This window comes from Youngimonas ophiurae (nom. illeg.) (assembly GCF_049803795.1).
Taxonomy (GTDB): domain Bacteria; phylum Pseudomonadota; class Alphaproteobacteria; order Rhodobacterales; family Rhodobacteraceae; genus Thalassobius.
This window is the reverse complement of record NZ_JBNAGJ010000003.1, coordinates 224,408-280,684: the sequence shown is the minus strand read 5'-3', so window position 1 is coordinate 280,684 and position 56,277 is coordinate 224,408. Positions and strand designations below refer to the sequence as shown.

The 56,277-nt window shown below is 62.6% G+C and carries 52 protein-coding genes and 3 tRNA genes (2 of these 55 only partly in view); 27 read left to right on the top strand and 28 right to left on the bottom strand.

Translation table 11 applies throughout. The features are described from left to right. Positions 1-122: the 3' portion of a DUF1127 domain-containing protein gene (locus ACP15O_RS09105; protein ID WP_425095763.1), read on the top strand. The gene continues 97 nt to the left of window position 1, outside the view; 122 of the gene's 219 nt are visible here — the last part of the coding sequence; its start codon lies off the left edge, out of view; it ends in the stop codon at positions 120-122. 504 nt (positions 123-626) lie between these two features. Here the strand turns inward: ACP15O_RS09105 and ACP15O_RS09100 are convergent. Continuing rightward, positions 627-3,026: an ATP-dependent helicase gene (locus ACP15O_RS09100; protein WP_425095762.1), complete on the bottom strand. Its 2,400-nt coding sequence runs from the start codon at positions 3,024-3,026 to the stop codon at positions 627-629. Between the two features lie 119 nt (positions 3,027-3,145). On the opposite strand from ACP15O_RS09100, the gene ACP15O_RS09095 reads away from it, so the two are divergent. Continuing rightward, a complete protein-coding gene (locus tag ACP15O_RS09095; protein ID WP_425095761.1) occupies positions 3,146-4,279 on the top strand; it encodes an alpha-hydroxy acid oxidase in 1,134 nt (377 codons plus the stop codon). Between the two features lie 10 nt (positions 4,280-4,289). On the opposite strand, the gene ACP15O_RS09090 is transcribed toward ACP15O_RS09095, so the two are convergent. Then, the gene (locus tag ACP15O_RS09090) at positions 4,290-4,754 is read right to left on the bottom strand and encodes a rhodanese-like domain-containing protein (protein ID WP_425095760.1); all 465 of its coding nucleotides are present in this window, start codon (positions 4,752-4,754) and stop codon (positions 4,290-4,292) included. 211 nt (positions 4,755-4,965) lie between these two features. On the opposite strand from ACP15O_RS09090, the gene ACP15O_RS09085 reads away from it, so the two are divergent. The 4 genes from ACP15O_RS09085 (at position 4,966) to ACP15O_RS09070 (ending at position 9,350) form a co-directional block, all read left to right on the top strand. Next, positions 4,966-8,403 (top strand): pyruvate carboxylase, encoded by a 3,438-nt coding sequence (locus ACP15O_RS09085; protein WP_425095759.1) that lies wholly within the window; start codon positions 4,966-4,968, stop codon positions 8,401-8,403. A 142-nt stretch (positions 8,404-8,545) separates the two neighbouring features. Then, the gene (locus tag ACP15O_RS09080) at positions 8,546-8,935 is read left to right on the top strand and encodes an MAPEG family protein (RefSeq protein WP_425095758.1); all 390 of its coding nucleotides are present in this window, start codon (positions 8,546-8,548) and stop codon (positions 8,933-8,935) included. A gap of 98 nt (positions 8,936-9,033) precedes the next feature. Continuing rightward, a tRNA-Gly gene (locus tag ACP15O_RS09075) sits at positions 9,034-9,108 on the top strand. Between the two features lie 167 nt (positions 9,109-9,275). Further along, positions 9,276-9,350 (top strand) — tRNA-Gly (locus tag ACP15O_RS09070). A gap of 130 nt (positions 9,351-9,480) precedes the next feature. Here ACP15O_RS09070 and ACP15O_RS09065 read toward each other — a convergent pair. The 5 genes from ACP15O_RS09065 to ACP15O_RS09045 all read right to left on the bottom strand — a co-directional run bounded on the left by ACP15O_RS09065 (position 9,481) and on the right by ACP15O_RS09045 (position 14,475). Further along, positions 9,481-9,990: a CarD family transcriptional regulator gene (locus ACP15O_RS09065; protein ID WP_425095757.1), complete on the bottom strand. Its 510-nt coding sequence runs from the start codon at positions 9,988-9,990 to the stop codon at positions 9,481-9,483. A 290-nt stretch (positions 9,991-10,280) separates the two neighbouring features. Next, on the bottom strand, positions 10,281-10,619 hold the full coding sequence (gene fdxA, locus ACP15O_RS09060) for a ferredoxin FdxA (RefSeq protein ID WP_425095756.1): 339 nt from the start codon (positions 10,617-10,619) through the stop codon (positions 10,281-10,283). A gap of 72 nt (positions 10,620-10,691) precedes the next feature. Next, complete coding sequence (locus tag ACP15O_RS09055) at positions 10,692-11,054, bottom strand: RNA-binding S4 domain-containing protein (protein WP_425095755.1); 363 nt, start codon at positions 11,052-11,054, stop codon at positions 10,692-10,694. A gap of 6 nt (positions 11,055-11,060) precedes the next feature. Next, positions 11,061-13,862: a helicase-related protein gene (locus tag ACP15O_RS09050; RefSeq protein WP_425095754.1), complete on the bottom strand. Its 2,802-nt coding sequence runs from the start codon at positions 13,860-13,862 to the stop codon at positions 11,061-11,063. A gap of 40 nt (positions 13,863-13,902) precedes the next feature. Beyond that, positions 13,903-14,475, bottom strand: a complete 573-nt coding sequence (locus ACP15O_RS09045; RefSeq protein ID WP_425095753.1) for a tetratricopeptide repeat protein — start codon at positions 14,473-14,475, stop codon at positions 13,903-13,905. 71 nt (positions 14,476-14,546) lie between these two features. Between ACP15O_RS09045 and ACP15O_RS09040 the strand changes: the two genes are divergently transcribed. Further along, positions 14,547-14,837: an SCP2 sterol-binding domain-containing protein gene (locus tag ACP15O_RS09040; protein WP_425095752.1), complete on the top strand. Its 291-nt coding sequence runs from the start codon at positions 14,547-14,549 to the stop codon at positions 14,835-14,837. Between the two features lie 4 nt (positions 14,838-14,841). Beyond that, positions 14,842-15,810 (top strand): alpha/beta fold hydrolase, encoded by a 969-nt coding sequence (locus ACP15O_RS09035; protein ID WP_425095751.1) that lies wholly within the window; start codon positions 14,842-14,844, stop codon positions 15,808-15,810. A gap of 3 nt (positions 15,811-15,813) precedes the next feature. Here ACP15O_RS09035 and ACP15O_RS09030 read toward each other — a convergent pair whose 3' ends face one another. Next, the gene (locus ACP15O_RS09030) at positions 15,814-16,641 is read right to left on the bottom strand and encodes a fumarylacetoacetate hydrolase family protein (RefSeq protein WP_425095916.1); all 828 of its coding nucleotides are present in this window, start codon (positions 16,639-16,641) and stop codon (positions 15,814-15,816) included. 114 nt (positions 16,642-16,755) lie between these two features. On the opposite strand from ACP15O_RS09030, the gene ACP15O_RS09025 reads away from it, so the two are divergent. Beyond that, entirely contained in the window at positions 16,756-18,576 is a 1,821-nt protein-coding gene (locus tag ACP15O_RS09025) for a M3 family oligoendopeptidase (RefSeq protein ID WP_425095750.1), read from the top strand. A gap of 21 nt (positions 18,577-18,597) precedes the next feature. Here the strand turns inward: ACP15O_RS09025 and ACP15O_RS09020 are convergent, their stop codons facing one another. Further along, positions 18,598-19,026: a YqaA family protein gene (locus ACP15O_RS09020; RefSeq protein WP_425095749.1), complete on the bottom strand. Its 429-nt coding sequence runs from the start codon at positions 19,024-19,026 to the stop codon at positions 18,598-18,600. Between the two features lie 145 nt (positions 19,027-19,171). Between ACP15O_RS09020 and ACP15O_RS09015 the strand changes: the two genes are divergently transcribed. Beyond that, entirely contained in the window at positions 19,172-19,621 is a 450-nt protein-coding gene (locus ACP15O_RS09015) for a YHS domain-containing (seleno)protein (protein WP_425095748.1), read from the top strand. 29 nt (positions 19,622-19,650) lie between these two features. On the opposite strand, the gene ACP15O_RS09010 is transcribed toward ACP15O_RS09015, so the two are convergent. The 3 genes from ACP15O_RS09010 to rpoH all read right to left on the bottom strand — a co-directional run bounded on the left by ACP15O_RS09010 (position 19,651) and on the right by rpoH (position 21,036). Continuing rightward, complete coding sequence (locus ACP15O_RS09010; protein ID WP_425095747.1) at positions 19,651-19,782, bottom strand: hypothetical protein; 132 nt, start codon at positions 19,780-19,782, stop codon at positions 19,651-19,653. Beyond that, positions 19,764-20,066, bottom strand: coding sequence for a DUF4389 domain-containing protein (locus ACP15O_RS09005; protein ID WP_425095746.1), 303 nt, complete (start codon positions 20,064-20,066; stop codon positions 19,764-19,766). The genes ACP15O_RS09010 and ACP15O_RS09005 overlap by 19 nt, the downstream gene beginning before the upstream one ends. Positions 20,067-20,139: 73 nt before the next feature. After that, on the bottom strand, positions 20,140-21,036 hold the full coding sequence (gene rpoH / locus ACP15O_RS09000) for an RNA polymerase sigma factor RpoH (protein ID WP_425095745.1): 897 nt from the start codon (positions 21,034-21,036) through the stop codon (positions 20,140-20,142). Between the two features lie 236 nt (positions 21,037-21,272). Here rpoH and ACP15O_RS08995 point away from each other — a divergent pair, with 236 nt between their 5' ends. Next, on the top strand, positions 21,273-21,902 hold the full coding sequence (locus ACP15O_RS08995) for a DUF4386 domain-containing protein (RefSeq protein ID WP_425095744.1): 630 nt from the start codon (positions 21,273-21,275) through the stop codon (positions 21,900-21,902). Here ACP15O_RS08995 and ACP15O_RS08990 read toward each other — a convergent pair. After that, positions 21,899-22,924, bottom strand: coding sequence for an RluA family pseudouridine synthase (locus ACP15O_RS08990; protein ID WP_425095743.1), 1,026 nt, complete (start codon positions 22,922-22,924; stop codon positions 21,899-21,901). The two genes, ACP15O_RS08995 and ACP15O_RS08990, sit on opposite strands and share 4 nt — an antisense overlap. Between ACP15O_RS08990 and ACP15O_RS08985 the strand changes: the two genes are divergently transcribed. Beyond that, a complete protein-coding gene (locus tag ACP15O_RS08985; RefSeq protein WP_425095742.1) occupies positions 22,923-23,246 on the top strand; it encodes a DUF6476 family protein in 324 nt (107 codons plus the stop codon). The genes ACP15O_RS08990 and ACP15O_RS08985 overlap by 2 nt on opposite strands. A gap of 22 nt (positions 23,247-23,268) precedes the next feature. Here ACP15O_RS08985 and ACP15O_RS08980 read toward each other — a convergent pair. After that, positions 23,269-23,345: transfer RNA gene (locus ACP15O_RS08980), tRNA-His, on the bottom strand. A 159-nt stretch (positions 23,346-23,504) separates the two neighbouring features. On the opposite strand from ACP15O_RS08980, the gene ACP15O_RS08975 reads away from it, so the two are divergent. Next, positions 23,505-23,693 carry a DUF6324 family protein gene (locus tag ACP15O_RS08975; protein WP_425095741.1) on the top strand — a complete coding sequence of 63 codons (189 nt, stop codon included), beginning with the start codon at positions 23,505-23,507 and terminating at the stop codon, positions 23,691-23,693. 25 nt (positions 23,694-23,718) lie between these two features. Here ACP15O_RS08975 and ACP15O_RS08970 read toward each other — a convergent pair whose 3' ends face one another. The 7 genes from ACP15O_RS08970 to ACP15O_RS08940 all read right to left on the bottom strand — a co-directional run bounded on the left by ACP15O_RS08970 (position 23,719) and on the right by ACP15O_RS08940 (position 29,004). After that, complete coding sequence (locus tag ACP15O_RS08970; protein WP_425095740.1) at positions 23,719-24,150, bottom strand: MmcB family DNA repair protein; 432 nt, start codon at positions 24,148-24,150, stop codon at positions 23,719-23,721. A 367-nt stretch (positions 24,151-24,517) separates the two neighbouring features. Continuing rightward, on the bottom strand, positions 24,518-24,850 hold the full coding sequence (locus ACP15O_RS08965) for a hypothetical protein (RefSeq protein ID WP_425095739.1): 333 nt from the start codon (positions 24,848-24,850) through the stop codon (positions 24,518-24,520). Positions 24,851-25,045: 195 nt separating this feature from the next. After that, the gene (gene nusB / locus ACP15O_RS08960) at positions 25,046-25,540 is read right to left on the bottom strand and encodes a transcription antitermination factor NusB (RefSeq protein ID WP_425095738.1); all 495 of its coding nucleotides are present in this window, start codon (positions 25,538-25,540) and stop codon (positions 25,046-25,048) included. Then, on the bottom strand, positions 25,537-26,088 hold the full coding sequence (locus ACP15O_RS08955) for a 6,7-dimethyl-8-ribityllumazine synthase (RefSeq protein WP_425095737.1): 552 nt from the start codon (positions 26,086-26,088) through the stop codon (positions 25,537-25,539). The genes nusB and ACP15O_RS08955 overlap by 4 nt, the downstream gene beginning before the upstream one ends. 2 nt (positions 26,089-26,090) lie before the next feature. Next, positions 26,091-27,224: a 3,4-dihydroxy-2-butanone-4-phosphate synthase gene (gene ribB / locus ACP15O_RS08950; RefSeq protein ID WP_425095736.1), complete on the bottom strand. Its 1,134-nt coding sequence runs from the start codon at positions 27,222-27,224 to the stop codon at positions 26,091-26,093. A gap of 104 nt (positions 27,225-27,328) precedes the next feature. Beyond that, positions 27,329-27,952 (bottom strand): NYN domain-containing protein, encoded by a 624-nt coding sequence (locus ACP15O_RS08945; RefSeq protein ID WP_425095735.1) that lies wholly within the window; start codon positions 27,950-27,952, stop codon positions 27,329-27,331. An 86-nt stretch (positions 27,953-28,038) separates the two neighbouring features. After that, positions 28,039-29,004 (bottom strand): MBL fold metallo-hydrolase, encoded by a 966-nt coding sequence (locus tag ACP15O_RS08940; RefSeq protein WP_425095734.1) that lies wholly within the window; start codon positions 29,002-29,004, stop codon positions 28,039-28,041. Positions 29,005-29,174: 170 nt separating this feature from the next. Here ACP15O_RS08940 and ACP15O_RS08935 point away from each other — a divergent pair, with 170 nt between their 5' ends. Next, positions 29,175-30,866, top strand: a complete 1,692-nt coding sequence (locus ACP15O_RS08935) for a hypothetical protein (RefSeq protein ID WP_425095733.1) — start codon at positions 29,175-29,177, stop codon at positions 30,864-30,866. 24 nt (positions 30,867-30,890) lie between these two features. On the opposite strand, the gene ACP15O_RS08930 is transcribed toward ACP15O_RS08935, so the two are convergent. The 4 genes from ACP15O_RS08930 to ACP15O_RS08915 all read right to left on the bottom strand — a co-directional run bounded on the left by ACP15O_RS08930 (position 30,891) and on the right by ACP15O_RS08915 (position 36,935). After that, entirely contained in the window at positions 30,891-31,520 is a 630-nt protein-coding gene (locus ACP15O_RS08930; protein ID WP_425095731.1) for a DUF1826 domain-containing protein, read from the bottom strand. After that, positions 31,520-32,716 (bottom strand): GTP-binding protein, encoded by a 1,197-nt coding sequence (locus tag ACP15O_RS08925; RefSeq protein WP_425095730.1) that lies wholly within the window; start codon positions 32,714-32,716, stop codon positions 31,520-31,522. The genes ACP15O_RS08930 and ACP15O_RS08925 overlap by 1 nt, the downstream gene beginning before the upstream one ends. Beyond that, positions 32,713-33,789: a CobW family GTP-binding protein gene (locus tag ACP15O_RS08920; RefSeq protein WP_425095729.1), complete on the bottom strand. Its 1,077-nt coding sequence runs from the start codon at positions 33,787-33,789 to the stop codon at positions 32,713-32,715. Before ACP15O_RS08920 ends, ACP15O_RS08925 begins: the two co-directional genes overlap by 4 nt. Before the next feature lie 881 nt (positions 33,790-34,670). Beyond that, positions 34,671-36,935, bottom strand: a complete 2,265-nt coding sequence (locus ACP15O_RS08915; protein WP_425095728.1) for an adenosylcobalamin-dependent ribonucleoside-diphosphate reductase — start codon at positions 36,933-36,935, stop codon at positions 34,671-34,673. 192 nt (positions 36,936-37,127) lie between these two features. Between ACP15O_RS08915 and ACP15O_RS08910 the strand changes: the two genes are divergently transcribed. The 4 genes from ACP15O_RS08910 to hisG all read left to right on the top strand — a co-directional run bounded on the left by ACP15O_RS08910 (position 37,128) and on the right by hisG (position 40,901). Beyond that, a complete protein-coding gene (locus tag ACP15O_RS08910) occupies positions 37,128-37,547 on the top strand; it encodes a DUF1489 family protein (protein ID WP_425095727.1) in 420 nt (139 codons plus the stop codon). Positions 37,548-37,651: 104 nt separating this feature from the next. Continuing rightward, positions 37,652-39,127: a histidine--tRNA ligase gene (gene hisS, locus ACP15O_RS08905; RefSeq protein WP_425095726.1), complete on the top strand. Its 1,476-nt coding sequence runs from the start codon at positions 37,652-37,654 to the stop codon at positions 39,125-39,127. After that, entirely contained in the window at positions 39,127-40,209 is a 1,083-nt protein-coding gene (locus ACP15O_RS08900) for an ATP phosphoribosyltransferase regulatory subunit (protein WP_425095725.1), read from the top strand. Before hisS ends, ACP15O_RS08900 begins: the two co-directional genes overlap by 1 nt. After that, positions 40,206-40,901: an ATP phosphoribosyltransferase gene (gene hisG, locus ACP15O_RS08895; RefSeq protein WP_425095724.1), complete on the top strand. Its 696-nt coding sequence runs from the start codon at positions 40,206-40,208 to the stop codon at positions 40,899-40,901. The genes ACP15O_RS08900 and hisG overlap by 4 nt, the downstream gene beginning before the upstream one ends. A 114-nt stretch (positions 40,902-41,015) precedes the next feature. Here the strand turns inward: hisG and ACP15O_RS08890 are convergent, their stop codons facing one another. Then, positions 41,016-41,816, bottom strand: a complete 801-nt coding sequence (locus ACP15O_RS08890; protein WP_425095723.1) for a crotonase/enoyl-CoA hydratase family protein — start codon at positions 41,814-41,816, stop codon at positions 41,016-41,018. 121 nt (positions 41,817-41,937) lie between these two features. Here ACP15O_RS08890 and ACP15O_RS08885 point away from each other — a divergent pair, with 121 nt between their 5' ends. Then, a complete protein-coding gene (locus tag ACP15O_RS08885; protein ID WP_425095722.1) occupies positions 41,938-42,132 on the top strand; it encodes a SlyX family protein in 195 nt (64 codons plus the stop codon). Positions 42,133-42,136: 4 nt separating this feature from the next. Here the strand turns inward: ACP15O_RS08885 and ACP15O_RS08880 are convergent, their stop codons facing one another. Both ACP15O_RS08880 and dnaE read right to left on the bottom strand, forming a co-directional pair. Continuing rightward, complete coding sequence (locus ACP15O_RS08880) at positions 42,137-42,643, bottom strand: GNAT family N-acetyltransferase (protein ID WP_425095721.1); 507 nt, start codon at positions 42,641-42,643, stop codon at positions 42,137-42,139. After that, positions 42,643-46,170, bottom strand: coding sequence for a DNA polymerase III subunit alpha (dnaE, locus tag ACP15O_RS08875; RefSeq protein ID WP_425095720.1), 3,528 nt, complete (start codon positions 46,168-46,170; stop codon positions 42,643-42,645). The genes ACP15O_RS08880 and dnaE overlap by 1 nt, the downstream gene beginning before the upstream one ends. A gap of 224 nt (positions 46,171-46,394) precedes the next feature. Between dnaE and xdhA the strand changes: the two genes are divergently transcribed. The 8 genes from xdhA to ACP15O_RS08835 form a co-directional block, all read left to right on the top strand. Continuing rightward, a complete protein-coding gene (gene xdhA, locus ACP15O_RS08870; protein WP_425095719.1) occupies positions 46,395-47,780 on the top strand; it encodes a xanthine dehydrogenase small subunit in 1,386 nt (461 codons plus the stop codon). Further along, on the top strand, positions 47,777-50,194 hold the full coding sequence (gene xdhB, locus ACP15O_RS08865) for a xanthine dehydrogenase molybdopterin binding subunit (protein ID WP_425095718.1): 2,418 nt from the start codon (positions 47,777-47,779) through the stop codon (positions 50,192-50,194). The genes xdhA and xdhB overlap by 4 nt, the downstream gene beginning before the upstream one ends. After that, a complete protein-coding gene (gene xdhC / locus ACP15O_RS08860; protein ID WP_425095717.1) occupies positions 50,184-51,119 on the top strand; it encodes a xanthine dehydrogenase accessory protein XdhC in 936 nt (311 codons plus the stop codon). The genes xdhB and xdhC overlap by 11 nt, the downstream gene beginning before the upstream one ends. Continuing rightward, positions 51,116-52,633: an ABC transporter ATP-binding protein gene (locus ACP15O_RS08855; RefSeq protein WP_425095716.1), complete on the top strand. Its 1,518-nt coding sequence runs from the start codon at positions 51,116-51,118 to the stop codon at positions 52,631-52,633. Before xdhC ends, ACP15O_RS08855 begins: the two co-directional genes overlap by 4 nt. Positions 52,634-52,684: 51 nt before the next feature. After that, positions 52,685-53,767: an ABC transporter permease gene (locus ACP15O_RS08850; protein WP_425095715.1), complete on the top strand. Its 1,083-nt coding sequence runs from the start codon at positions 52,685-52,687 to the stop codon at positions 53,765-53,767. Then, positions 53,767-54,687 (top strand): ABC transporter permease, encoded by a 921-nt coding sequence (locus ACP15O_RS08845; RefSeq protein WP_425095714.1) that lies wholly within the window; start codon positions 53,767-53,769, stop codon positions 54,685-54,687. Before ACP15O_RS08850 ends, ACP15O_RS08845 begins: the two co-directional genes overlap by 1 nt. A gap of 36 nt (positions 54,688-54,723) precedes the next feature. Further along, positions 54,724-55,806 (top strand): BMP family ABC transporter substrate-binding protein, encoded by a 1,083-nt coding sequence (locus ACP15O_RS08840; protein ID WP_425095713.1) that lies wholly within the window; start codon positions 54,724-54,726, stop codon positions 55,804-55,806. A gap of 174 nt (positions 55,807-55,980) precedes the next feature. Beyond that, positions 55,981-56,277, top strand: the 5' portion of a protein-coding gene (locus ACP15O_RS08835) for a DUF938 domain-containing protein (RefSeq protein ID WP_425095712.1). The gene runs 354 nt beyond the window's last position; only the first 297 of its 651 coding nucleotides appear in the window; the start codon lies at positions 55,981-55,983; the stop codon falls past the right edge of the window.

Sequence of the window (56,277 nt, the reverse complement as noted above, 5' to 3'; positions counted from 1 at the left end):
AAACCTACCGCCGGACCCTGAACGAACTGGCCGCGCTAAGCGACGCTGAACTGCGTGACCTTGGCCTGTGCCGCGCTCAGATCCGCTCGGTGGCATACGAGCACGTCCTGGACGCGCATTAAGAATACTCTTCGGAAATCCCTCTCCTCCTCCCTGGGATTTCTGGAAAAGCGGTGACATCTCTCCTCCTCCCTGATGTCGCCGCACCTAATTCGGGTCCAAAGGCCCAGACAGATGCGAATACCTCTCTCCTCCTCCCTGAGGTGTTCGTAGCAAAGAGCGGCGATCCTCTCTCCTCCTCCCTGAGGATCGCCGCACTTAAACAGAATACGAAGGGCCCTCTCCTCCTCCCTGGGTGCCTTCGTTGTCAAGCGCGGTGGCCTTCTCTCCTCCTCCCTGAAGGTCACCGCAGTTTGACACCGAATACGGCGATCCTCTCCTCCTCCCTGGATCGACCGTTACAAAGACGGCGGTGCCCTCTCCTCCTCCCTGGGCACCGCCGTTTTCCTTTTCCGCCCGCACAATTACAGCTGCGCCGCGCAGACAGCACAAATGCGCGCGCTGAAATAGCGCCCGCCCTTCCGCTTCTTTCTGAAAAAATACTCAAGGCGCCACGCCGATCGGGCTCAGAACGGTATATCGTCCGCCCCGGACAGATAGCGCGCCACCACCTTTTTGGGGCCCGCTTTTTCAAAGGCAATCTCCAGCTTGTCGCCTTCGATGCCGATCACCGCGCCATAGCCGAATTTCTGATGGAACACCCGATCTCCCAGCGCAAAGCTGCTGGTGGCCGTCGCCTCGATCACCGCAGAGCGCGGCTGACTGACAGGGCGCGCGTTCGCCCGCGCCTGCATTCTCTGCCAGCCGGGCGAATTATAGGCATCGGCCCGCGCGGCCCGCTCTTCCACCCCGGAACGAACACCCGAGGGCTGCGCCGCACCGTACCCGCCCCCATAGAGCCCCGGCGGGGTCAGCACATCCACGTGATCTTCGGGCAATTCGTCAATAAACCGCGAGGGCATCTGCGATTGCCACTGCCCGAACACCCGCCGGTTCCCCGTGAAGGAAATCGTGCAGATTTCCTCGGCGCGGGTGATGCCCACATAGGCCAGGCGGCGCTCTTCCTCCAGGCCCTTGAGACCGGATTCATCCATGCTGCGTTGGGACGGAAACAGCCCATCCTCCCATCCGGGCAGGAACACTGCGGGGAATTCCAGCCCCTTGGCCGCGTGCAGGGTCATGATGCTGACCTTTTCGCCATCATCGCCCTGTTCATTGTCCATGATCAGGCTGACGTGTTCCAGGAAGCCTTGCAGATTCTCGAACTGCTCTAAGGCCTTGACCAGTTCCTTGAGGTTTTCCAGACGGCCCGGCGCCTCGGGTGTTTTGTCATTCTGCCACATGGCGGTATAGCCGGATTCGTCCAGAATGATCTGCGCCAGTTCCACATGCGAGACCTCAGGTTCGCCGTATTGCGCGCCCTCGTCCAGCACGTCATCGTCCGCGTCCTGATAAGCCACAACAGGGCCGCGCGTCATCGCGTTCCAGCGGGCCAGCTCATCGACCAGCCGGCGCAGATTCGCGCCGCCTTTGCCCTTGATTACCCCCTCAGCCAGCGCCAGCCGCGCGCCTTCCAGCAGGGGCACGCCATTGGCGCGCGCGAGGGCCTGAATGGTCTGCTGCGCCTTGTCGCCCAGCCCGCGTTTGGGGGTGTTCACGATCCGCTCGAACGCCAGATCGTCACTGGGCGAGGTCACGACCCGGAAATAGGCCATGGCATCGCGAATCTCCATCCGCTCATAGAAACGCGGCCCGCCGATCACCCGGTAAGGCAGCCCGATGGTCAGGAAACGGTCCTCGAACGCGCGCATCTGATGCGAGGCGCGCACCAGAATGGCCATCTGATCCAGACCATAGGGCCGCAATCCGCGGGTGCCGCGTTGCAGGGCCTCAATTTCTTCGCCCACCCAGATCGCCTCGGCCTCGCCATCCCACAAGCCGATCAGGCGGACCTTTTCGCCCTCTTCCGCTTCTGTCCAGAGCGTTTTGCCCAGCCGCCCCTCGTTGCCCTTGATCACGTTGGACGCGGCGGCCAGAATATGCGGGGTCGAGCGATAATTCTGCTCCAGCCGGATCACCTCGGCGCCGGGAAAATCCTTTTCAAACCGCAGGATATTGCCCACCTCGGCGCCGCGCCAGCCATAGATGGACTGATCGTCATCGCCCACGCAGCAGATGTTTTTATGCCCGCCCGCCAGCAGCCGCAGCCACAGGTACTGGGCCACGTTCGTATCCTGGTATTCGTCCACCAAGATGTAGCGGAACCAGCGGCGGTAACGCTCTAGAATGTCGTCATGTTTTTGGAAAATCGTGACCATATGCAGCAGCAGATCGCCGAAATCCACCGCGTTCAGCTCGCGCAGGCGGGTCTGATATTGATCGTACAGCTCGGTGCCGCGATTGTTGAAATGCCCCGCATCCGAGGCCGGCACCTGCGCCGGGGTCCAGGCCCGGTTTTTCCAATTGTCGATGATCGAGGCCAATTGCCGCGCGGGCCAGCGTTTTTCATCAATATGATTGGCTGCAATCAACTGTTTAAGCAGCCGCACCTGATCATCCGTGTCCAGAATGGTGAAATTCGATTTCAGCCCCACCAATTCGGCATGGCGGCGCAGCAGTTTCACGCAGATGGAATGGAAAGTGCCCATCCAGGGCATTCCCTCGACCGCGTGGCCCAGCATCCGGCCCACCCGATCCTTCATTTCGCGCGCGGCCTTGTTGGTAAAGGTGACGGACAGGATTTCATTGGGCTGCGCCCGCCCCGTATTCAGCAGATGCACGATCCGCGTGGTCAGCGCCTTGGTCTTGCCGGTGCCAGCGCCCGCCAGCATCAGAACGGGGCCGTCCAGCGCCTCAACGGCGGCGCGCTGTGCGGCGTTCAGCTCGTCCAGATAGGGCATCGGCCGCTGCGCCAGCGCCTGCGCGGAAAGAGAAAGCTTAGGAGTGGGGATGTCAGACTGGCTCATGCGCGGCAATCTAGCGGCAAGCGCGAAAGAGGGAAAGGGGTGTTCACCTTGTGTTCACGACTTTTCGGAAATCGCGGCCAGCACTGGACAAGTTCGCAATTCCGGCGGCTAATGCGCCCATGGATTTGCATCGAAAATTCCCCGCGATCAGTGATCTGAAGGCCCGCGCCCGGCGGCGCATTCCCTGGTTCGTTTTCGAATATCTGGACAGCGCCACCGGGGCCGAGGTCACGCAGACGCGCAACCGGACCAAGCTGGATGAGGTAACGCTGATGCCCTCGATCCTGCACGGGGAAATCACGCCGGATCTGTCGGTGGATCTGTTCGAGCGGCGCTATCCGCTGCCCTTTGGCGTCAGCCCGGTAGGCATGTCGGGGCTGTTCTGGCCCAATGCCGAGCGCCTTCTGGCGGCCCAGGCAACGCGCAGCGCCATCCCCTATGGGCTGTCCACCGTGGCCAGCCGCACGCCCGAGAATCTGGCCGATTGTCTGGATGGCAATGGCTGGTTTCAGATCTACCCGCCGCGCGATCCGGAGATTCGGGCGGATATGCTGAAACGCGCCCGCGATGCCGGGTTTCATGCGTTGGTGCTGACGGTGGATGTGCCGGTGGCCAGCCGGCGCGAGCGTCAGACCAGATCCGGCCTGACCAGCCCGCCTAAGCTGACGCCCCGGCTACTGGCTCAGGTGGCGCGCTGCCCGGCCTGGGCGATGGGGACGGCGCGGCTGGGGATGCCTCGGATGCGGCTGATTGACAGCTATGCGGATGCGGTGACGGGGCTCAGCTCAACCGAGCACGTGGGCTATCTGCTGCGCACCTCGCCCGATTGGGACTATCTGCGCGCGCTGCGTGACGGCTGGGACGGACCGCTGATCGTCAAGGGCGTGCTGGATGCGCGCGATGTGCCCGCGCTGGAGGCCGCCGGCGTCGATGCGATCTGGGTCAGCAACCACGCAGGCCGGCAATTCGACGCCGCACCCGCCAGCATCGAGGCCCTGCCGGCGATCCGTGCCGCGACCACCCTGCCGGTGATTTTCGACAGCGGGATCGAGGGCGGGCTGGACATGCTGCGCGCCATCGCGCTGGGGGCGGATTTCGTGATGATGGGGCGGGCCTGGCATTTCGCCCTGGGCGCCCTAGGCGCGCGTGGCCCCGCGCATCTGGTGGACATGCTGCGCAAGGATTTGCTGGCCAATATGGGGCAGCTGGGCGCACGCCGCCTGTCCGATCTGCCCGGACGCCTGATGCCCTAGTTTGCGCGCCCTAGTTTGCGGCCGTCAGATCCTTGGGCATTGCCTCAAAGGCCTGTTGCGCAGAAACAACTGGCAGACCCGCTGGAATCCAGCCGGTGCCACGCGGGCCGCCCACCATGCCTTCGGTAACGTCCAGAACGCCCTCGATCCCGTTTTCCTTCAGAACTTCGATCAATCTGCCCGTGCGGTTGCCGGTGCGGCAGATGATGGCGATCTGGCGGTTGGGGTTCCGTTCCAGCGCGGCCATCAGCCAGCCACCGAAATTGCGATGCGTCATATCCAGCATCCACGCGCCCTGCGCCACGCCGGTCTGTTGCCATTCGGGCGGGGTGCGCACGTCGATCAGGATCAGCTCACCCGCCTGCATCCGGGTGTTGGCCTCTTGGGCGCTGATGGTGCCGGCGCTGGCCAGGGCGGCGGCCGGCAGGGCCAAGGCGGCCCCGGTTGCGGCGATCAGGGTACGGCGGTCGATCATCTGTCACATTTCATATTTGCTATATCCTTTGTGTGCCACGGATCGCCCGGCGGGGCAATCTTGGGGAGATCACAAAAACCGGCGCAACAAACCGTCGCAAAATGTTACAAGAATCTTACAAACTCCGTGCGAGTGGGTATTGCGCCGCCCGGCGACAGGCCGTTAGCAATGCGCCCGAGGGATGGGACTGAACGAAAGAGGGAGCTGCGACATGCCATCATTTAACAAGATTCTGATCGCGAACCGGGGTGAGATTGCGATCCGCGTGATGCGCGCCGCCAACGAACTGGGCAAGAAAACCGTCGCGGTTTATGCCGAGGAAGACAAGCTGGGCCTGCACCGTTTCAAAGCGGATGAGGCCTACCGGATTGGCGAGGGGCTGGGGCCTGTGGCCGCCTATCTGAGCATCCCCGAGATCATTCGCGTGGCCCGCGAATCCGGCGCGGATGCGATCCATCCGGGCTATGGCCTGCTGTCGGAAAACCCTGAATTCGTAGATGCTTGTGCGGCGAACGGCATCACTTTCATCGGGCCGAAGGCAGAAACCATGCGCGCCCTGGGCGACAAGGCCAGCGCGCGCAAAGTGGCGATTGCGGCCGATGTGCCGGTGATCCCCGCGACCGAGGTTCTGGGCGATGACATGGACGCGATCCGGGCCGAGGCCGCGGAAATTGGCTATCCCCTAATGCTCAAGGCCAGCTGGGGCGGCGGCGGGCGCGGGATGCGCCCCATTCATGGCCCCGACGAGCTGGAAGAAAAAGTGCTGGAAGGCCGCCGCGAGGCCGAGGCCGCCTTTGGCAATGGCGAGGGCTATCTGGAAAAGATGATCACCCGCGCCCGCCACGTCGAGGTGCAGATTCTGGGCGACCAGCACGGGGAAATCTATCACCTGTGGGAACGCGATTGCTCGGTCCAGCGGCGCAATCAGAAGGTCGTGGAGCGCGCGCCCGCGCCCTATCTGACCCAACAGCAGCGCGAGGAAATCTGCGAATTGGGCCGCCGCATCTGCGCCCATGTGAATTACGAATGCGCGGGCACGGTCGAATTCCTGATGGATATGGACAGCGGCAAATTCTACTTCATCGAGGTGAACCCGCGCGTGCAGGTGGAACACACCGTCACCGAGGAAGTGACCGGCATCGACATCGTTCAGGCTCAGATCAAGATCGCCGAGGGCAAAACCCTGGCCGAGGCCACCGGCAAGACCGACCAGTCGGAAATCCGCCTGAACGGCCACGCGCTGCAAACCCGGATCACCACCGAAGACCCGCAAAACAACTTCATCCCCGACTATGGCCGCCTGACGGCCTATCGCTCGGCCACCGGGATGGGCATTCGTCTGGACGGCGGCACCGCCTATGCGGGGGGCGTGATCACGCGGTATTACGACAGCCTGCTGGTCAAGGTGACGGCCCACGCCCAAACGCCCGAGGCGGCGATTGCCCGGATGGACCGGGCCCTGCGCGAATTCCGCATCCGGGGCGTTTCCACCAACATCGCTTTTGTGGAAAACCTGCTGAAACATCCGATCTTTCTGTCGAATGAATACACCACCAAATTCATTGATGAAACGCCCGGCCTGTTTGACTTTGCCAAGCGCAAGGACCGCGGCACCAAGGTGCTGACCTATATCGCGGACATCACCGTGAACGGCCACCCCGAAACCCAAGGCCGCGCCAAGCCCGAAGCCGCCAAACTGCCCAAACCGCCCGCCAAAATCGGCGCACCGACGGCTGGCACCCGCACCCTGCTTGAGGAAAAGGGCGCCAAGGCCGTGGCCGACTGGATGCTGGATCAGAAACAGCTGCTGCTGACCGACACCACCATGCGCGACGGGCACCAAAGCCTGCTGGCCACGCGGATGCGCTCGATCGACATGATCAAGGTCGCGCCCGCCTATGCCGCCAACCTGGCCGGTCTGTTCAGCGTGGAATGCTGGGGGGGGGCGACGTTCGATGTGGCGTATCGCTTCTTGCAGGAATGCCCCTGGCAGCGCCTGCGCGACCTGCGCGCGGCCATGCCCAATGTGCTGACGCAGATGCTGCTGCGGGCCTCGAACGGCGTCGGCTATACCAACTATCCCGACAATGTGGTGCGCGAATTCGTCCGCCAGGCGGCGGACACGGGCGTCGATGTGTTCCGCGTCTTTGACAGCCTGAACTGGGTGGAAAACATGCGCGTCGCCATGGATGCGGTGGTGGAAAGCGGCAAGATCTGCGAGGGCACGATCTGCTACACCGGCGACATTCTGAACCCGGACCGCGCCAAATATGACCTGAAATACTATGTCGGCATGGCCAAGGAACTGGAGGCCGCCGGCGCTCATGTTCTGGGGCTCAAGGACATGGCCGGCCTGCTGAAACCCGCCGCCGCCCGCGTGCTGGTCAAGGCGCTGAAGGACGAGCTGTCGATCCCCGTCCATTTCCACACCCATGACACCAGCGGCATCGCCGGTGCCACCATCCTGGCCGCTGCGGATGCGGGCGTGGACGCGGCCGATGCGGCGATGGATGCCTTTAGTGGCGGCACGTCCCAGGCCTGTCTGGGCTCGATCGTCGAGGCCCTGGCCCACACGGATCGCGACACCGGGCTGGATATCGCCCGCGTGCGTGAAATCAGCGACTATTGGGAACAGGTGCGCGCGCAATACGTGGCGTTCGAATCCGGCCTGGCCGCCCCCGCCTCCGAGGTGTACCTGCACGAAATGCCCGGCGGGCAGTTCACCAACCTCAAGGCGCAGGCCCGCTCTCTGGGGCTGGAGGATCGCTGGCCCGAGGTCGCCCGCACCTATGCCGACGTGAACCAGATGTTCGGCGATATCGTGAAGGTCACGCCCTCATCCAAGGTGGTGGGTGACATGGCCCTGATGATGGTCAGCCAGAACCTGACCCGCGAGGATGTGGAAAACCCGCAGAAAGACGTGGCCTTCCCCGATTCTGTGGTGGATATGATGCGCGGCAATCTGGGGCAGCCTCCGGGCGGGTTCCCCCCGGCGATCGTGGCCAAGGTGCTGAAGGGCGACGCGCCTAACACCTCTCGCCCCGGTGCGCACCTGCCCCCTGTCGATCTGGAAGAGGAACGCGCAAAACTCAGCGCCGAGCTGGACGGGATGGCCATCGACGGCGAGGATCTGAACGGCTATCTGATGTATCCCAAGGTGTTCCTGGATTACATGGGCCGGCACAAGACCTATGGCCCGGTGCGGACGCTGCCCACACGGACGTTCTTCTATGGGATGGAACCCAGCGAAGAGATCGAGGCCGAGATCGACCCCGGCAAGACCCTGGAAATCCGTCTGCAAGCCATCGGCGAAACCGACGAAAACGGCGAAGTGAAGGTGTTCTTTGAACTCAACGGTCAGCCCCGCGTGATCCGCGTGCCCAACCGCCTGATCAAAGCCACCACCGCCACCCGCCCCAAGGCCGACCCGGACAATCCCGCCCATGTCGGCGCGCCGATGCCCGGCGTTGTGGCCTCGGTCGCGGTCGCACAGGGCCAACAGGTCGCCGAGGGCGACATGCTGCTGACCATCGAAGCGATGAAAATGGAAACCGGCATCCACGCCGAAACCAGCGGCACGATCAAAGCATTGCACGTCACCCCAGGCGCACAGATCGACGCCAAAGACCTGCTGGTCGAAATCGAATAAATCGACCACATGCACCATCAGAGGGGCGCCCAACCGGCGCCCCTTTTCCGTTGCGGCAGGGCGGCGATTTGGCTCTGGTATCCGTGCGGGCTCTGGGGTCACTCTGAGGCCAACTGCCACCGCACACAAAACAGGAGCCCCCATGCCCCTTACCATCACACCGATTTATGCCGGCCTTCTGGGCGTGCTTTATGTTCTGCTCAGCCTGTGGGTGGTAAAGGTCCGCGTCCGTCAGCGCATCGGCAGCGGAGACAAAGGCGACCCGGTGATGCAGAACGCCATGCGCACCCATGCCAACTTCGCCGAATATGCCCCCTTTGCCCTGATCCTGATCGCAAGCGGAGAGTTGCAGGGAATGCCGCCCCTGGCCACCCATCTGCTGGGCGCGGGGCTGCTGCTGGCGCGCATCATGCATATGCTCGGCATGGGCCGGATGCCCCACACCCCCGCCCTGCGCGGAGGCGGCGCGGCGCTGACCTTTGTTATCTTGCTGCTGGCAGCGCTGGCCAATCTGGGCCACGCGCTGTTCTGACCCGGTTCTGATGGGGAGGGATGAAAAAATCCCAGGCCGGCGCATTTTGTGCTTGAACCCCCGAAGAATTATGAATATTCCCCACCTCACCCAAGGAAGCGGGCGTAGCTCAGGGGTAGAGCATAACCTTGCCAAGGTTAGGGTCGGGCGTTCGAATCGCCTCGCCCGCTCCAAATTTCCCTCTTATGAGGGGGTCGAAAAACGCGGCTCTGGCCGCGTTTTTTCGTTTTCCGGACAGGATTTACCGCGCGCATACATCCCCGAAATTTCCCGCGAAAAATCGTGTTTTTCCTCTTGCGGCGCACCGGCGGATTGCCTAAATACGCCCTCACGAAATGGTGCGGGCGTAGCTCAGGGGTAGAGCATAACCTTGCCAAGGTTAGGGTCGGGCGTTCGAATCGCCTCGCCCGCTCCAATTCGAAATCTCCCGAAAATCCGATAAGATCAGCATGGCATAATGTGCCAGCGGCTATCCTGTTTCATATTGAACGCGCAAAGAAAAAGGCGCCCGAAGGCGCCTGTTTCGTGGGGTGATGATCCGGCAGTCAGGCCGCGCGGGACATCAGAACCTCGCCCACCTGCTTGGCGGCATCGCCCTCATCGGCACCGGAAACGGCGGCCACTTCGCGGGTCAGACGCTCTAGCGCGGATTCGTAAAGCTGGCGCTCCGAGTAGCTCTGCTCGCGCTGATCGTCGGTGCGGTGCAGGTCGCGCACCACCTCGGCAATCGCGATCAGATCGCCCGAGTTGATCTTCTGTTCATATTCCTGCGCCCGACGCGACCACATGGCCCGCTTGACCTTGGCCTTGCCCTTCAGGGTCTTCATCGCCTGGCTGACCACATCGGGCGACGACAGCGACCGCATCCCGATTTCCTCAGCCCGGTGCGTCGGCACCGACAGGCGCATCTTGTCCTTCTCAAAGGAGACGACGAACACCTCTAGTTTGAAGCCCGCCACATCCTGTTCTTCGATGGACACAATCTGACCAACGCCATGGGCCGGATAGACCACGTAATCGTTCGGGCTGAACGCCGGTTTCTTCGCTTTGCTCATGCAATCCTTCCTCGCACGCACACCAACACCAGGCGACAAAAAGACGGACGAGAGTACGGCAATACGCTCGTCAGTCCGGTCAATTTCGCAGAAAAACCCACCCACGGGCAGCAGCGCGAATGGTCTGGTGTCAGTTCATATTTGTCATGTGTCTGACATGATAGCATAAAATCGCAGTCTACGAAAGCACCCTGCCCCTTTGCATAGGAAAAGCCCTTTGTTTCAAAGGGCTTTTGATCAAAAGGTCAGGCTTTCGCGTGTCCCCGACGGGGCAAAACCGCGAATCACTCTTAGCTGCCCTCGCCTGGCGCTTCCGAGAAATACTTGTTCAACTTGTCCGGCTCGCCATCACGTTCCTCGTAGCCGGGCAGCGGATCTTTCTTCTCGACGATCACGGGCCAGGCCTCGGAGTATTTGCGGTTGAACTCGACCCATTTTTCCATGTCCGGCTCGGTGTCCGGGCGGATGGCATCAGCGGGGCATTCAGGCTCACACACGCCGCAGTCGATACATTCATCGGGGTGGATCACCAGCATATTCTCGCCTTCGTAGAAGCAATCCACGGGGCACACCTCGACGCAGTCGGTGTATTTACAGGCGATGCAGTTGTCGATGACGACGTAAGTCATGTCTCATTTCCATCTTTTGGCTATGGGCTTAGCTAAAACATGCGCCCGGATCATTCAAGTTCCACAAAGGGCTTAGCCGCGATCAAGGTCAATCATTCGCCTGTCGCGCTTGGTCGGGCGCCCTTTGCCTTCATATCGCGGAGCGGGCGGGACGTCGTCCTTGACCTCGGTCAAATCCTCGTACAGCGTTTGTGCCTCGGGGGCGGGGCCGCGGCGCGTACCCAATTGCACGACACGCACCACCCGGATCCGATTGCCCTGCGGCAGGGTCAGCACGTCCCCTGCCCCGACCGCAAAGGACGCCTTGGCAATTTTCGAGCCATTGACCCGCACATGCCCGCCCGACACGGTTTTGCTGGCCAGCCCGCGCGTTTTGTAAAACCGCGCGAACCAGAGCCATTTATCGACCCGCAGTTTCGCAATCGGGTCCGTCATTCAGGATCAGCTCTTGCCTTTCAGCCCCATCAGCGCGGCGGCGAAGGGGTTATCGGGATCAATGGCTTTTTCCTTTTTGGGGGGACGAGACTGATAGGTCTTGGCCCCCTGCCCGCGCGGTTTGCCACCCTTTTTGCCACGCGGCTTATCGCCGGGCTTGGCCCCGCCACGCGCAGGGCGATCCCCGCGCGGTTTGCCGCCCTGACGGCGGTTGCCGCCCCAGGTGAAGGTGTAGAACACTTCGATTTCGGGCGCTGCGGGTTCCTCAGTTGCGGGGGTATCGGCGGCGGGGGCAGCAGGCGTTTCGGCGGCAGGTTCAACCGGGGTTTCAGCCGCAGCCTCTACCGCAGCCTCTGCCACAGCTTCCACCGGCGTCTCTGTCCCAGCTTCTGCCGTTTCGTCCGCAGGCGCAGCCATTTCCGGCGTGGCCTTGATCTTCTCGCGCTCGCCCTTGTCGGCCTTATAGCCCAGGCCCTGCATCAGATCCGCGAATTGTTCCAGCGTCATGCCGGTGATCGACAGCATGTCGGCCTTGGCCTCGAACCCGCCGCGGCTGTCTTCGGCGCGCAACATATCGGCCAGGCGTTCCAGCATGTCGATGCGGATCGCCCGTTCGCCAGCGGCGCGATAGCCGGACATGGCAAAGAAGCCCTCGGGCATTCCGGCCAGCGCGGGCACGGTGACCAGACCGGGCGGCGGCGCCTCGGGGAAATCGTCCAGACCGCGGGCCAGCGACCACAGCACCAGACGCAGACGCGTGGGCGCGGGTTTCAACAGCAGCGGCATGAAAATGGTGAACTGGCCGAAACGCACGCCATGTTTGCGCAGCGCGCCACGGGCGTCCTGATCCAGCGCCTTGACCTCGTCCGCGACCTGACCGCGCGGCACAATCCCTAGGTTTTCCACCATCTGGAAGGCAAAGCCGCGCGCCAGCCCGGTCAGAGCCTCATCGCCGGCCAGATTCTGCAACGGCTCGAACAGGGCTGCGATTTTGCGGTCGATGAAATGCTGCAAGCGGCGCTGCACTTTTTGCGCGACATCCGCGCCGGCCTCGTCATCGACAAAGGCCACGACCTCGGGTTTCAGCGCATCGGCACCGGCGGTCAGCTTGCCGACGGCCTCGGTGCCCCACATCAGACCGCCCTGTTCGGTAAAGTCGATCTCGGTATCGGGGGCGTTATAGAAACGGTCCGCGCGCAGATGGAAATGTGGGGCCAGCGCCTGAAGGCTGGCCTGGCGCAAGGTCTTTGCCTCTTGCCCTGTTGCGTCCTTGTCCTGACGGAAACGGAACCCTTCCAGACGACCGACGAATTCGCCTTCGACGGTCACTTCACCTTGATCATTTACTTCGGCCAAAAGGGCCTCCTTCTGTTTGAGCCGCCGCAACAACACTGATGTGCGCCGGTCCACAAATCTCTGAGTCAGACGCTGATGCAGCGCATCCGATACTCGGTCTTCTACAGCGCGAGTCTCCTCGCGCCAATGGGTTTCATCGTCCACCCAGCCTGTTCGCTGCGCGACATATGTCCATGTGCGGATAAAAGCCAGACGTTTCGACAATGTGTCAATATCGCCATCTGTCCGGTCGATCCGCTGTATTTGCCGGGCCAGCCAGTCATCCGGCACCCGCCCGCTTTCATGCAGATAGCTGTAGATCTGCTGCAACAGGCTGGCGTGTTCATTATGGCTGATGCCGCGAAAATCGGGAATGCGGCAAACGTCCCACAGCAGGCGCACCGCCTGCGGATCCGAGGCCCGTGCCCGAATTTCCGCCACCGATTGCAGGGATTTGAGCGCCATAAGGTCATCTGCCTCGCGCGCGCGCAGCAGCAGATCGTGGCGCGGCGGTTCCTCCAGGCTGCGGATCAGCGCGGGGATCGAGCCGAATTTCAGCGCCGCATTGCGCCACTGCACCTTGCGGATGGGGGCGAAACGGTGCTCTTCGATGGCCTCGACGGTTTCGTCCGGCAGGCCCGGAGCCTCGCCCGTGACGCCAAAGGTGCCATCGGACATGCCCCGCCCGGCCCGGCCCGCGATCTGGGCCAGCTCATCGGGTTGCAGATACCGCATCCGCCGCCCGTCGAACTTGATCACCGAGGAAAAGGCCACGTGATCCACGTCCAGGTTCAGCCCCATCCCAATCGCATCCGTGGCCACCAGGAAATCCACATCGCCGTTCTGATAGAGCTCGACCTGCGCATTGCGCGTGCGCGGGGACAGCGCGCCCATCACCACGGCCGCCCCGCCGCGCTGACGGCGGATCAGCTCGGCGATGGCATAGACATCCTCGACCGAGAAACCGACGATGGCGCTGCGCGGTTTCATCCGGCTGATTTTCTTGGGGCCCGAATAGGTCAGGCGCGACATCCGTTCGCGCCGCATGAATTCCACCCCCGGCACCAACTGCGCAATGGTCGAGCGCATGGTATCGGCGCCCAGAAACACGGTTTCATGCAGCCCGCGCGCCCGCAGCAGCCGGTCTGTGAACACATGGCCGCGCTCAGGATCGGCGCATAGCTGAATCTCATCAATGGCGACGAAATCGGCGCCCATGCCTTCGGGCATCGCCTCGACCGTGCAGACCCAGTATTGCGTGCGCGGGGGCACGATGCGTTCCTCGCCCGTTACCAGCGCCACAACCGAGGGGCCGCGCGCCGCGACGATCCGGTCATAGACCTCGCGCGCAAGCAGCCGCAACGGCAGGCCGATAATGCCCGTCCGGTGCCCCAGCATCCGTTCGATCGCGTAATGTGTCTTGCCAGTATTCGTCGGTCCCAGGACCGCGGTGATCCGTGCGTTCTGGGCCATGGGCCGTCCTTGTCAGATATGTGTCAGGGTCAGATACGTGTCAGAGCTCTGGCCCGCGGGCCAGATCCCGCACACGTGCGATCGCGTCATTGGCCTCGTCGTAGTGCGGGTAGATCGCCAGCGCAAGCTCATAGGCCTCCAGCGCCATTTTCGGCCGATCCAGTTGTTCCAGAATCACGCCCAGCCCATAAAGCGCCTGAAAATGGTTGGGATTCAGCGTCAGCGCGCGTTCCAGATCATGGAGCGCCATGCCGAATTTCTGCGTCTGATAGAAGGCACTGGCCCGCAGGTGCCAGCCTTCGGCGAAATCCGGCGCGTGATCCGTCAGCGCGGTGAAATGATCCAGCGCCACGGTCATTTCCCCTCGTTTCAGCGCATCCTGCCCGCGTTTGACCAGCAGATCCATCGCGGCCGATCCCGACTGCGTCCAGCGCAGGGCGATTTCCTCGGCCAGGCGTTTTGCCTCGTCCGGGGGGGCGTGCTGCAACGCGCCCAGCATGTCCGGCGGAAAAGCGCCCTTAGCCGATTCCTGAGCCTGTAAAGGTAAGGAAAACGTGACTGTCAGGACGATTGCCGCAACGATAGGTTTGAGATTGTGTTTCTTCGCGCTCATAACAATATTGAGTGTAACGCGCGCTACAGGAAAAAACAGCCCAAGGCGCATCAAATATAAGGGAAGAGACCATGAGCGACAAAATGGAAGCCGCCGTTGCCGCGCTGAACGAAAAACTGACCGACGTCGATTTCGACGGCTCGGCCAAATTCGTGATCGAAGGCGAAGGCGCTATCGTCGTGGACGCAGACGGCGCCCGCCTGTCCGATGACGAGGCCGACGTCACCCTGACCGCCGACGCCGACACATTCGAAGCAATGATGACCGGCGACATGAACCCCACCGCCGCCTTCATGAGCGGCAAACTGTCCGTGGACGGCGACATGGGCAAAGCCATGCAGCTGGGCGCGGCTCTGGCCTGATCGTATGACTCCAGCACCTTTTCTGTCCGATATCGCCTCTGATGCACCGAAAGCTCAGGCATATTGGCTGGACACCTCGGATGGCGTGCGCGTGCGCACGGTTCTTTGGGGGAAAGGGGCTGAAAAAGGCACGGTGCTCCTGTTTCCCGGACGCACCGAATATGCCGAAAAATACGTGCACACGGCGGCTGCCCTGCAACAGGGCGGCTATGCCACCTTGGCGATGGACTGGCGCGGACAAGGGCTGGCGGACCGGCTGCTGGACAATCCTCTGGTCGGGCATGTGGGGAAATTCGCCGATTATCAGCGCGATGTCGCCGCCATGGTCGAGGCCGCGCTGGATCTGGACCTGCCCAAACCCTATTTCCTGATTGCCCACTCGATGGGCGGGGCCATCGGCCTGCGCGCCCTGATCGAGGGCCTGCCCGTCAACGCCAGCGTCTTTACCGGCCCGATGTGGGGGATCATCATGAACCCCGCCACCCGGCCTGCCGCCTGGGCGATCACCTGGGCCAGCAAGATGCTGGGCACCTCGGATGGGCTGGCCCCTGGCACGCGCCCGGCCGCCTATGTCCTAAGCGAGCCCTTCGCGGACAACACCCTGACCACCGATCCCGCAATGTACGATTTCATGCGCGATCAGTTGCTGGCGCATCCCGAACTGGCCCTGGGCGGTCCCTCGCTGAACTGGCTACACGAGGCGCTGAAAGACACGCTGGAAATCAGCCGCCGTCCGGCCCCCGGCGTGCCCTGCATCACCTTTTTGGGCACGAATGAACGCATCGTGGATCCTCGGCGCATTCACAACCGCATGGCCGGCTGGCCCGGCGGTGAACTGGTCATGATCCCGCAGGGCGAGCATGAAATTCTGATGGAAGGCCCGGAAAAACGCGGCCCCGTCCTGGAGCGCATCCTGGCCCTTTTCGACAGCCACCGGAACGGAGACAGCCAGGATACCTCTGTCGCCTGCTAGGCCCTAATCCTGCCCGACCTCTTGGCGCTGGCGGCCCAGCCCTTCGATCCGCAGCTCCATCACGTCGCCCGCCTTCAGATAGGTTGGCGGGGTCATGCCCATCCCCACCCCCGGAGGCGTCCCCGTCGCGATCACATCGCCCGGTTGCAGGCTCATCATTTCCGTCAGGTGCTGGATGATCTGCGCCACGGTGAAAATCATCGACGCGCTATTGCCCCGCTGCGCCGGTTTGCCGTTCAGGTCCAGCTCCAGCGTCAGGTTCTGCGGGTCGGGCACCTCGTCTCGGCTGACCAGCCAGGGGCCGACGGGGCCGAACGTGTCGCAGCTTTTGCCCTTGGTCCATTGGCCGCCGCGCTCGGCCTGAAAGGCGCGTTCGGACACGTCATTCACAATCGTATAGCCCGCCACATAGTCCAGCGCGTCCTCGGCCCGGACGTATTTCGCGGGCTTGCCGATCACCACGCCCAGCTCGACCTCCCAATCGGATTTGAGCGATCCGCGCGGGATCATCACCGGATCATTCGGGCCGTTCAAAGCGCTGGTGGCCTTCATGAAAACGATGGGTTCCTCGGGAATGGCCATCCCGGCCTCTTCGGCGTGATCGCGGTAGTTCAGCCCGATACAGACCAGTTTACCAATGCCCCCCACGGGGATGCCCAGACGCGGGGCCCCACCCACCAAAGGCAGCGTTTTGGGGTCCACCTGCGGCAGCGCGCCCAGCACCGCGCCGGACAGGTCATCCACCACGCCCGACAGATCGCGCACCCGGCCTGCGGCATCCAGAACGCCGGGCTTCTCGGCCCCCGGCTGACCATAGCGAACATAGCGCATGATTTCCCCCTCTTGCTGGAAAGACACCTTATCCATGCCCCCGCCATGCACAAGCCCTTGAGGCCCGCGCGCCCCCGTCCTATGTCTGTTTGGCAATGACAAAAGAGGTGCCCCATGTTCCAGCTTCCCTTCCCCGTGCGCGATGCCAATGCCGGGTCCGGCTCTGACGGATTGGGGGATCTGCCGGAATGGGATCTGACCGATCTCTATACGGCCAATGACGCGCCCGAGCTGACCGCCGACCTGAACTGGCTGGAGGCTGAATGCGCCGCCTTCGCCGCCGATTACGCCGGTAAGCTGGACACGCTGGACGCCGCGGGCCTGCTGGAATGCGTCCAGCGGAACGAGAAGATCAGCACCAAGGCCGGGCGCGTGATGTCCTATGCGGGGCTGCGCTATTACCAACTGACGGTGGATGCGGACCGGGCGAAATTCATGTCCGACTGCCAGGAAAAGATCACCAATTTCACCACGCCGCTGGTGTTCTTCACGCTGGAACTGAACCGGATCGAGGATGACAAACTGGCCGCCATGCTGGCCGAAAACGCCGATCTGGCCCGCTATAAGCCCGTGTTCGACCGCATCCGCGCGATGAAGCCGCACCAGCTGTCCGATGAGATGGAGCAATTCCTGCACGATCTGGGCGTTGTCGGGGACGCGTGGGAAAAGCTGTTCGATGAAACCATCGCCGGGCTGGAATTCACCGTGGACGGTGACGATCTGAACATCGAGGGCACGCTGAACCTGCTGACAGATCCCGATCGCCCCCGGCGCGAGGCCGCCGCCCGCGAGCTGGCCGATGTTTTCTCCGCCAACATCAAGACCTTCGCCCGCGTCCACAACACGCAAGCCAAGGAAAAAGAGGTGCTGGACCGCTGGCGCAAGATGCCCACGGCCCAGACCGGGCGGCACCTGTCCAATGACGTGGAACCCGAGGTGGTTCAGGCCCTGCGCGATGCCGTGGTGGCCGCCTATCCGCGCCTGTCGCACCGGTATTACGAGCTGAAACGCAAATGGCTGGGTCTGGACCGGATGCAGGTCTGGGACCGCAACGCGCCTTTGCCGATGGAAGACACCAAAACCGTCGGCTGGGACGCCGCGCAATCCATCGTGATGGAGGCCTATAACGCCTTTGATCCGCGCATGGGGGAAATTGCTCAGCCGTTCTTTGACAAGGGCTGGATTGATGCGGGCGTGAAGCCCGGCAAGGCCCCCGGTGCCTTTGCCCATCCCACCGTCACCGAGGTCCACCCCTATGTGATGCTGAACTATCTGGGCAAACCGCGCGACGTGATGACCCTGGCGCATGAGCTGGGCCACGGCGTGCACCAGGTGCTGGCGGCGGATCAGGGGGAAATGCTGTCCTCGACCCCGCTGACGCTGGCGGAAACCGCGTCGGTCTTCGGCGAAATGCTGACCTTCCGCACCATGCTGAACAAGGCCAAATCCAAGGCCGAGCGCAAGGTGATGCTGGCCGGCAAGGTCGAGGATATGATCAACACGGTCGTCCGCCAGATCGCGTTCTATGACTTTGAATGCAAGCTCCACGCCGCCCGCCGCGAGGGCGAGCTGACGCCCGAGGACATCAACGCCCTGTGGATGTCCGTACAGGCCGAAAGCCTGGGCCCGGCGTTTGACTTCATGGAGGGGTACGAGACCTTCTGGGCCTATATCCCGCATTTCGTCCACTCGCCCTTCTACGTCTACGCCTATGCCTTCGGTGACGGGCTGGTGAACGCGCTTTATGCCGCCTACGAGGCCGCACCCGAAGGCTTCCAGGACAAGTATTTCGATATGCTCAAGGCAGGTGGTTCCAAACACCACAAGGAACTGCTGGCCCCCTTCGGGCTGGACGCCAGCGACCCCAAATTCTGGGACAAGGGCCTGTCCATGATCGAAGGCTTCATCGACGAGCTGGAGGCGATGGAGGACTAAACCCCCGTCAGGGCCACGCCCCTACAGCCACGCCAGGGTCGCCGCTGTCAACGCCAGATAGCGCGCGCCCTTGGCGATCAGCACCAGAATGAAAAAGGACGCCAGCGGCTCTTTCATCACGCCGGCCACCACGGTCAGCGGATCGCCCACGATCGGCACCCACGATCCCAGCAGAGTCCAGCGCCCGAACCGATGATACCAGCCCTGCGCGCGCTGCATCTGCGCGGGCGAGGCCGGGAACCAGCGCCGATCCTGAAACCGCAGCAGATAGCGCCCCAGATACCAGTTCACCACCGATCCCAGCACATTCCCCGCCGTCGCCACCGCCACCAGCGCCAGCGCAGGCTGCTGGTTCCGCACCAGCTGCGTGACCAGAATGGCCTCGGATTGCATGGGCAGGATCGTGGCCGCCACAAAGGCCGAGCCGAACAGCAAGAGATACGCGATCATCGGCGCTCCGCTTGGTTGCAAACACAGCGCACAGCTACAGCGCCTTTGCCCGGCACGCAATAACGGCCCATCAAACCGGCGTGAGGGGGATGGCGCAGGGGCCGGGCGCACGGCACAGTGGATCAAACAACCCCGGAGAAGCCCCATGCCCCTGTCCCGCCGCACCTTTTGTCTGATGCTGCCCGCAGCTGCCGCCCTGCCCCGGATGGCGCAGGCCATGTCACCCAAAATCTATGCCGAGGACGGAATCGCCGTGGATGGCAGCGACGTTGTCGCCTATTTCACTGCCGGCAAGCGCGTCAAAGGCCGCTCGGACATTACCCATGACTGGATGGGCGCGACATGGCGCTTTGCCTCCGAGCAGAACAAGGCGGCCTTTATCGCGGATCCCACCGCCTATGCGCCCCAATACGGCGGGTATTGCGCCTATGCCGCCTCCGAGGGCTATGTCGCCCCCACGGCCCCCGAAGCCTGGACGATTTACGAGGGCAAACTGTATCTGAACTTCTCCAAGGGGGTGCGGCGACGCTGGTCGCAGGACATCCCCGGCCGGATCGCCGCCGCGGATGCCAATTGGCCTGCGATCCTGAACTAGGCGCTAATCGGAATGGGCGACGATATTGATCAGATCGCCCAGCAGATCGCGGACATGGAACCGGCGGGCAGATTGGCGACGATGCGGCGAACGGTCATGGTGTCATCCCATTTGGCCGCCTCATTTGACCCGTCCCGCCAGGTCAGTCCAACTCGGTCCATGGCCAGGGTTTGACGTCACTGGCCGCCGTCATATAGCGCACGGATTTGGCCATCCAGACCCCCAGATCGGTGCCGAAATTGGCCAGGTTCTCGTTCGGTTCGCCCTTGTTCAGCGCCATGATGACGATCTGGATCAGGGTGAGGACGCCCAGGACGGTCTGGGTCAGGCTCATCATGACGCCGATGATCAGAACATGCACGATCCGCATCAACAGCCCCTCGGGCTGATCGGGCTCGAACTGCTCGCCATGGAGCCGGCCGCTTAGCTTATCTTCGTCGTTCATTGAGGCCCTCGCAGTGGCATCCGGACATGAAAAAACCGGCCCTCAAGCAGGGCCGGTTTCGATTTTAACACGATCAGGCGCTGGTCAGCATCCCTTTTTCGGCGGCCAGTTCGCGCATGCGCTTTTGCAGCTTTTCAAAGGCGCGCACCTCGATCTGGCGGATGCGTTCGCGGCTGACGTCATATTGGCCGCTCAGATCCTCCAGCGTGATGGTTTCCTCGGACAGGCGGCGCTGCACCAGGATGTCACGCTCGCGTTCGTTCAGAACGTCCATGGCGTCGGCCAGCAATTCGCGGCGGGCGTCCATTTCATCCTTTTCGGCGTAATCGGCAGCCTGGTCGGCGTCTTCGTCCTCTAGCCAGTCCTGCCATTGCATCGTGCCTTCGCCTTCGGACCCGACTGTGGCGTTCAGCGAGGCATCGCCGCCCGACATGCGGCGGTTCATGCTGATCACCTCGTCCTCGGTCACGCCCAGATCGGTGGCGATCCGTTTGACGTTTTCGGGGCGCAGGTCGCCCTCTTCCAGCGCACCGATGCGGGCCTTGGCCTTGCGCAGGTTGAAAAACAGCTTCTTCTGCGCCGAGGTCGTGCCAAGTTTCACCAAAGACCACGAGCGCAGGATATATTCCTGAATCGAGGCCCGGATCCACCACATCGCATAGGTCGCCAGACGAAAGCCCTTTTCGGGGTCGAACCGTTTCACGGCCTGCATCAGGCCCACATTCGCCTCAGAGATCACCTCGGCCTGGGGCAGGCCATAGCCGCGATAGCCCATGGCGATCTTGGCCGCCAGACGCAGGTGAGACGTGACCATCTTATGGGCGGATTCGCTGTCTTCCTGCTCGACCCAGCGTTTGGCCAGCATGTATTCCTCTTCCGGTTCCAGCATCGGGAATTTCCGGATTTCCTGTAGGTATCGGTTCAGGCCGCCTTCGGGTGTCGGGGCCGGTAGATTTGCATAGTTACTCAAGCTCTGTCCCTCCCAATGTTTAAGGGCTTAACATCCACATAGGAGACGTATGCAGACCTTTCAAGGCCTGTTCGCGTCGAATTCTATACGTAATATTGGGATGTTTCCGTCGAACTTCGAGCAATATGTCAGTGCATTCACGCGCATGTGCTGTTTGTTGCAACAGGTTTTGTGCGTCGATCTATAGTCTTGGCAAGGGCACATCCTGCCCGCCCCCATAAAAAAGGAGCCCGCCCATGCCCGCATCTGCCCGTCTGGCCCATCCTGCCCGTCTGGCCGGCGTTTTGTATCTGGGGATCATCCTTCTGGGGATCAGCGCCGAGGCCGCGCTGCGTGCGCCTTTGATCACCTGGGGAGATGCAGCGGCCACACAGGCCGCGCTGTCCGCGCATGAGGGGCTGTTTCGCCTGTCGATCCTGTTCGATCTGGGCATGGCCGGGCTGGATGTGGCGCTGGCCGTGGTGTTTTTCGGGATGCTGCGCGAGGTAAATGCGCAGGCGGCGCTGATGGCGATGGTGTTCCGACTGATGCAGGCGGCGGTGATCGCGGGCAATATTCTGTGTCTGGTGGCCGCGCTTCAGGGCGATGCGCTGCTTTGGCTGGAACGGCACGCAATCGGCTATGATGTCGGGCTGGCGTTTTTCGCGGTGAACACGGCGATCATGGCGCGGCTGCTGTGGCGGATCGCGCCGCGCTGGATCTGTGTGGCGATGGCCGCGGCGGGGGCGGTTTACGGGCTGGGCAGCCTGACCCGCCTTCTGGTGCCCGATCTGAATGCCATGCTGCAACCGGCCTATGCGGTGCCCGTGCTCGCCGAGGTCTCTTTGATGCTGTGGCTGCTGATCTGGGCCCCAGAGCGCCCCTAGCCGCGCAGCGCGACGATCAGATCCTGCATGTCCTGCGGCAGCGGGCTTTCGAAGCGCAAAGCCCGCCCCGTGACCGGATGCTCAAAGCCCAGAACGGCGGCGTGCAGCGCCTGGCGGGGGAAATCGCGCACGGCCTGCACTCCCTTTTCCGACAGGTTTTTCACCGCCAGCTTGCGGCGCCCGCCATAGGTGGGATCGCCCACCAGACCGTGGCCCGCGTGGGTCATATGCACGCGAATCTGATGCGTGCGCCCGGTTTCCAGCCAGCATTCCACCAGACAGGCCACGGGCGGCGCGCCGAAGGGCTCCACGATCCGCACCCGTGTCACCGCGTGCCGGCCGTTCTCGAAATACACCGCCTGGCGCTGGCGGTCGGTCTTGTGCCGTGCCAGATGAGTGGTGATCTTCATGATATTCCCGGCCTCAAAGCTGACGCCGCGCACCCCGCGCAGGCGCGGATCATTGGCATCGGGCACGCCATAGCAGACCGCCTGATAATACCGCTGGGCACTATGCGCGCGGAACTGATCGGCCAGCCCGTGATGCGCCGGATCGGATTTGGCCACCACCAGCAGCCCGCTGGTGTCCTTGTCGATCCGGTGAACGATGCCGGGGCGTTTTTCGCCGCCCACTCCGGACAGGCTGTCGCCGCAATGATACATCAGCGCATTGGCCAGCGTCCCCGTGGGCGAGCCAGGCGCCGGATGCACCACCATCCCCGCAGGTTTGTCCACCACGATCAGGTGCGCGTCCTCATAGACAATGGTCAGAGGGATGTTTTCGGCGATCAGATCGGTTTCCTCGGCCTCGGGGACCGTGACCTCGATCATGTCGCCCTCGGCCACCTTACCCTTGGGGCTGGACACGACCGCGCCGTTCAGCGTGACCTCGCCTGCCTCGATCAGCTTGGCCAGCCGGGTGCGGGACAGGGACGCCTGCTCTGGCGCATCGCGCGAAATCGCCTTATCAAGACGCGCAGGCGGATCTGCCTGAATGGCAAAGGATAGACGGTTGGACCCCATGGACGATACCCCTCAGCCCCCAGAAAACCCCCAAGAGCAACCCCTGGACGCGGGCCTGTTGAAATTCCTGAAGGTGCTGGTCACCGTTCTGACCGTCACCATGATTGCCGGCGTTGTAGCGATCGTGTCGCTGTTTGTCATCCGCTACAATCAGACGCCGCCCGACTTCCCGCAGGTTCTGACCCTGCCCCCCGGCACCAGCGCTCAGGCTTATACCCAGACCCGCCGCTGGTATGCCATTGTCACGCAGGATGACCGCATCCTGATCTACAGCCGCGCAACGCAGAAACTGGTGCGCGAAATTCGGCTGGAGCACGAATAGACCGGAAACCGTGTGGGGAAGATGGTACCGCCTCCCTGGCTTGAACAGGGGACCTCTGGATCCACAATCCAGCGCTCTAACCAACTGAGCTAAGGCGGCACTGGAGGGCGATTTAGCGGCCCGCGATGGGGAATGCAAGAGGGTTTGGACAGAAAACTGACATAACCTGCCCTGCGCTGGCCGCTCTTGGATTTCGTGCTTTGGCTTGCCATTCGTTTGCGGAAAAGTTAGCTGAAACAGGATCAAAGGAGGCGCCACATGGGCATCAATACCGAACGCGATATCGAGGCCAACCTGCAAATCGGCCCCACGACCGAAGGCATGGTCCGCCTGTTCATCGAGGCCGGGGATCTGGAAATCCCGATGGATTTCGAACCCGAAGAGGCCGAGGAAATCGCCGAGGAAATCCTGGCCGCCATCAAGGCCGCGCGCAGCATGAAGCGCTGATCACAGGGTTGATCACAGGCGCGGATCACAGGCGCGGATCGCGCAAGGTTTGCAGCCGCCGGGTCGCATCCGTGGCGAATTTATGGGTCAGTTTCTTGCGCCGGGCCGCAGGCAGCCTGGATTCGGGGCCCATACGGATGATTTCGGCGCTGTATTGATCGGCGAGGATCAGGCCGGTCTGATCGGGCAACATCTCGGTCGGGAAATCCGCGGCCACTGCCCAGAAATAGCGGTCACACCAGTCCAGATAGCCCTGCCATTTGCTGTCCGCTTGAAAATCGGCCCGGCTGGATTTGCATTCGATCACCCAGATTTCCCCCTTGGGGCCCAGGCCCATCACATCCACCCGCAGCCCGCGCGTCGGCACGAATTCCTCGATCGAGACGAAACCATAGCCCATCAGATGCCGGCAAACGCCGCGCGCCAAGACCTGTCCAGGGGGCGTCATCTTATCCATGACGGCACTATGAACAAATCATGAACGCTCAGCAAGCCCCGGTCCAGCCCTCTTGGACTTTTGTTGTTTTGCTTCTTGCCCCCGGCCCTTGTCGTTCCCCGCCAGAGGCACTAGATAGCGCTCAGGCGGGTTCTGCTCTTCTCGATACACGGTTGCATTCCGGTGGCCTTAAGCAATTCCGAGGGAGCTGGCTCTGTTCAGGTCCTGGCCTGATTACCTGGCGCCCACCTGTATATACAGGTCCTCGGGAATGAGATAACCATACGGTCGCTGCGGGCCCGCCGCCCTTTTCCCAACAAAAAACCGGCCCCGAAGGCCGGTTCCCTGTATCGGTTCTGTATCGGTTCTGCGCGGCCTTAACGGCAGGTTAATGGCGGCGCATCAGATCGGTCTTGGCCGGGGCCTCTTGGCGCACGGGCACCATGCGGGTCATGTCCACACGGATCGGATCGCGGCGACCGCCGCCATTACCCGCATCGTCATCCTTCATCCGCATGACGGCAATCGCGAACTGCACGCCGGCGAAAACGATCCCATTGGCGAACCACAAAATCCCCACGGCCAGCAGCCCGGCATCCGAATGCGACACCAGGTGCCACAGGTTGGCGACGTTGAAATACAGCAGCATCGCCACAAAGGCGGCCGCGATTCCGAATCCGATCAAAACCTGGGTGATATAGAGGCGGATAAGTTTGGGCATTTGGCAGCTCCCTTCTGATCTCACTTCAGAAGTATAGGCCAACGCGCGGCACCAACAAGGGCAGAACGCCCTCAGGTGCCGCTATGATGCGAAAAACCGCATATTTTGCGCAAGAGTCCGCGTGCCCGCCCTGCCCTCCCCCGGTTCTGACCCGCGCAGAGGGGGAATTTTACGATGTGAGCAGGCCGCAGCCGGTCAGAACGACTCAGGCTTGGCCTCGCGGGCCATGTGATCCAGCACGGCATTGACGAATTTGGGCTCTTTGCCTTCGGGAAAGAACGCGCGCGCCACATCCACATATTCCGAGATCACCACCTTGGGCGGGGCCTCGCCCTCGGTCATCTCGGCGCCCGCCGCGCGGAACAGGGCGCGCAGGGTCGGGTCAATCCGTCCGATCGGCCATTTGGCCACCAGGGCGCGGTCGGTCATCTGGTCAATCCTGGCCTGCCAGTTCACCGCATCGCGCATGGTTTTCTGGAACAGGGCAACATCGCCCTCGGCCATCTCATCGCCCTCGATAACGGCGCCGAAACGGTGGTCCAGAAACTCTACGATCACCTGATCGACGGTCTGGGCGGACTGCTCCATCTGGAACAGCGCCTGAACCGCATACAGCCGCGAGGCCGAGCGCATCTTACGCTTTGCGTTATTCGACAGCTTCTTGGGCTGATCTACGGGTTCAGTGGTCATGCCTTGGGATTATCCTTGAGTTCGCCAGCCAGCTTATATTCCTCGGCTGCGGGTACGAATCCCACGCCTTTCCGCTGGGCGCCCCATTTACGGCTGAGCGCGACCAGATGCAAGGCCGCAGCGGCTGCCCCGCCGCCTTTGTTCTGATCGGCGGGATCGGCGCGCACCTCGGCCTGGGCGCGGTTTTCCACGGTCAGGATACCGTTGCCGATGCACAGCCCCTGCAAACCCAGCAGTTGAATGGCGCGGCTGGAATCATTGCAAACGGTTTCGTAATGGGTGGTTTCCCCGCGGATCACGCAGCCCAGGGCCACGTAGCCATCGAAATTCGACATCCGTTCGGCGATGCCGATGGCGGTGGGGATTTCCAGCGCGCCGGGCACCTCGATCAGATCCCAGGTGCCGCCCACGGCCTCGATCTCGGCCTTGGCGCCGGCGATCATGTTATCGGCGATGTCCTTATAGTACGGAGACACCACGATCAGGATTTTCACCGGCTTATCGAATTCCGGGCGCGGCAGGATATAGTGGCGTTCGTGTCCGGCCATGATCAGTTTCCTTCCAGAATGGGGCGGGTGCCCGTGATCGAGATGCCAAACGCATCCAGCCCCACGTATTTGGTGCGCGGACTGTCGGTCAGCAAGATCAGTTCACGCAGGCCCAGCTTGGACAGCATCTGCGCGCCCAGACCGACCTGTTTGATGGTTTTCACGCCTTCTTCGTCGCGGGCATACAGGCTGTGGCGCGGTTGGCGGAACAGGCAGACCACGCCGCGCCCCTCGGCGGCGATGGTCTGCATCGCGCGGGGCAGCTGTTTCGAGGACTTCGGCCCCAGGCCCAGAATATCCGTTGCCTCGTGCAGGGCGTGGGTGCGGGTCAGGACGGGTTCGGGCGTGGTGATGTCGCCCTTGATCATCACCACATGTTCCACGCCATGCGTCTGATCCGTGTACAGCACCATTTCCCAATCGCCGCCAAATTCCGATGTCACCATCCGGCGCGAGGTTTCCACAACCAGGTTATCATTACGTGAACGGTATTTGATCAGATCCGAGATAGTGCCGATCTTCAGCCCGTGCTCTTTGGCCATCTCGACCAGTTCGGGCAGGCGCGACATGGTGCCGTCGGGGTTCATGATCTCGCAGATGACGGCGCTGGGGTTCAGCCCGGCCAGACGCGAAATATCCACGGAGGCCTCGGTATGGCCGGCGCGCACCAGCACCCCGCCCCGTTTGGCGCGCAGCGGGAAGACATGCCCCGGCGTGGCCAGCGCGGCCATGGTGTTCTGATCATTGATTGCGGTGGCGATGGTCAGCGCGCGGTCACCTGCGGAAATGCCGGTGCTGACGCCCTCGCGCGCCTCGATGGACACGGTAAAGGCGGTTTCATGCCGCGACGAGTTGCTGACCGCCATCATCGGCAGGCCCAGACGGTCAATCCGTTCGGCGGTCATCGGCAGGCAGATCAGCCCGCGCCCGTGGGTGGCCATGAAGTTCACCGCCTCGGCATCCGCGAATTCGGCGGGGATGATCAGATCGCCCTCGTTTTCGCGATCCTCATGATCGACCAGAATATACATCCGGCCCTGGCGCGCCTCTTCGATGATCTCTTCGATCGGGCTGATCGCATCGCGCAGCGCGGCCTCGACCGGGCCGGGCGTTTCAAAGGCAGAGCTTTCGGACATGGGAGCCTCGCTTAGGTGTTGCCCCCGCCGAATACCGCAGCCACGCCCCGAAGACCAGAGCCAACGGGCGTTGACGCCCGCCCCATGCCGCGATCATGCCGGGCTCATACCAGGGAAATCCGGGTCTGCTGCCCCTGACCCGAGATTTTGTAGCTCTGCGTTCTGGCCTTGAAATAGGCCCGCCAGGATTTTTCCGACACATCGGCCAGAGTGATCGGATGGCGTTTGCGGATTTCCGGATTCACCTGGGCAATCGTCAAACCGTTGGGATGGGCCTCGAATATCTTGGTGATCGCGTCATCCACATTCGCCGGCTTTCCCTCGATGGGAATCCAGGCGCAGCAGGATTTGCGGAACCCGTCGGGGGCCTTGCTCTCGCCTGCGCCGATCACCGTGGCGCCCCGTTCGCGCAGATGCGTCGCCAGATGCGAAAAATCCCCATCCGAGCTGGAAATCACAAAAACCGAGGCCTTGCCTTCGTAGAATATCTGCATCGCCTGCACGGTCAACAGCAGATCGGCGGCGTTTTTCCCGTCCCCGGCATGGATCAGCCGCATTCCGGGCGCAGCCTCCCAGCCCGGAATGCGCCGCACATTGCCATAGACGCGCTTGACCGCCAAGGCGCCCAGCCGCCCGGCCTCGACGATCAGCTTGCCCGCGAAACCCGCGTTGATGTTCTCTCCGTCAATCAGCAGCGCAACGCGTGCCTGTGTGTTCTCTTCGACCATATACCCTCGCAACTCATTCGCCCGCCCTTTCACCATCTGTGAGTGAATTGCGGCGATAACAAGTGCGCAAAGGGGGAATTTTCCGGTCAGAACTGCCAGAGCGCGGGGACAAAGCGATAGGCATCGCCATCGCGGGCCACATGCCCCACGCCGGGAAACGGGAAGTGATAGCCCACCACGGCAATCCGATCCGCGGCGCACATGTCCAGCAGGCGTTTGCGGGTCTGGACGGTCAGGTCTCCGTCATGGTCCACGCTGTTGTACCACTCGGGCCGCTGAAAGCTCAGATAGGCATGAGACATGCAATCGCCCAGTGCGATCAGCTGCTTGCCTTCGCTTTCCAGCACGACGCTCAGATGCCCCGCAGTATGGCCGGGCGTGTCAATGACCCGCACCCCCGGAGCGATCTGATCGCCATCCTTGACCAGCGTCCACTCCAGCCCCTCGGCGGTGATCGAGTTCACCGCCCCCAGCACGAATTGCTGCTCGGTCGGGGCGACCTGATTGACCAGATCGTCCTGCATCCAATAGGCGTGCTCGGCCTGGCCCAGAAAATACTGCGCATCGGGGAAAAGAGGCTCGTCGAAATCATCGCGGATGCCCCAGATGTGATCGGGATGCGCATGGGTGATCACCACATGCGTGATGGTGGCCGGGTCGATCCCCGCGGCCTCCATATTGGCCATCAGACGCCCCACGCTGTCAAAGAACCGATGCCCCGATCCAACATCCACCAGCACCACCGCATCGCCGCTTTCGATCAGCAGATGGTTGGTATGGGAATAGCCCATCTGAGGCGGCAGGAAATGCTGCTCCAGAAAGGTCTGCACTTGGGCCGGATCGGCATTCACGCCCACGCCGCTGGTGGGCAGGCTGAAATAGCCATCCGACAGGATCGTCAGCCGCGCCTGCCCCAGGGAAAAACGGAAATGCGCCGGGTTTTCGCCCGCCGGCGCCCCCAATTGCGCCCGCACCGCCCCCGGCATCGCAAAGGCCGGCGCCATGGCGGCCAGTTTCAGAATGTCGCGGCGGTTGGGTTTGAAAAATGTCATTGCGGAGCCTCCCTCGTTGGGGCTCAGGATAGCGTGGGAAAACCTTTACGCAATATGATTTGTGAATATGTCCAAGCGCCCGGCCCACCCGCAAATCCGGCACGCTCTGAAATTCACAGATGCTTCATTCCTTTGAGCTAGGCAGAGGCAACGTGTAAAAAGGACCGCTGATGCAAGTGAATTTCGACATCCCCGCCGCAAACCGAAACCCTATGGTCGATGCGATCATCGCGCGCAATCGGGCGAAAACCGCCGCCCCCGCCACACCCCCCAATCCAGACAGCGCGGCGCTGGCGTCCTTCAATGGCTATTACAACCTGCAAGAGCCAGCCACGCCCGGTGCCTTTCTGCCCGGTGCCTTTCTGACGGTCGATACGAATATCAACGTGGCTTACAACGCCACCACCCAGACATTCGACCCCAGCTTTGACGTCTCGGTCATTCTGTGCCTGGACGGGAAAACGCCGCATGTTTTCGACTTTACACAAAGCCCGACGGCAACATTCCAGAAAGGCCCCGAGGGCATCTATACCCTGACCTTTGCCACGCCAGCAGGCGTGAGCCCTGCGCTGTCAGGCGAGCTGAGGTTCGCCCGCACCGGAATGACTGGCGGGCAGACGGCCACGCTTGGCGGGACGGTCAGCATTGGCACCGCCCCCGAAACCACCGTTTCGGGCCATACCTACAACAATCCGATCCTGCCATCGCTCTATCGCGGCGCGTATTACACCCACCCCTCGCCCGGCAACGCCACCGCCGCGCAGGTGATGACTATCGGCCCGAATTTCGAGCTGTCCTACACGCCTCTGGGCGATAGCGGCGCGCCAGCGATGGTGCAAAGCTATGCCTATAATATGAACATGTACTTTTTCTCGTTCATCGACAGCCTGGGACATGAGACAAAGCTGATCATGGGCACCTCGGCGGCGGGCGGGCTGGTGTGCAACGATATGACCATCATCGACGCGATTGCCCATCCGCGCACACTGACCACCATCAAACTGTCCGATCAGACGCTGCCCGACACCGCCACAACCCAACTGTGCCAGACCAACGCGCAGGCGCTTGCGGATCTGTCGGGCTATTTTCCACTGACGCAGCAAAGCAATGAGGGCACGGTGCCCTCCAGCCGGGCGTTCCTGTCGGTCGAGGGGCAATATGTCAGTTCCTATCGGCCCACCGCCACGCCGGAGATCGAAACCAAGTATAAAATTGCCGTCGGACTCTGCCTGGATGGGGTGCATAGCACGGTCTATTATTTCGATCAGAACTGCCATTTCGACACCGATAGCCAGACGCTGACCATCCAGGGCATTCAGCAGGACGGGGTGGATGGCTCCTGGCAGATTGAATTCACGCCCGGCTATACCCCCGGCACGGGCGCGTTCAGCCAATTCGGCGATCTGAGCGCCGTCAGGCTGAGCTTTGTGCCATCGGGCACGGGCAGCGCATCCGCGATCTATACGGGCAAAACGCCGCTGGGGCCGGTGCCGCTTTCGGCTTTTTCCGGCGCGACACTGACCGCTACCGCCGCTGGCTCGAATGAGGCGCTTGAAATCGTTTCGGACCACTCGATCCTCTATACGCCGCCTGCCCTGTCGGCCAGCTGGCAGAAGGATGACCAGCAACAGGCCTGGCTGGAGATCCTCTATGTGCCGCTGATGTATATCGTCGCGTATCAGGTGCGGCCCGATGACATTCTGGCCCCGGATGCGGGCCGGGTTACGGGCATGTTGTCGCTGGGGACGAACGGTGCCTGCGGCCTGGCCAGCATCAACACGCGCTATCTGCATCTGTGGCCCAGCCTGCCGCCGGTGCCCTGCCCGCCGACCTCGGTTCTGGCGATTCCAACAGCGGCCTAAGCCCTCTGGCCCGCCAGCAAGCTATCAGATTGCCTGATCGGGGTCGTCTACCGGATCCAGCACCAGAACCAGGCGGCGCTGCCCCGTTCCCTCGATCGGAGGCGAGCGATGCACAAACCCCGCCCCCGGCTGCGCGGGCCATAATGTTCCGCGCATCAGCAGCGCCGATCCGGTGGGCAGCGTCCAGATCTGCGCCGGGTCCGCGCTGCCCTGACGCAGCCCATATTGCGTCCCCGTTCCGCGATAGGTGCACACCAGACGCGAGGAGATCGCATCAACATGAAATTTCCGGCACGCATTCGTGCTGACCACATCCAGACGCAGCCGCAAAAACCGCGCTCTGGTCAGCCGCGCGAAAATATCGGCCAGCGCGGCGATATCGTCGATCAGATGCGCCCGCCCGGCGCATTCGGGCGTCCCGCACGCCCGGCACATCTGCATCACCGCGCGGCGCACCTCTTGCGGGCGCAGGATCACGCGGGCTGAGGGCAATCGCTGCCAAGGCAGGCTGTCCAGCCAGGACTGAAACGCCTCGGGCGGACAGCGCGGCCAGACAACAGCCGCGCAATCGGGCCGGGTCAGCACCGATAGCTCTGCCGGGGTGGCGGCCTCATAAACGCCGGGCAGAAGGGCTTTTTGCGCGGTTTGCAACATCAACGCACCCTCCACTGCGGAAAGGGATCGGCCATATCCGCCCAGTTTTCCGGTGTAAAATCAGAGACATCCAGCAAAGCCGCATTCAGCCTGGCCTTGATCGCGCTTTCATCCAGGCCGACCCCGATAAAGACCAGCTCTTGCCGGCGGTCGCCCCAGGGCTCGATCCAGTTCCGGGCGATTTCCGCCTGCGCCTGGGGATGGGTGGGCAGACGTTCCTCGGGGATCGAGGCCCACCAGCGCCCCAGCGGCGTGATCGCGGACAGCGCTCCGGCCAGGCTGAATTCCACCGCCCAATCGGGCCGCGTGGCCAGCCAGAAATGCCCCTTGGCGCGGATCACACCGGGCAAATCGCCATTCAGCGCATCATAGAGTTTCAGCGGATCGAACGGCGCGCGGGCGTGAAAGGCGAACGAGGCAATGCCGTATTCCTCATCCTCGGGGGTGTGATTGGCGAAGCCGTACAGCTCTTTGGCCCACATCGGGTGTTCATGCGCGGTGTCGAAATCAAACAGCCCCGTGTCCAGAACCGCACTGGCGGGCACGTCAGAGTGATCGGTTTCAAGGATCCTGGCGTCCCCGTTCAGCGCGCGGATGATCTGGCGCGCCGTGTCCGTCCGCTGCGGGCCGGCATCGGACACTTTGTTCAGGATCACCACGTCGGCAAATTCGATCTGCTCGGTCAGCAGGCTGACAAGGCTGCGATCATCGGCCTGGCCCAGGGATTCGCCACGATCCGTCAGAAAATCGTGACTGGAGAAATCCGCCGTCAGGTTCACCGCATCCACCACGGTCACCATCGTGTCCAGACGCGCGACATCGGACAGGCTGTCGCCCAGCTCGTCGCGGAAATCAAAGGTGGCGGCGACGGGCAGAGGCTCGGAGATCCCGGTGGATTCGATCAGCAGATAGTCGAACCGGCCCTCCTGAGACAACTGGCGCACCTCTTTCAGCAGATCGTCCCGCAGGGTGCAGCAGATGCAGCCGTTGGACATCTCAACCAGCTTTTCCTCGGATCGGGACAGTTCAGTGCCTTCGCGCACCAGATCGGCGTCGATATTCACCTCGGACATGTCGTTGACAATCACCGCCACGCGGCGGCCCTCGCGGTTGTTCAGAACCCGGTTCAACAGGGTGGTTTTGCCAGCCCCGAGAAAGCCGGACAGAACGGTGACAGGAAGACGGGTGTCGCTCATTTGGGGAATACCTCTTGGTTTGGGCGCGCGCCGGGGCGGGGCGTCACACGGGCGCGCAACATATCGAAACTGCGTTGCAAAGCGGGGCGAGAGATGTCTTTGGCGATCACCACGATCCGCGACCGGGTATCGCCCGTGGGCCAGTCCGGAACCGGACGGGGCGGATCGAAAATATGCTGCACCCCGTGAAAGACAAAAGGCTTGTTCAGCCCCTTAAGAAACACGATCCCTTTGACGCGCAGAATGTCGGGGCCGCGCAGCGCGATCAGCGTGTCCAGCCAGCGATCGAAGGCCTCATCCTCCAGCGGGGTGTCCAGTTCAAAGGAGACAGTCTCGATCCGGGTAGCGTGGGGCGATGGCGCGGAGGCCGGAGCGGCCGGCGTCATGCCCGACAGCCCGGCCAGAGGATCCGCCCCCACCGTCCAGCTGAGCACATCCGCAGCGGCGGCCTCGGGGCGTATCCCGCTCAGCCCCCAGATGTGCTGCGGCGCCCCCTTCCCGTGATCCGCAGGGATAATCCGCGCCGAGGGGTTGATCCCGCGCAGACGCTCTTGGAAGCTGCGCAACTGCGCCGGGGGCACCAGATCCGTCTTGCTCAGGACGATCAGATCGGCCATCGCCACCTGCGAGACGGCCTCGAACTGCGTTTCCAGCGTGCCGGGCCCATTGGCCGCATCGGCCACCGTCACCACCCCATCCAGACGAGTCATCCGCGCCAGAAAACGGTCCACCAGAAGCGTCTGCAAAACCGGGCCGGGATCGGCCAGCCCGGTGGTTTCGATCACCAGCCGGTCAAAGCGCAGGTCGCCCTCTTCCCGCCGCGCGATCAACCCGGCGATGGTGCGCGACAAATCCCCGCGCACCGAGCAGCACAAACACCCCGAGCGCATCAGAACGATCTCTTCCTCGGCCGTTTCGATCAGATCATGGTCCAGCGCGGCCTCACCGAATTCGTTAACGATCACGGCGATACGTCCGGGCCGCGCATCGGACAGGATCGCGTTCAACAGCGTCGTCTTGCCCGCCCCCAGAAAGCCGGTAAGCAAGGTGACGGGCACTTTGGGATCATTCATCGGGGGCTCCTTGGGTGTCTGGAGATGGTTATGTTATACTATATCAAGTTCAGCGCAATCCAATAATCCCCACCCCCAGGAACCCCCAGCGCCCCTCAAAGCTTTTCTGCACAGTCCACAAGGATGATGGCGGTGTATCACCGCCCCCCACCACAGCGACAAACAGCCTCGTACTGCTACGAGGCCGTTTTCTCACAATCTTAGCCCAAAGTGACCTTTTGAAACATTTAGGCCATGTCGCATGACACATCACAAATAGTGGTGAATGCCCACAACACTTTGCAACGGCCCAACACCCAAACCCTATAAAATCAGACACTTAACTAAAATAGATCAGTAAGAATTCTTGGCTATTTTGAAATTATTACCAACAGAACATTGCAACTATGCTGTTGCCAAGCACAAAAAAAAGCCGCGCTTACGCGCGGCTCTGTCATTAGCTTGGGCAGTTTACTGGATCGCAGCCAACGCCTCGCCCCTGTCGTAGAGGTACACTCTAATCTTCTTTGGATCATAGAGGGGCTCGATACACTTCTGGCGCAACAGCTTGCGCATCGTCTGCTGATGCAATCCAGAATGTTTCTGTAACTCACCAAGAGTGATATGGGTTGTTAGAAACCGCTCCACTTCCTCATTTTCAATTCTGACTTTGATAGGCCCTAGTAAAGTGTCTTTGACCCATCGAAGAAGCAGAACGCCGCCTTTCAAAGCCTGTAATGTCTTTAGCCCAGCGCCACCTCATTCGTCTGTCCTTTTTAGACTAGCGAACGGCCCCGGAAGAAATCCGAGGCCGTATTCTCATATCACCAGCCAAAATGACCTATTGAAACGTTTAGGTCATGTCGCGTGAAGCGTCACACAATAGTGACATTCTCAAATGGTTAACCGCATTTGGAATGGCCGCAGCTGGCGCAGGTCATGCAGCCTTCGACCATGCGCATGTCATATTGACCGCAGCTGGGGCAGGCTTTGCCCTTGGGGGCGTTGTCCAGGTTGACGACCTGCGCTTGCGGGTCGGATTTCAGGCCCATGCCCTCACCTTCGATGAAACCGATGCGGATCAGGTGCTGCTCGATCACGCCGCCGATCGCCGCCAGGATCGAGGGGATGTATTTGCCCTGCATCCAGGCTCCGCCGCGCGGATCGAACACGGCCTTCAGTTCCTCGACCACGAACGACACGTCTCCGCCGCGGCGGAACACAGCCGAGATCATGCGGGTCAGGGCCAGCGTCCAGGCGTAATGCTCCATGTTCTTGGAGTTGATGAACACCTCGAACGGGCGGCGATGGCCGTTGACCAGAATATCGTTGATGGTCAGGTAGATGGCATGCTCGGAATCGGGCCATTTCAGCTTGTAGGTATGGCCGTCCAGCGCCTGCGGACGATCCAGCGGTTCGGCCATATAGATGACGTCCGCGCCGGTGTCGGCCTCGGGGGCTTTCTCGCTGGTTTCGCTGACCGACAGCACGCTGCCCGTCACGTCATTCGGGCGATAGGTGGTGCAGCCTTTGCAGCCGGTCTCATAGGCCTGCATATAGACGTTCTTGAACGCCTCAAAGCTGATATCCTCGGGGCAGTTGATCGTCTTGGAGATCGAGCTGTCCACCCATTTCTGCGCCGCCGCCTGCATTTTCACATGCGCCTGCGGATCCAGAGTTTGCGCGTTGACGAAATAGCTGGGCAGCGGGGTGTCGCCGAATTTATCGCGCCACATCTGAACGGCGTAATCCACCACTTCCTCTTCGGTGCGCGAGCCGTCCTTTTGCAGAACCTTGCGATTATAGGCATAGGCAAAGACCGGCTCGATCCCCGAGCTGACATTGCCCGCATAAAGGCTGATCGTCCCCGTCGGCGCGATCGAGGTCAGCAGCGCGTTGCGGATACCGTGTTCACGGATCGCATCGCGCACGTCGTCATCCATCTGCATCATGTTGCCCGAGGCCAGGAATTTTTCCGCGTCAAACAGCGGGAACGCGCCCTTTTCCTTGGCCAGATCGACCGAGGCCAGATAGGACGCCCGCGCGATCTGTTTCAGCCATTCCTCGGCCTGAGCGGCAGCAGCGTCGGTGCCGTATTCCAGCCCCACCATCAGCAGCGCATCCGCCAGCCCGGTCACACCCAGACCGATGCGGCGCTTGGCCTGGGCCTCTTGGGCCTGGGCCTCCAGCGGGAACTGACTGGCATCCACCACGTTATCCATCATGCGGATGGCCGTGCGCACCAGATCGTCCAGTTTGTTCAGGTCCAGGCCGGCGTCTGCCTCGAACGGGTTGGCCACCAGCCGCGCCAGATTGACCGAGCCCAGCAGACACGCGCCATAGGGCGGCAAGGGCTGTTCGCCGCAGGGGTTCGTTGCGGCGATCTGCTCGACATAGTTCAGGTTATTGGCCTTGTTGATCCGGTCGATGAAGATCACGCCCGGCTCGGCGAAGTCATAAGTGGACTTCATGATCTTGTTCCACAGATCCCGCGCTTGCAGCGTGTGATAGACTTTGCCGTCGTATTTCAGCTCCCACGGGCCATCGGCCTTGACGGCCTCCATGAAGGGATCGGTGACCAGAACCGACAGGTTGAACATGCGCAGGCGGGCGCTGTCGGATTTGGCGGTGATGAAGTTTTCGATGTCCGGGTGATCGCAGCGCATGGTGGCCATCATCGCGCCGCGGCGCGAACCTGCGGACATGATGGTGCGGCACATCGCATCCCACACATCCATGAACGACAGCGGCCCCGAGGCATCGGCGGCCACGCCCGCCACCGGCGCGCCCTTGGGGCGGATGGTGCTGAAATCATAGCCGATTCCGCCGCCCTGCTGCATGGTCAGCGCGGCCTCTTTCAGCATATCGAAGATGCCGCCCATGCTGTCGGGGATCGTGCCCATGACGAAACAGTTGAACAGCGTCACTTTGCGCCCGGTGCCCGCCCCTGCGGTGATCCGTCCGGCGGGCAGATATTTGAAGTCTTCCAGCGCGGTATAGAATTTCTCTTCCCAGATCTTGGGGTCTTGTTCCACCGCCGCCAAGGACCGCGCGATTCGCCGCCAAGTGTCCTCGACCGTGCGGTCGAGCGGGGTGCCGTCGGCCTCTTTCAGTCGGTACTTCATGTCCCAGATCTGTTCGGAAATCGGGGCGGCAAAACGGGTCATGGGCAGGATCCTGTGCAGTCGTGTCAATAGTGTAGCATCCGAAGGGCGCAGCAGATACACCCTTCCGAGGCCGCCTTCCCTATGGCTTGATCCGGCGCGGGTCAACGCTAAATCGGAGGAAAGCCAAACTTATCGCAAACACTGCATTTGGTGTTTGACCTGCGCAACATACACCATCTATAGAGTTTTGTCATGAACCTCATCAAACTCAGCGTCGGCACGCAAAGCGTGGAAACCCTGATGGCCTGGCAGCAGCTGCCGCAGGCACAGGGGCCGGACGGGCTGCCGCGTCATGTCACCCGGATGTGGCCCAAACGCGAGGCCGAGATTCTGGACGGGGGCTCGATCTACTGGGTGATCAAGGGGGTCATCCAGTGCCGTCAACGCATTCTTAGGCTGGATGAGATACAGGGCCAGGACGGCATCCGCCGCTGCGCCATCGTGCTGGAACCGGAACTGCACCGCACCGCGCAGGCGCTGCGCCGCCCCTTTCAGGGCTGGCGCTATCTGAAACCCGAGGACAGCCCCGCCGACCTGCCCAAGGGCCGCCCCGCCGAAGAGCCCCTGCCCGCCGAGCTGTCCGCCGCGCTGGCCGAAATCGGTGTGATCTAGGCGCTTTAATCCATACGAATGCCTCTGGTGGCCAAGCTGCTTCTTGCCCCTTAGGGCTGCATCCGCTAGACGCGGGCGCGAGTTTATCGGCAAGGACCCGGATGATGGCCAAGCAGAAGAAAGCCCCCCGCCCCAAGGCAGAAACGCCCAAGGGCTTCCGCGACTATTTCGGCGCCGAGGTGACCGAGCGCGCCCATATGCTGCAAAAGATCGCCGGGGTTTACCATCATTACGGCTTTGAAGCGCTGGAAAGCAGCGCCGTGGAAACCGTCGAGGCGCTGGGGAAATTCCTGCCCGACGTGGACCGCCCGAACGAGGGCGTCTTTGCCTGGCAAGAGGCCGATGACGAAAAATGGCTGGCGCTGCGCTATGATCTGACAGCGCCCCTGGCCCGCGTTTATGCCCAGCACCGCAACGATCTGCCCACCCCCTATCGCCGCTATGCAATGGGGCCCGTGTGGCGCAACGAAAAGCCCGGACCGGGCCGCTATCGCCAGTTTTACCAGTGCGATGCGGACACCGTGGGCGCGGCCAGCGTGGCAGCGGATGCCGAGATCTGCTCGATGCTGTCGGACACGCTGGAAACCGTCGGCATTCCGCGCGGCGACTACATCGTGCGTGTCAATAACCGCAAGGTTCTGAATGGCGTTCTGGAGGCGATGGGCCTGGGCGAGGCCGCCGATCACGATGCCGTTCTGCGCACCATCGACAAGTTCGACAAGGTGGGCGAGGCCGGCGTGCGCGAGCTGCTGACCAAGGGCCGTCTGGATGCCTCGGGGGCGTTCATCGACGGGGTTGGCCTGTCTGATGATCAGGCCGAGCCAGTGATTGCCTTCCTGACCTCCAAGGCCGCCGATGCGGCCGAAACGCTGGCCAATCTGCGCGCTGCCGTAGGGGGCTCGCAGATCGGGCAAAAGGGCATCGAAGAGCTGGAAACCATCGCCGAGCTGGTGCAGGCGCAGGGCTATGGCGCGGACCGGATCGACATCGACCCCAGCGTCGTGCGCGGCCTGGGCTATTATACCGGCCCGGTTTACGAGGCCGAACTGACCTTTGAAATCTTCGACGAAAAGGGCCGCAAACGCCAATTCGGCAGCGTGTCTGGCGGGGGGCGCTATGACGATCTGGTCAAGCGGTTCACCGGACAGGAAGTGCCCGCCACGGGTGTGTCCATCGGCGTGGATCGCCTGCTGGCCGCGCTGCGTGAAAAGGGCCGCATCCAAAGCCAGGCCACCGGCCCTGTCATCATCACCGTGATGGATCGTGACCGCATGGCCGATTATCAAACCATGGTGGCCGAGCTGCGCAACGCCGGCATCCGCGCCGAGGTGTACCTGGGCAATCCGAAAAACTTCGGCAACCAGCTGAAATACGCGGACAAGCGCAACAGCCCCGTCGCCGTCATCGAAGGCGGCGATGAAAAGGCCAATGGCGTGGTGCAGATCAAAGACCTGATCCTGGGCGCGAAAATTGCCGAAAACGCCACGCTGGAAGAATGGAAAGAGCGCCCCAGCCAATACGAAGTGCCGCGTGATCAGCTGATCGCCAAGGTGCGCGAAATTCTGGAAGGGCAGGATTGATGGACCGCGCAACCATCCGCGCGCGGGCCGCTCAGCTGCGCGCCGGGTTCGAAGCCGAAGGCGCTCAGCCCGTTGAAACCGCGATCCTGCAACCGGCGGGTACGCTGCTGGATCTTTATGGCGAGGACATCCGCGCGCGGGCATATGTGACCTCGGACGCGCTGCGCGGCGAGCAGATGCTGCGCCCCGATTTCACCGTGCCCGTGGTGCAGATGCACATGGAATACGGCGCCGAACCCGCCCGCTACACCTATGCCGGTGAGGTCTTTCGCCGCCAAGAGGACGACGCCGCCCGCGCCAACGAATACACTCAGGTCGGCTATGAGGTGTTCGAACGCAACAATCCCGTCGATGCCGACGCCGAGGTGTTCTGCCTGATCAAATCCGCGCTTGGCAGCACGCCCCTGCGGGCCGCCACAGGGGACATCGGCATTCTGATGGCCGCCGTCGAGGGGCTGGACACATCCGCCGCGCGCAAGGCCGCGCTGCGCCGTCACATCTGGCATCCGCGCCGGTTCCGAGCGCTGATCGACCGCTATGCCGGGCGCGCCCCCGTGCCTGCCGCGCGCGCCGCGCTGCTGGCGGCTGACGATCCCTTTGCCAATGGTGCCCCCCAGATCGGGCTGCGCAGCCGCTCTGAGGTTGAGGCCCGCATTGCCACCCTGCGCGCCGATGCGGCCACGCCTCCGATCTCGGAACGCGAGGTTTCGCTGCTGGACGCGATCCTGTCGGTCCGCGAAAGCCTGCCCAACGCGCTGGAACATCTGCGCGACATCGCCGTGGACCTGCCCGCAATCGAGGCCGCCGTGGAACGTCTGGCCGCCCGGATGAAGGCGCTGGACAAGCGCGGCATTGACATTGAAACCCTGGATTTCGAGGCCAGCTACGGCCGGACCTCGATGGAATATTACGACGGGTTCGTCTTTGGATTCTACGCCGAGGCCCGCGCGGATCTGCCCGCAGTCGCCACTGGCGGGCGCTATGATGCGCTGACCCGCGTTCTGGGCCAGGGCGCGGAAATTCCAGCCGTGGGCGGCGTCATCCGCCCCGGACTGCTGATCGACCTGGAGGCGGGCAAATGAGCGTAAAGCTGGGTGTGCCCTCAAAGGGGCGCTTGATGGAAAAGACCTTTGAATGGTTCGGCGAGCGCGGCATCACCTTGTCGCGCACCGGCTCGGATCGCGAATATGCGGGCGCTGTTGCCGGGGTGGACGGGATCGAGCTGGTGCTGCTGTCCGCCGGGGAAATCCCGCGCGAGCTGGCCGCGGGCCGCATTCATCTGGGGGTGACCGGCACCGATCTGGTGCGCGAAAAACTGGGCCAGTGGGATCAGCAGGTGCAGGAACTGGCCGAGCTGGGCTTCGGCCATGCCGATCTGATCATCGCGGTGCCCAATTGCTGGGTCGATGTGGACACGCTGGACGATCTGGACGCGGCGGCGGCGGCATTTCGCGCCGCGCATGGGTTCCGCCTGCGCATCGCCACCAAATACCACCGTCTGGTGCGCGAATTCCTGCGTGACAATGGCGTGGCCGATTATCAGCTGGTCGATAGCCAGGGCGCAACCGAAGGCACCGTAAAGAACGAAACCGCCGAGGCCGTGGCCGATATCACCTCGACCGGGGACACGCTGCGCGCCAACCACCTGAAAATCCTGTCCGACGGGCTGATGCTGAAATCGCAGGCCACGCTGTTCCGATCCCGCAAGGCACCGCTGAACACCGCAGAACGCGCCGCGTTGCAGGCTCTGTGCGCAACGCTCAGGGTGGATTAGGCGGCGCAACCGGGCGGCCCCCGCCCGGAGCAGGCAGGTATGACGATTGGACAGGCCCAGACAGACAGGCCGGGACAGACAGGCCCGGACCGGACGGGCCGGACCGCAGCACCGTCAAATCTGATCGAAGGCCCCGCCCCGCCCCAGCCCGGCGGCGAAACGCGCGGCTCCGGCCTGGCCCTCGGTGGTAAAGCTCTGCAAAGAGCGCCATTCACGGCGCAAAGCAGCCCCCAGTTGCCCCCCCGAGGGGCGCGCGGACAGGTGATCGGCGCGCAGACAGGCCTGCGGGAAACGGATGATGCTATCGGCCAGATCCAAAGCCGTATCCAAAGCGCCCCCACGCGGCGCGACACGATCCACCAGCCCCATTTCGGCGGCCTCGGTGGTGCCGACGGCGCGGCCCGTCAGGATCATGTCATTGGCCCGCCCCTGCCCGACAATGCGGGGCAGACGCACGGTGCCTCCGTCGATCAGCGGCACCCCCCAGCGGCGGCAATAGACGCCAAAGGTGGCGTCCTCGGCGGCGACGCGCATATCGCACCAGGCGGCCAGCTCCAGCCCTCCGGCCACGGCATAGCCCTCGATTGCGGCGATCACCGGCTTTCTGAGTGACAGCCGCGTGGGCCCCATCGGCCCCGGCATCGGCTGCGCCACGGCATCCCAATCCTGAGGAATGTCCAGCTGCGCCATCCACCGGGCCCCGGCGCCATTGGCAGCGGCCTTCAGGTCGAACCCCGAACAGAACGTACCGCCCGCCCCCGTCAGGATCGCCAGATCGAACGCCTCGTCCGCTTCGAACTCCTGAAAGGCCGCATAGAGTGCTTGGGCCGTCTGCGGATCCACCGCATTGCGCGCTGACACACGGTCGATCGTGATCACACGCAGACGGCCTTCGTCGCGTATTTGAATGCTCATTGATGTCTCCTCCCGCTGGACAGAGTGCAACAGGAATGCAAAGCGAACAAGACAGAGGGTATTTCGCGTGTCCGGGCAGCGTGCTAAGAGACGGGATTGACCCTCAAACGCCAAGGCCACCATGACCGAGATCGAAGAAAAACTGGCCCATCTGATGCGCAACGTAGACGAGCTGTCAGACGTTGTGGCCCGCCAGCAAGACAAGATCGACCGGCTGGAACGCCGCGTTCAGATGTTGATGGAGCGCGCCGCGCAGCAGGAAAGCGATCAGGGCAGCTATATCTATACCGGCCCCGAAAAACCGCCGCATTACTGACGGGTCAGTCCGCCCACAATTCGGGCTGCATCCAGACCGGGGGCAGTTTCAGCCGGCCCTCCAAGTCCGCGCCCGGCCGCAGCGCCACCGATTGCCAGGCCGGTGCCCAATCGGCTGGCATGGGGTATGGCGGCGTCACCTGCGTCTCGGGCGCAAAGCCGAAACGGCCGTAATACCCCGGATCGCCCAGAACCAGCGCCAGCGCGGCCCCGTCCTGTTTCGAGCGCGCCAGCCCCGCCGTCACCAGCGCCGCGCCCAGCCCCATTTTCTGCCGATCCGGATGCACCGCCAAAGGCCCCAGCAACGCCACGCGATGCCCACCCACCTGGCCCGGCGTAAAGGCCACATGCCCCAGCAGAGCGTCCCCCTCCTGCGCCGCCAGATGCAGCACCTCGGGCAAGGCCGCCAGTTCCCGCACCACGGGGCGCAATTCTTCGTCCGGAAAGGCCGCCGGGTAAATTTCAAGCACCTCGGCCAGCCGGGAGCGATCCAATTCCACGATCCGGGTCATTACACCTCCTCGACGTCCAGCACGCCGTTCAGCCCCTTGATCGCCCCCTTGATCTGCGGGTTCACCGGGTATTGTTCCTGCGTGTCGATCTCAACTTCGCCCGGAAGATCCGGGTGAATCAGACGGAAAGAAACCGGGCCGCGCCCCGCGCCTCGCGCGGCCTCGCGGGCGCCGGCCAGAATATTGGCCACGTTCTGCACGACCGCGACATCATCAATCAAAATCTCCAGCCCCGAACTACCCGCATCCGCAATCACCGAATCCATCGCGGCAACTGACCGGATCGTGGGATCGAACTGGCCCTCGTTGAAACGCGCCTCAAGCGACATGACCACCTTATCCGTGTTTTCCAGCACGTTGCGCGCGGCGATCAGGTCTTCCTCTTTGCGGGCGAACATGGCGATCCCGGCCAATTGCCCGGTGCTGTCCGAAATGTTCATCCGGAAATAGCGGTTGCCCTTCAGGCTTTTCATCTCGCGGAACCCCGAGACCATCACCCCCACCGAGACAATCGCCGCCCCGCTGGCCTCGGCCTCGTCGCGGGCCTGAGCGATGGTTTTCACCTTCTTGCGGCGCAACGGGCCGGCATAGTCGTCCAGCGGGTGGCCGGTCAGGAAGAACCCGATGGCTTTTTGTTCCTCCATCAGCCGGTCGATCGGCGGCCAGTCATCAATCGAGCGAATGCGCGGTTCGGGCAGATCGTCCCCCGCCTCGCCGAACAGGGACACCTGATTGCTGGCCTTCTGTTCGTGGATCGCGGCCGAATAGCTCACCAGCGCGTCCAATGCCTCGAACACGCGGCGGCGGTTCGGGTCCAGCTGATCGAAGCCCCCGGCGCGGGCCAGCATTTCCAGCGGGCGCTTGCCCACACGTTTCAGATCGACCCGGCGAGCGAAATCGAAAAGCGTGGCAAAGGGTTTGTCCACCCCATCAACCTGCCGCCCGTCCGAGACCAGCTTCATCGCCTCAAGGCCTACGTTTTTCAACGCGCCCAGGGCGTAGATCAGCTTGCCATCAACCACATCGAAGGTCGGCAAGGACCGGTTCACGCAGGGCGGCACGATCTCGATTTCCAGCCCGCGACGCACCTCTTCGGCGTAAATCGACAGCTTATCGGTCAGATGAATATCGCAGTTCATCACGCCGGCCATGAACTCGGCCGGGTGGTTCGCCTTCAGCCAGCCGGTCTGATAGCTGACCACCGCATAGGCCGCCGCGTGCGATTTGTTGAAGCCGTAGTTGGCGAATTTCTCAAGCAGATCAAAAACTTCGCTGGCCTTTTTCGCGGGAACTCCGTTTTCGGCAGCGCCCTGTTCGAATTTGGGACGCTCGGCGTCCATGGCCTCTTTGATCTTTTTACCCATGGCCCGACGCAGCAGGTCCGCGCCGCCAAGGCTGTAGCCAGCCATCACCTGAGCGATCTGCATCACCTGTTCCTGGTAAACGATGATGCCCTGCGTTTCCTCAAGGATGTGATCAATCAGAGGGTGGACGGATTCGCGTTCCTTCAGCCCGTTTTTCACCTCGCAATAGGTGGGGATGTTTTCCATCGGGCCGGGGCGGTACAGGGCCACCAGGGCCACGATGTCCTCGATACAGGTGGGTTTCATGCGCCGCAGCGCGTCCATCATGCCGCTGGATTCCACCTGGAACACAGCCACCGTTTTCGCGCTTGTATACAGCTTGTAGGTCGGCTCATCATCCAGCGGAATCGCGCCGATGTCATCCAGCGCGCCCTCGGGCGGGTCATAGAGCTCGGTCCCGTCGGGGCCGATATGCAGGTGGCGGCCGTTCTTCTTGATCAGATCCACCGCGTTCTGAATGACCGTCAGCGTTTTCAGACCCAGGAAGTCAAACTTGACCAGCCCGGCCTGCTCGACCCATTTCATGTTGAACTGCGTGGCCGGCATGTCCGAGCGCGGATCCTGATACAGCGGCACCAGCCGGTCCAGCGGGCGGTCGCCGATCACCACCCCCGCCGCGTGGGTCGAAGCATTCCTGAGCAGCCCCTCGACCTGCTGACCATAGGTGAGCAGACGGTCGATGACCTCTTCATTGCGGGCCTCTTCGCGCAGGCGTTCCTCTTGCTTCAGGGCCTCGGCGATGCTGACGGGCTTCACGCCCTCCACCGGGATCAGCTTGGACAACCGATCCACCTGACCGTAAGGCATCTGTAACACGCGGCCGATGTCACGCACGGCGGCCTTGGACAAAAGCGCACCAAAGGTGATGATCTGCCCCACCTTATCGCGCCCGTATTTTTCCTGAACGTAGCGGATGGTTTCCTCGCGCCGGTCCATGCAGAAATCAATGTCGAAGTCCGGCATCGACACACGTTCCGGATTCAGAAACCGTTCGAACAGCAGGCTATAGCGCAGCGGGTCCAGATCGGTGATCGTCAGCGCATAGGCCACCAAAGAGCCCGCCCCCGAGCCCCGCCCCGGCCCCACCGGGATGCCGTTATCCTTGGACCATTGGATAAAGTCGGCCACGATCAGGAAATAACCGGGAAAGCCCATGCCCTCGATGATGTCCAGCTCGAAATCCAGCCGTTCCTGGTATTTTTCCACGGTATCCGCGTGGGGGATCACGGCCAGCCGGCGTTGTAGCCCTTCATTGGCCATGCGGCGCAGCTCGGACACCTCATCATCGGCGAATTTGGGCAAAATCGGATCGCGCCGATAGGCCATAAAGGCACAGCGCCGGGCGATTTCCACCGTGTTTTCAAGCGCCTCGGGCAGGTCCGCGAACAGCGTCACCATTTCCTGCTGGGTTTTGAAATAGTGCTGCGGGGTCAGGCGGCGGCGCGGCTCGACCTGATCGACATAGGCGCCCTCGGAAATACAGATCAGCGCGTCATGGGCCTCGTACATGTCTTCTTTGGGGAAATAGACATCATTGGTGGCCACCAGCGGCAGACCCAGATCATAGGCCATTTCGACAAAGCCGCGCTCGGTCAGGCGTTCGGGTTCGGGCAGGCCGTTTTCGCCGGGATGGCGCTGCAATTCCACATAGCAGCGGTTCGGATAAATCTGCGCAAAGCGGCGCAGCATCTGTTCGGCGGCGGCGCGGTGGCCGGCCTGCAATTCCATCCCCACGGGGCCCAGCGCGCCCCCCGTCAGGCAGATCAGCCCGTCTGAAAACTCGGTCAATTCATCGAAGGTGACCTGCGGCAACTGCCCGCCCTTGTCCACATACAGGCACGAGGACAGGCGCATCAGATTTTCATATCCGGTCTCGGATTGCGCCAGCAGAACCACCGGCGCGGGGTCTTTTTGCCGCGCACCCGGATCGGGCTGATGCCAGGCGACATCCACCTGGCAGCCCATGATCGGCTGGATTCCGGCCCCGCTGGCGGCAACCGCGAATTCCAGCGCCGAGAACATGGAATTCGTGTCCGTCACGGCAACCGCTGGCATGTCCATATCGGCACAGACCCCCGGCAGTTTTTTCAGCCGCATGGCCCCTTCCAGCAGGGAATATTCGGTATGCACGCGCAGGTGGATGAATCGAGCAGAGTCAGTCATGCTCACCATCCTATTTCAGCCGCTCTGGCCCGAAAAGCGCGAAATCGCAGCCCAAATCTTGGGCATATGCCACAAGTTCCATCAAACGATCCGTGGTTTTTCTTGCCAAATGGTAAAAACCGGGCTTTGCTGATCAAAACCAACAGGGGCCTTTGCCGTTTTCTACGCCGCATCGAAGACGGGTCACCAAGGTTAACACTCCGGTAAGGCGGCGGGTCTATCACATGGATATCACCTTTCTTCTGAACGGAGAGAGCGTGGAATTACGCGGCGTGCCCCCGACGAAATCCTTGCTTGACTGGCTGCGCGAAACGCGGGGCCTGACCGGCACCAAAGAAGGCTGTAACGAGGGCGATTGCGGGGCCTGCACGGTGATGCTGCAGGACGAAAACGGCAATCGCGCACTGAATGCCTGCATCCTGTTTTTGCCGCAACTGAATGGCAAATCCATTCGCACGGTCGAAGGGCTGGCCTCGCCGCTGGGGGATTTGCACCCGGTGCAACAGAGCATGATCACGCATCACGGCAGCCAATGCGGATTCTGTACGCCGGGTTTCGTGGCCTCGATGGCGACGGCCCATTTGAACGGGGACACCGATCATGCCACAGCGCTGGCGGGGAACCTGTGCCGCTGCACCGGCTACGCGCCCATTCTGCGCGCCGCCAAAGCGGCCGAGGCGCAGCCCGCCCCGCCGCATCTGTCGGATTTCACGCTGCCCATGCCCCTGCCGGCCACGGATGGCGACACGGTTCAGCCCGAAACCGCAGACCAGCTGGCCGCGTGGTACATGGATAATCCCGACGCCACGCTGATCGCGGGGGCCACGGATGTCGGCCTATGGATCACCAAACAGCTGCGCAGCCTGCCCAAGGCAGCCTTTCTGAACCGCTGCGCCGATCTGCAACAGATCACCGAGACCCAGAACAGCGTTACCATCGGCGCGGGCGTCACCATTGCGCGGCTCATCGCGCTGATGGACGATCTGCACCCCTCGCTGGGGCGGATGTTGCGGCGCTATGGGTCGGCTCAGGTGCGGGCTGCGGCCACGATTGGCGGGAATATCGCCAATGGCTCGCCTATCGGCGACGGCCCGCCCGCGCTGATCGCCCTGGGGGCGACGCTGCACCTGCGCCGGGGCCGCGAACGCCGGCAGATTCCGTTGCAGGATTTCTTTGTCGATTATGGCAAACAGGACCGGGCCGCGGGCGAGTTCATCGAGGCCATTACCCTTCCCAAACAGCCCGACCGGCTGAAATGCTATAAGCTGTCGAAACGGTTCGATCAGGATATTTCGGCCGTGTGCGGGTGTTTCTATATCGACGTGACGGATGGGGCGGTAACAGGGGCCCGGATCGCCTTTGGCGGCATGGCGGGCATTCCCAAACGCGCGTTTCATGTGGAAAACGCCCTGATCGGCCAGCCCTGGAGCGACAACACCATCGCCGCCGCATGGGAGGCCTGGGCGCAGGATTTCACGCCGCTCAGCGATATGCGGGCCTCGGCGGCCTACCGGCTTGAAACCGCGCGAAACATGCTCAGCCGCTACTTTCTGGAGGATCTGGGGGCCGATGTGTCCGTCCATCGTGTCACGGCGGAGGGGCACCCATGAGCAAGCCCGCCCCCCTGCCCTTTGCCGCTCTGCCGCATGACGCCGCGCATCTGCATGTGACCGGACAGGCCCGGTATGTGGACGATATTCCGATGCCTGCGGGCACGCTGCATCTGGCCTTTGGCCTGTCCACCATCGCCGCCGGGCGCATTGCCGCGATGGACCTGTCCGGCGTGCGCGCCCTTCCCGGTGTCAAAGCCGTTCTGACGGCCGAAGATCTGCCCTTTGCCAATGATGTCTCGCCCTCGGCGCATGACGAACCGCTGCTCAGCGACGGGACCGTGCATTATGTCGGCCAGCCGCTGTTTCTGGTGATCGCGGACAGTCATCTGATTGCCCGCAAGGCCGCCCGGCTGGCCATTATAGCCTACGAGGAAACCACGCCGATCCTGACCATCGATCAGGCTCTGGCCGCCGACAGCCGGTTCGAGGACGGCCCTCGCGTCTACGCCAAAGGCGATGCGGCAGAGGCGATCGCCCAGGCGCCGCGCATTATCGAGGGCACGCTGGAGCTGGGCGGACAAGAGCATTTCTATCTGGAAGGTCAGGCCGCGGCGGCGGTGCCGGGCGAGGATGGCGATATGCTGGTGCACAGCTCTACCCAGCACCCGACCGAGATCCAGCACAAGGTGGCCGAGGCGCTGGGGGTGGCCATGCACCGCGTCCGCGTGGAAATGCGCCGGATGGGCGGCGGCTTTGGCGGTAAGGAAAGCCAGGGCAACGCGCTGGCCTGCGCCTGTGCCGTGGCCGCGCGGATGACGGGCAGGCCGTGCAAGATGCGCTATGACCGTGACGATGACATGGTGATCACCGGCAAACGTCACGATTTTCGCATCACATATCGCGCCGGTTTCGATGAGGATGGCTTGATCCAGGGCGTGGAGTTCGTGCAGATGACGCGCGGAGGCTGGGCCCAGGATCTGACCTTGCCCGTGGCGGATCGGGCCATGCTGCACGCCGATAACGCCTATTACCTGCCCAATGTGCGGATCGAGAGCCACCGGCTGAAGACCAACACCCAGAGCGCCACCGCCTATCGCGGGTTCGGGGGGCCTCAGGGGATGGTGGGGATCGAGCGGGTGCTGGATCATATGGCCCATGATCTGGGAATGGATCCGGCAGAGCTGCGTCAGCGCAATTATTATGACGCGATGGAAGAGGATGAAGGGGGCGTTGTCCGGGCGGATTTGGATGAGGGGGGCGTTGCTCAGCCGGGTTTGGATGAGGGGGGCGTTGCCCCCCGGCCTGCGGCCTCCCCCCAGAGTATTTCTGTCAAAAAGAAGCGCGATGTGACGCCTTATGGGCAGGTTGTTGCGGATTTCGTATTGGAGGATTTGACCGGACAGCTGCTGGCGCAATCCGATTATGCCGCGCGGCGGGCTGAGGTTCGCGCGTGGAATGCGCGCAATCCGGTTTTGAAGAAGGGGATTGCCTTTAGCCCGGTGAAATTCGGGATTTCCTTTACGTTGACGCATCTGAACCAGGCCGGGGCATTGGTGCATGTGTATCAGGATGGCTCGGTTCAGTTGAACCATGGGGGCACCGAGATGGGCCAGGGCCTGTTTCAGAAGGTGGCGCAGGTGGCGGCTGGCCGGTTTGGCATCGCGATGGAGGCCGTTCGGATCACGGCGACGGATACGTCCAAGGTGCCCAATACCTCGGCGACGGCGGCGTCTTCGGGAACGGATCTGAACGGGATGGCGGTGAAGCTGGCCTGCGATGAGATTCGCGGACGGATGGAGGCGTTTTTGCGCGCCTATTCCGGTGGTGGGCAGGTCGGCTTTGCCGATGGCAGGGTGCGGGCGGGCGATCTGGAGATGAGCTTTGCCGAGGCCGCGCAGCTTTGTTATCAGAACCGGATCAGCCTGTCGGCCACCGGGTTTTACAAGACGCCCAAGCTGGCCTGGGACCGGATTCGGGGCGAAGGGCGGCCGTTCTATTATTTCGCCTATGGCGCGGCGGTGACCGAGGTGGTGCTGGACACGCTGACCGGAGAGAGCCGCATTTTGCGGGCGGATGTGCTGCATGATGCGGGGGCATCGCTGAACCCGGCGCTGGACATTGGCCAGATCGAGGGGGGCTATGTGCAGGGCGCGGGCTGGCTGACCACGGAAGAGCTGATTTGGGATGAGCGGGGGCGGCTGCGCACGCACGCGCCCTCGACCTACAAAATCCCGGCGTTTTCGGATCAGCCCGAGGTGTTCAACGTGGCCCTGTGGGAGGGGCAGAATCGCGAAGAGACGATTTATAGGTCCAAGGCCGTGGGCGAGCCGCCCTTCATGCTGGGGATTTCGGCGTGGCTGGCGCTGTCGGATGCGGTGTCTGCCTGCGGGCCGGGCTATCCTGCGCTGAATGCGCCCGCCACGGCCGAGCATCTGCTGACCGCCATCGGGAGGCTGCGCGATGGGGTTTGATCTGGACGGTCTGCGCGCGGCGGTTCTGGCGCAGGGACGGGTGGCCCGCGTGGTGATTGCCGCCATCGAAGGCTCCAGCCCGCGTGAGGTGGGCGCGGCGATGCTGGTCTGGGAGGGCGGCCAATCGGGCACCATTGGGGGCGGCGCGCTGGAATTTCAGGCCGCAAAGGCCGCGCGCGCGGCGCAGTCAGACCGGCTGAGCCGCCATGCTCTGGGCCCCGAGCTGGGGCAATGTTGCGGTGGGCGGATCACTCTTTTGCGCGAAATCTATGATCTGGCGCGTCTGGACGGGCTGGACGGCGGGGTGATTGCGCGCAGCGTGGATGGCTCAGACATGCCTTTGGGGGTGAAACGGGTGCTGGCCCGCGCGCGCGGTGAAGGGATCGCGCCGCAGACAGAATTAACCCAAGGCTGGTTTATCGAGCCCGTGCATCGCCCCGCCCAGTCGCTGTGGATCTGGGGGGCGGGCCATGTGGGGCGGGCTCTGGTACACACGTTGGCCCCCTTGCCGGATGTGTCGATCACCTGGGTGGATACCGCAGCGGCGCGGTTTCCCGGCGATCTGCCCGAAGGCGTCACCGCCCTGCCCGCTGCCCGGCTTGAGCTGCTGGTGCCCCATGCTCCGCTGGACGCGCGGCATGTGATCCTGACCTATTCGCACGCGCTGGATCTGGCGCTGTGCCATGCCCTGCTGGCCCATGGATTCGGCCGCTGCGGGCTGATCGGCTCGGCGACGAAATGGGCGCGTTTTCGCAGCCGTTTGGCCAATCTGGGTCACCAATTGGCAAGCATTTCGCGCATAGAATGCCCCATCGGAGACCCGACGCTGGGGAAACATCCTCAGGCCATTGCGATTGGCGTGGCGCGTGACATACTGACGACAACGGGGCGTAAGACTCCGCTTTGCAAGGGAAAAACCGGGTGACAGGGACGCTGCTATCTATTCAGGGCCTGACCAAGGCCTATCCGGGGGTTGTCGCCAACAGCGACGTCTCTTTCGACATCAAAGAGGGCGAGGTGCACGCCCTGCTGGGGGAAAACGGCGCGGGGAAATCCACGCTGGTGAAGATGATTTATGGGCTGGTGAAACCCGACAGCGGTACGATGCTGCTGCGCGGGGCGCCCTTTGCCCCGGCCGAGCCGCGGATCGCTCGGGCTGCGGGCGTGGCCATGGTGTTCCAGCATTTTTCCCTGTTCGAGGCGCTGAATGTGGCTGAAAACATTGCTCTGGGCATGGAAAACCCGCCGAAAATGGGTGACCTGGCCGCGCGCATCAAGGAGGTGAGCGAAACCTACGGCCTGCCTCTGGATCCCTATCGCACCGTTGGCGACCTGTCCGCCGGCGAACGCCAGCGGGTCGAGATTATTCGCTGCCTTCTACAAGATCCGCGCCTGCTGATCATGGACGAGCCCACCAGCGTTCTGACCCCACAAGAGGTTGAAATTCTTTTCAAAACGCTGCGCAAGCTAACATCCGAAGGGGTGGCGATCCTGTATATCAGTCACAAGCTGGAGGAAATCCGCGCCCTATGTGAAAGCGCCACGATCCTGCGGCTGGGCAAGAAGGTGGGCACCTGCGTGCCCCGCGATGTCTCTGCCCGAGAGATGGCGGAAATGATGGTCGGCAGCCAGTTGCACGTGCCCGAACGGGCGGGCGGCGATCTGGGGCCGGTGTTGCTGGAATTGACGGACCTGTCGGTGAAATCGCCCTCGGAATTCGGCACCTCGCTGAAAGGGATTTCACTGAAGGTACGCTCGGGCGAGGTGCTGGGGCTGGGCGGGGTCGCGGGCAATGGCCAGGACGAGCTTCTGGCCGCGCTTTCGGGGGAAATCCGCACCCCCGCCAGCGCCGTGATGATGGAGGGCCAGCCAGTCGGCGCGCTGGGGCCGACGGCGCGGCGTAAACTGGGGCTGCTGACCGCCCCCGAGGAACGCCTGGGCCACGCCGCAGCCCCCGACATGAGCCTGACGGAAAATGCCCTACTGACCGCATCCACCCGACAACATCTTGAAAAAAAAGGGTTCCTGAAATGGGGAAAGGCCCGCGAATTTGCCGAATCGGTGATTGAGCGCTTTGACGTACGCACCCCCGGCCCCGCGAATGCGGCGCGCTCGTTATCCGGGGGGAATTTGCAGAAATTCGTGATCGGACGCGAGGTGATGCAAGCGCCCACGGTGCTGGTTGTGAACCAGCCGACCTGGGGCGTGGATGCGGCGGCGGCGGCAGACATCCGGCAGGCTTTGCTGGATCTGGCCGCGGGCGGCGCGGCTGTGATCGTGATCAGCCAGGATCTGGATGAGTTGATGGAAATCTCGGACCATTTTGGCGCGCTAAACGAGGGGCGTCTGTCCGAGATCCGGCCCGCGCGCGGGCTGAGCGTGGAGGAGATCGGCCTGATGATGGGTGGCGCTCATGGGATGGAGGAAGCGCATGTTTAAGCTGTTTCCTTTGTTGAGTATTTTGGGAGCAAAGAAGGTGGGGGCCCGACCATGCTGAGACTGGAGAAGCGGCCTCAGCCGTCGCAGATATGGACCTATGCGACGCCGGTGCTGGCGGTGGTTCTGACGATGATCGCGGGGGGGATTTTGTTTGCCTTTCTGGGCAAGGATCCGCTGGTGGCGATTCGGACGATTTTCTGGGATCCGCTGTTTTCGGAATTCGCGTTTTACTATCGTCCGCAGCTGTTGGTGAAGGGCGCGCCACTGGTGTTGATTGCGATCGGGCTGTCCTTGGGGTTTCGGGCCGGGATATGGAATATCGGAGCCGAGGGGCAGTATATCGTGGGGGCGTTGACCGGGGCTGGCGTGGCCCTGGCGCTATATCCGATGGAGGCCTGGTGGCTGTTTCCGGCGATGGTAATTGCCGGCGCTTTTGGTGGGATGGTCTGGGCGATGATCCCGGCGCTTCTGAAGGTGAAATTTGGCACGAATGAGATTTTGGTCAGTTTGATGCTGGTCTATGTGGCTGAGCAGTTATTGGCCTCTATGTCTTTGGGGTTAATGAAGAATCCGCAAGGGTTTGGGTTTCCCGGATCACGCAATCTCCAGCAATATGACAGTGCGCATAATGCCGAGCTGATTGCCGGGTCTGGGATGCACTGGGGTGTTGTGGCGGCGTTTATCGCGGTGATTTTCGCCTATGTCCTGTTGAACCGGCATATGCTGGGATTTCACATTCGTCTGACCGGCGAGGCACCGCGGGCCGCGCGGTTTGCCGGGGTTGTTCCGGCGCGGTTGATTCTGTTCTGTCTGGGGATGTCGGGGGCGCTGGCCGGGCTGGCGGGGCTCTTTGAAGTGTCGGGGCCATCGGGGCAGGTGAGCATTGATTTCAATGTCGGCTATGGGTTTACGGCCATCATCGTAGCCTTTCTGGGGCGTTTGCATCCGGTGGGTATTTTGCTGGCCGGCGGGCTGATGGCGCTGACCTATATTGGCGGTGAGATCGCGCAATCCAAACTGGGACTGCCGTCAGCTGCGATCCAGCTGTTTCAGGGGATGCTTTTGTTTTTCCTGCTGGCAGTGGACGTGCTGACCAATTTCAGGATCAAACTGACCAAAGCGGAGGCCGCGTGATGGATATGTCCTCGATCAATCCGATTTTGCTGCTGGCCTCTCTGATCGTGGCGGCGACTCCGTTGTTGCTGGCCGCTTTGGGCGAGCTGGTGGTGGAAAAAGCCGGCGTTCTGAATCTGGGCGTCGAAGGCATGATGATCACCGGCGCGATCTGCGGCTTTGCCATTGCGGTCAACACCGGATCGCCCGTATTGGGGCTGGTCGCGGCGGCTGTTGGCGGGGCGGCTCTGTCGCTGCTGTTCGCAGTGCTGACGCAGTTTGCGCTGGCCAATCAGGTGGCCTCGGGCTTGGCGCTGACGCTGTTCGGGCTGGGGCTGTCGGCGCTGATCGGCCAGGGCTATCAGGGGATCAAGCCGCCGGCCTTTCCAGAATTCGACATCCCTCTTTTGTCAGAAATCCCGGTGCTGGGGCCGATCCTGTTCACCCAGGATTTCGTGGTCTATCTGGCGTTTTTCCTGACGCTGGGCACCTGGGCCGTGCTGAAATATACCCGCGTCGGGCTGATCCTGCGGGCGGTGGGGGAAAACCACGATGCCGCCCACGCCCTGGGATATAAAGTGGTGCGTATTCGCGTGCTGGCCATCCTGTTTGGCGGGGCCTGCGCTGGCTTGGGCGGGGCCTATATCAGCCTGATCCGCGTCCCCCAATGGACCGAGGGCATGACCGCCGGCATCGGCTGGATCGCTCTGGCGCTGGTGGTGTTCGCCAGCTGGAAACCCTGGCGCGTGCTGCTGGGCGCGTGCCTGTTCGGCGGCGTCAACGTGCTGCAACTGAACCTGCAAGCCGCGGGCATTGCCATCCCGGTCGAGATTTTGGCAATGTCGCCCTACGTCATCACCATTCTTGTCCTCGTCATCATGTCGGCCGACCGCAGCGGGGCGCCTGCCTCGCTGGGCCGATCCTTCCACGCCTCGCAATGAGGCCTAACTAAACTGCAAATAACAGGGAGAACCTGCATGAAACTCGTGAAACTTCTCAGCACTGCTGCGCTGGCCGTGGGTCTGGCGACCTCGGCCATGGCCGACGGCCACGGCGACAAAACCAAGGTCGGCTTTGTCTATGTTGGCCCGGTTGGTGACGGCGGCTGGACCTACGAACACGATCAGGGCCGCAAAGCCGTGGTCGAGGCCTTCGGCGATAAGGTCGAAACCGTCTATGTCGAAAACGTCCCCGAGGGCCCCGACGCCGAGCGCGTGATGACCCAGATGGCGCTGGACGGTGCCGATCTGATCTTCACCACCTCGTTCGGCTACATGGATCCCACCATCAACGTGGCCAAGAAATTCCCGAATGTGAAATTCGAACACGCCACCGGCTATAAACGCGCCGACAACGTGTCCACCTACTCGGCCCGTTTCTACGAAGGCCGCGCCGTTCAGGGCACCATTGCCGGCAACCTGACCCAATCGAACGTGATCGGCTATATCGGGTCCTACCCGATCCCCGAAGTGATCCGCGGCATCAACTCGGCCTATATCCACGCCAAGAAGGTCAACCCCGACGTCACCTTTAAAATCGTCTGGGCCTACACCTGGTTCGATCCCGCCAAAGAGGCCGACGCCGCCAAGGTTCTGATCGAACAGGGCGCTGACGTGATCCTGCAACACACGGATTCGACCGCGCCGCAGGCCGCCGCTCAGGCCGCCGGCAATGTCTACACCTTCGGTCAGGCCTCGGACATGGCTGAATACGCCCCGATGCCCCGCGTGTCCTCGATCATCGATGACTGGGCCCCCTACTACATCGCCCGCACCAAGGCCGTCATGGATGGCACCTGGACCAGCACCGACACCTGGGATGGCATCGGCGCCGGCATGGTCGGCATCGGCGAGATTTCCGACGTGGTCCCCGCTGACGTCAAAGAGGCCGCCCTGGCACTGAAGGCCGCGCTGGCCGATGGCTCCTACCATTCCTTCACCGGCCCGCTGAACAAACAAGACGGCACACCCTGGCTGGCCGAAGGGGAAATCGCCGATGATGGCACCCTGGCCGGCATGGCCTTCTACGTCGAAGGTATCGAAGGCGACATTCCGCAATAAGCGCCCAACCCGGCACCCAAAGGCCCCGCCCTCTCCGGTGGGGCCTTTTTCTCTCCGCCGCCACCCACCCGAGGCAGCGGCCACAGGCCGATGCCGAGACATCCAGCGCGCGCGCCAGCGCGCTCCTTTTCACAGCCGATTGCCTCGGACGGCCAGACATGGCATCCCTTGCATATGACCCGCAAACTCTCTCTGCCCGATACCGCCTCTGTTGCCGAAACCGGCCCCGATGGCCGCATGTACGCCCCCTCGGCCACCCGCAACATGGACGCCATCGCCGCCGTGCTGGACACGCACGCCCCGCCATCGGGCCACGCTCTGGAAATCGCCTCGGGGACGGGGCAGCACATCGCCCAGCTGGCCGCGCAACACCCCGGCCTGACCTGGCAACCCAGCGATCCCGATCCCGCCCGCCGCCGCTCGATTGACGCCCACGGGCAGGGCCTGCCCAACCTGCGCCCCGCCCTCGAT

Bases quoted from the DNA above. Each gene is read 5' to 3' on its own strand.
- ACP15O_RS09100 (WP_425095762.1), bottom strand. From the start codon at position 3,026: ATGAGCCAGTCTGACATCCCCACTCCTAAGCTTTCTCTTTCCGCGCAG.
- ACP15O_RS09095 (WP_425095761.1), top strand. From the start codon at position 3,146: ATGGATTTGCATCGAAAATTCCCCGCGATCAGTGATCTGAAGGCCCGC.
- ACP15O_RS09090 (WP_425095760.1), bottom strand. From the start codon at position 4,754: ATGATCGACCGCCGTACCCTGATCGCCGCAACCGGGGCCGCCTTGGCC.
- ACP15O_RS09085 (WP_425095759.1), top strand. From the start codon at position 4,966: ATGCCATCATTTAACAAGATTCTGATCGCGAACCGGGGTGAGATTGCG.
- ACP15O_RS09080 (WP_425095758.1), top strand. From the start codon at position 8,546: ATGCCCCTTACCATCACACCGATTTATGCCGGCCTTCTGGGCGTGCTT.
- ACP15O_RS09065 (WP_425095757.1), bottom strand. From the start codon at position 9,990: ATGAGCAAAGCGAAGAAACCGGCGTTCAGCCCGAACGATTACGTGGTC.
- fdxA (WP_425095756.1), bottom strand. From the start codon at position 10,619: ATGACTTACGTCGTCATCGACAACTGCATCGCCTGTAAATACACCGAC.
- ACP15O_RS09055 (WP_425095755.1), bottom strand. From the start codon at position 11,054: ATGACGGACCCGATTGCGAAACTGCGGGTCGATAAATGGCTCTGGTTC.
- ACP15O_RS09050 (WP_425095754.1), bottom strand. From the start codon at position 13,862: ATGGCCCAGAACGCACGGATCACCGCGGTCCTGGGACCGACGAATACT.
- ACP15O_RS09045 (WP_425095753.1), bottom strand. From the start codon at position 14,475: ATGAGCGCGAAGAAACACAATCTCAAACCTATCGTTGCGGCAATCGTC.
- ACP15O_RS09040 (WP_425095752.1), top strand. From the start codon at position 14,547: ATGAGCGACAAAATGGAAGCCGCCGTTGCCGCGCTGAACGAAAAACTG.
- ACP15O_RS09035 (WP_425095751.1), top strand. From the start codon at position 14,842: ATGACTCCAGCACCTTTTCTGTCCGATATCGCCTCTGATGCACCGAAA.
- ACP15O_RS09030 (WP_425095916.1), bottom strand. From the start codon at position 16,641: ATGCGCTATGTTCGCTATGGTCAGCCGGGGGCCGAGAAGCCCGGCGTT.
- ACP15O_RS09025 (WP_425095750.1), top strand. From the start codon at position 16,756: ATGTTCCAGCTTCCCTTCCCCGTGCGCGATGCCAATGCCGGGTCCGGC.
- ACP15O_RS09020 (WP_425095749.1), bottom strand. From the start codon at position 19,026: ATGATCGCGTATCTCTTGCTGTTCGGCTCGGCCTTTGTGGCGGCCACG.
- ACP15O_RS09015 (WP_425095748.1), top strand. From the start codon at position 19,172: ATGCCCCTGTCCCGCCGCACCTTTTGTCTGATGCTGCCCGCAGCTGCC.
- ACP15O_RS09010 (WP_425095747.1), bottom strand. From the start codon at position 19,782: ATGGACCGAGTTGGACTGACCTGGCGGGACGGGTCAAATGAGGCGGCC.
- ACP15O_RS09005 (WP_425095746.1), bottom strand. From the start codon at position 20,066: ATGAACGACGAAGATAAGCTAAGCGGCCGGCTCCATGGCGAGCAGTTC.
- ACP15O_RS08995 (WP_425095744.1), top strand. From the start codon at position 21,273: ATGCCCGCATCTGCCCGTCTGGCCCATCCTGCCCGTCTGGCCGGCGTT.
- ACP15O_RS08985 (WP_425095742.1), top strand. From the start codon at position 22,923: ATGGACGATACCCCTCAGCCCCCAGAAAACCCCCAAGAGCAACCCCTG.
- ACP15O_RS08990 (WP_425095743.1), bottom strand. From the start codon at position 22,924: ATGGGGTCCAACCGTCTATCCTTTGCCATTCAGGCAGATCCGCCTGCG.
- ACP15O_RS08975 (WP_425095741.1), top strand. From the start codon at position 23,505: ATGGGCATCAATACCGAACGCGATATCGAGGCCAACCTGCAAATCGGC.
- ACP15O_RS08970 (WP_425095740.1), bottom strand. From the start codon at position 24,150: ATGGATAAGATGACGCCCCCTGGACAGGTCTTGGCGCGCGGCGTTTGC.
- ACP15O_RS08965 (WP_425095739.1), bottom strand. From the start codon at position 24,850: ATGCCCAAACTTATCCGCCTCTATATCACCCAGGTTTTGATCGGATTC.
- nusB (WP_425095738.1), bottom strand. From the start codon at position 25,540: ATGACCACTGAACCCGTAGATCAGCCCAAGAAGCTGTCGAATAACGCA.
- ACP15O_RS08955 (WP_425095737.1), bottom strand. From the start codon at position 26,088: ATGGCCGGACACGAACGCCACTATATCCTGCCGCGCCCGGAATTCGAT.
- ribB (WP_425095736.1), bottom strand. From the start codon at position 27,224: ATGTCCGAAAGCTCTGCCTTTGAAACGCCCGGCCCGGTCGAGGCCGCG.
- ACP15O_RS08945 (WP_425095735.1), bottom strand. From the start codon at position 27,952: ATGGTCGAAGAGAACACACAGGCACGCGTTGCGCTGCTGATTGACGGA.
- ACP15O_RS08940 (WP_425095734.1), bottom strand. From the start codon at position 29,004: ATGACATTTTTCAAACCCAACCGCCGCGACATTCTGAAACTGGCCGCC.
- ACP15O_RS08935 (WP_425095733.1), top strand. From the start codon at position 29,175: ATGCAAGTGAATTTCGACATCCCCGCCGCAAACCGAAACCCTATGGTC.
- ACP15O_RS08930 (WP_425095731.1), bottom strand. From the start codon at position 31,520: ATGTTGCAAACCGCGCAAAAAGCCCTTCTGCCCGGCGTTTATGAGGCC.
- ACP15O_RS08925 (WP_425095730.1), bottom strand. From the start codon at position 32,716: ATGAGCGACACCCGTCTTCCTGTCACCGTTCTGTCCGGCTTTCTCGGG.
- ACP15O_RS08920 (WP_425095729.1), bottom strand. From the start codon at position 33,789: ATGAATGATCCCAAAGTGCCCGTCACCTTGCTTACCGGCTTTCTGGGG.
- ACP15O_RS08915 (WP_425095728.1), bottom strand. From the start codon at position 36,935: ATGACCCGTTTTGCCGCCCCGATTTCCGAACAGATCTGGGACATGAAG.
- ACP15O_RS08910 (WP_425095727.1), top strand. From the start codon at position 37,128: ATGAACCTCATCAAACTCAGCGTCGGCACGCAAAGCGTGGAAACCCTG.
- hisS (WP_425095726.1), top strand. From the start codon at position 37,652: ATGGCCAAGCAGAAGAAAGCCCCCCGCCCCAAGGCAGAAACGCCCAAG.
- ACP15O_RS08900 (WP_425095725.1), top strand. From the start codon at position 39,127: ATGGACCGCGCAACCATCCGCGCGCGGGCCGCTCAGCTGCGCGCCGGG.
- hisG (WP_425095724.1), top strand. From the start codon at position 40,206: ATGAGCGTAAAGCTGGGTGTGCCCTCAAAGGGGCGCTTGATGGAAAAG.
- ACP15O_RS08890 (WP_425095723.1), bottom strand. From the start codon at position 41,816: ATGAGCATTCAAATACGCGACGAAGGCCGTCTGCGTGTGATCACGATC.
- ACP15O_RS08885 (WP_425095722.1), top strand. From the start codon at position 41,938: ATGACCGAGATCGAAGAAAAACTGGCCCATCTGATGCGCAACGTAGAC.
- ACP15O_RS08880 (WP_425095721.1), bottom strand. From the start codon at position 42,643: ATGACCCGGATCGTGGAATTGGATCGCTCCCGGCTGGCCGAGGTGCTT.
- dnaE (WP_425095720.1), bottom strand. From the start codon at position 46,170: ATGACTGACTCTGCTCGATTCATCCACCTGCGCGTGCATACCGAATAT.
- xdhA (WP_425095719.1), top strand. From the start codon at position 46,395: ATGGATATCACCTTTCTTCTGAACGGAGAGAGCGTGGAATTACGCGGC.
- xdhB (WP_425095718.1), top strand. From the start codon at position 47,777: ATGAGCAAGCCCGCCCCCCTGCCCTTTGCCGCTCTGCCGCATGACGCC.
- xdhC (WP_425095717.1), top strand. From the start codon at position 50,184: ATGGGGTTTGATCTGGACGGTCTGCGCGCGGCGGTTCTGGCGCAGGGA.
- ACP15O_RS08850 (WP_425095715.1), top strand. From the start codon at position 52,685: ATGCTGAGACTGGAGAAGCGGCCTCAGCCGTCGCAGATATGGACCTAT.
- ACP15O_RS08845 (WP_425095714.1), top strand. From the start codon at position 53,767: ATGGATATGTCCTCGATCAATCCGATTTTGCTGCTGGCCTCTCTGATC.
- ACP15O_RS08840 (WP_425095713.1), top strand. From the start codon at position 54,724: ATGAAACTCGTGAAACTTCTCAGCACTGCTGCGCTGGCCGTGGGTCTG.